Annotated in this window: 55 protein-coding genes (1 of these 55 running past the window's edge); 16 read left to right on the forward strand and 39 right to left on the reverse strand. The window is 61.5% G+C overall.

From position 1 onward, the window contains the following. Nucleotides 1–374 precede the first annotated feature (374 nt). From groL to AC1DD7_RS08040, 3 genes are all read right to left on the reverse strand, one after another. Nucleotides 375–1,988 carry a chaperonin GroEL gene (gene groL, locus AC1DD7_RS08030; protein WP_477514539.1) on the reverse strand — a complete coding sequence of 538 codons (1,614 nt, stop codon included), beginning with the start codon at nt 1,986–1,988 and terminating at the stop codon, nt 375–377. Nucleotides 1,989–2,072: 84 nt separating this feature from the next. Next, the gene (gene groES / locus AC1DD7_RS08035; protein WP_211711208.1) at nt 2,073–2,369 is read right to left on the reverse strand and encodes a co-chaperone GroES; all 297 of its coding nucleotides are present in this window, start codon (nt 2,367–2,369) and stop codon (nt 2,073–2,075) included. 190 nt (nt 2,370–2,559) lie between these two features. Continuing rightward, complete coding sequence (locus tag AC1DD7_RS08040; protein ID WP_477514540.1) at nt 2,560–3,000, reverse strand: hypothetical protein; 441 nt, start codon at nt 2,998–3,000, stop codon at nt 2,560–2,562. Nucleotides 3,001–3,067: 67 nt separating this feature from the next. On the opposite strand from AC1DD7_RS08040, the gene AC1DD7_RS08045 reads away from it, so the two are divergent. Continuing rightward, a complete protein-coding gene (locus AC1DD7_RS08045; RefSeq protein ID WP_477514541.1) occupies nt 3,068–4,294 on the forward strand; it encodes a THUMP-like domain-containing protein in 1,227 nt (408 codons plus the stop codon). A 6-nt stretch (nt 4,295–4,300) separates the two neighbouring features. Here AC1DD7_RS08045 and AC1DD7_RS08050 read toward each other — a convergent pair whose 3' ends face one another. From AC1DD7_RS08050 to AC1DD7_RS08060, 3 genes are read right to left on the reverse strand one after another with little or no spacing between them, the layout of a single operon-like run. Then, on the reverse strand, nt 4,301–5,113 hold the full coding sequence (locus tag AC1DD7_RS08050; protein WP_477514542.1) for a shikimate 5-dehydrogenase: 813 nt from the start codon (nt 5,111–5,113) through the stop codon (nt 4,301–4,303). Between the two features lie 39 nt (nt 5,114–5,152). Continuing rightward, complete coding sequence (gene ykgO, locus AC1DD7_RS08055) at nt 5,153–5,275, reverse strand: type B 50S ribosomal protein L36 (RefSeq protein WP_011775528.1); 123 nt, start codon at nt 5,273–5,275, stop codon at nt 5,153–5,155. 45 nt (nt 5,276–5,320) lie between these two features. Continuing rightward, nucleotides 5,321–6,460, reverse strand: coding sequence for a GTP-binding protein (locus AC1DD7_RS08060; RefSeq protein ID WP_477514543.1), 1,140 nt, complete (start codon nt 6,458–6,460; stop codon nt 5,321–5,323). A 185-nt stretch (nt 6,461–6,645) separates the two neighbouring features. Here AC1DD7_RS08060 and AC1DD7_RS08065 point away from each other — a divergent pair, with 185 nt between their 5' ends. Beyond that, a complete protein-coding gene (locus AC1DD7_RS08065; protein ID WP_223946526.1) occupies nt 6,646–7,797 on the forward strand; it encodes a glutamate--cysteine ligase in 1,152 nt (383 codons plus the stop codon). A gap of 50 nt (nt 7,798–7,847) precedes the next feature. On the opposite strand, the gene tsaD is transcribed toward AC1DD7_RS08065, so the two are convergent. Genes tsaD through AC1DD7_RS08095 form a run of 6 tightly spaced genes read right to left on the reverse strand, consistent with a single transcriptional unit; the run spans nt 7,848 to nt 13,185 of the window. After that, nucleotides 7,848–8,975, reverse strand: a complete 1,128-nt coding sequence (tsaD, locus tag AC1DD7_RS08070; RefSeq protein ID WP_477514544.1) for a tRNA (adenosine(37)-N6)-threonylcarbamoyltransferase complex transferase subunit TsaD — start codon at nt 8,973–8,975, stop codon at nt 7,848–7,850. 28 nt (nt 8,976–9,003) lie between these two features. Continuing rightward, a complete protein-coding gene (gene rimI / locus AC1DD7_RS08075) occupies nt 9,004–9,483 on the reverse strand; it encodes a ribosomal protein S18-alanine N-acetyltransferase (RefSeq protein ID WP_477514545.1) in 480 nt (159 codons plus the stop codon). Nucleotides 9,484–9,496: 13 nt separating this feature from the next. After that, a complete protein-coding gene (gene tsaB, locus AC1DD7_RS08080; protein WP_477514546.1) occupies nt 9,497–10,168 on the reverse strand; it encodes a tRNA (adenosine(37)-N6)-threonylcarbamoyltransferase complex dimerization subunit type 1 TsaB in 672 nt (223 codons plus the stop codon). Next, complete coding sequence (tsaE, locus tag AC1DD7_RS08085; protein WP_477514547.1) at nt 10,168–10,779, reverse strand: tRNA (adenosine(37)-N6)-threonylcarbamoyltransferase complex ATPase subunit type 1 TsaE; 612 nt, start codon at nt 10,777–10,779, stop codon at nt 10,168–10,170. The genes tsaB and tsaE overlap by 1 nt, the downstream gene beginning before the upstream one ends. Further along, nucleotides 10,776–12,041 (reverse strand): alanine racemase, encoded by a 1,266-nt coding sequence (gene alr, locus AC1DD7_RS08090; protein ID WP_477514548.1) that lies wholly within the window; start codon nt 12,039–12,041, stop codon nt 10,776–10,778. The genes tsaE and alr overlap by 4 nt, the downstream gene beginning before the upstream one ends. 49 nt (nt 12,042–12,090) lie before the next feature. Continuing rightward, nucleotides 12,091–13,185, reverse strand: coding sequence for a carbohydrate kinase family protein (locus AC1DD7_RS08095; RefSeq protein WP_477514549.1), 1,095 nt, complete (start codon nt 13,183–13,185; stop codon nt 12,091–12,093). Nucleotides 13,186–13,231: 46 nt separating this feature from the next. Here AC1DD7_RS08095 and AC1DD7_RS08100 point away from each other — a divergent pair, with 46 nt between their 5' ends. Beyond that, nucleotides 13,232–14,608, forward strand: coding sequence for a 6-phospho-beta-glucosidase (locus AC1DD7_RS08100; protein ID WP_477514550.1), 1,377 nt, complete (start codon nt 13,232–13,234; stop codon nt 14,606–14,608). A gap of 32 nt (nt 14,609–14,640) precedes the next feature. On the opposite strand, the gene AC1DD7_RS08105 is transcribed toward AC1DD7_RS08100, so the two are convergent. Then, a complete protein-coding gene (locus AC1DD7_RS08105) occupies nt 14,641–15,174 on the reverse strand; it encodes an N-acetyltransferase family protein (RefSeq protein ID WP_477514551.1) in 534 nt (177 codons plus the stop codon). A 123-nt stretch (nt 15,175–15,297) separates the two neighbouring features. Between AC1DD7_RS08105 and mshA the strand changes: the two genes are divergently transcribed. Beyond that, nucleotides 15,298–16,542, forward strand: coding sequence for a D-inositol-3-phosphate glycosyltransferase (gene mshA, locus AC1DD7_RS08110; protein ID WP_477514552.1), 1,245 nt, complete (start codon nt 15,298–15,300; stop codon nt 16,540–16,542). 105 nt (nt 16,543–16,647) lie between these two features. Then, the gene (locus AC1DD7_RS08115) at nt 16,648–18,336 is read left to right on the forward strand and encodes a formate--tetrahydrofolate ligase (protein WP_477514553.1); all 1,689 of its coding nucleotides are present in this window, start codon (nt 16,648–16,650) and stop codon (nt 18,334–18,336) included. Between the two features lie 395 nt (nt 18,337–18,731). On the opposite strand, the gene AC1DD7_RS08120 is transcribed toward AC1DD7_RS08115, so the two are convergent. The 8 genes from AC1DD7_RS08120 to glmS form a co-directional block, all read right to left on the reverse strand. Then, complete coding sequence (locus tag AC1DD7_RS08120) at nt 18,732–19,817, reverse strand: inositol-3-phosphate synthase (RefSeq protein ID WP_477514554.1); 1,086 nt, start codon at nt 19,815–19,817, stop codon at nt 18,732–18,734. Between the two features lie 170 nt (nt 19,818–19,987). Then, nucleotides 19,988–21,025 carry an L-glyceraldehyde 3-phosphate reductase gene (gene mgrA, locus AC1DD7_RS08125; protein ID WP_431115908.1) on the reverse strand — a complete coding sequence of 346 codons (1,038 nt, stop codon included), beginning with the start codon at nt 21,023–21,025 and terminating at the stop codon, nt 19,988–19,990. Nucleotides 21,026–21,085: 60 nt separating this feature from the next. Next, nucleotides 21,086–22,879 (reverse strand): malto-oligosyltrehalose trehalohydrolase, encoded by a 1,794-nt coding sequence (gene treZ / locus AC1DD7_RS08130; RefSeq protein WP_477514555.1) that lies wholly within the window; start codon nt 22,877–22,879, stop codon nt 21,086–21,088. Nucleotides 22,880–22,949: 70 nt separating this feature from the next. Then, entirely contained in the window at nt 22,950–25,262 is a 2,313-nt protein-coding gene (gene treY, locus AC1DD7_RS08135) for a malto-oligosyltrehalose synthase (protein WP_477514556.1), read from the reverse strand. Then, complete coding sequence (gene glgX, locus AC1DD7_RS08140; RefSeq protein ID WP_477514557.1) at nt 25,259–27,604, reverse strand: glycogen debranching protein GlgX; 2,346 nt, start codon at nt 27,602–27,604, stop codon at nt 25,259–25,261. The genes treY and glgX overlap by 4 nt, the downstream gene beginning before the upstream one ends. 69 nt (nt 27,605–27,673) lie before the next feature. Next, the gene (locus AC1DD7_RS08145; RefSeq protein ID WP_477514558.1) at nt 27,674–29,245 is read right to left on the reverse strand and encodes an NAD(P)H-hydrate dehydratase; all 1,572 of its coding nucleotides are present in this window, start codon (nt 29,243–29,245) and stop codon (nt 27,674–27,676) included. Nucleotides 29,246–29,263: 18 nt separating this feature from the next. Then, complete coding sequence (locus tag AC1DD7_RS08150) at nt 29,264–29,611, reverse strand: holo-ACP synthase (RefSeq protein WP_216925115.1); 348 nt, start codon at nt 29,609–29,611, stop codon at nt 29,264–29,266. Nucleotides 29,612–29,615: 4 nt separating this feature from the next. Next, nucleotides 29,616–31,499 carry a glutamine--fructose-6-phosphate transaminase (isomerizing) gene (gene glmS / locus AC1DD7_RS08155; RefSeq protein WP_477514559.1) on the reverse strand — a complete coding sequence of 628 codons (1,884 nt, stop codon included), beginning with the start codon at nt 31,497–31,499 and terminating at the stop codon, nt 29,616–29,618. A gap of 144 nt (nt 31,500–31,643) precedes the next feature. Here glmS and coaA point away from each other — a divergent pair, with 144 nt between their 5' ends. Both coaA and AC1DD7_RS08165 read left to right on the forward strand, forming a co-directional pair. Beyond that, complete coding sequence (coaA, locus tag AC1DD7_RS08160) at nt 31,644–32,609, forward strand: type I pantothenate kinase (protein WP_223946540.1); 966 nt, start codon at nt 31,644–31,646, stop codon at nt 32,607–32,609. Between the two features lies 1 nt (nt 32,610). Next, nucleotides 32,611–33,465, forward strand: a complete 855-nt coding sequence (locus tag AC1DD7_RS08165) for a M15 family metallopeptidase (protein ID WP_477514560.1) — start codon at nt 32,611–32,613, stop codon at nt 33,463–33,465. A gap of 102 nt (nt 33,466–33,567) precedes the next feature. On the opposite strand, the gene glmM is transcribed toward AC1DD7_RS08165, so the two are convergent. The 3 genes from glmM to rplM form a co-directional block, all read right to left on the reverse strand. After that, entirely contained in the window at nt 33,568–34,932 is a 1,365-nt protein-coding gene (gene glmM, locus AC1DD7_RS08170; protein ID WP_477514561.1) for a phosphoglucosamine mutase, read from the reverse strand. A gap of 177 nt (nt 34,933–35,109) precedes the next feature. Further along, complete coding sequence (gene rpsI, locus AC1DD7_RS08175) at nt 35,110–35,616, reverse strand: 30S ribosomal protein S9 (protein ID WP_216925110.1); 507 nt, start codon at nt 35,614–35,616, stop codon at nt 35,110–35,112. Nucleotides 35,617–35,654: 38 nt separating this feature from the next. Continuing rightward, nucleotides 35,655–36,098, reverse strand: coding sequence for a 50S ribosomal protein L13 (rplM, locus tag AC1DD7_RS08180; protein ID WP_011775554.1), 444 nt, complete (start codon nt 36,096–36,098; stop codon nt 35,655–35,657). 287 nt (nt 36,099–36,385) lie between these two features. Between rplM and AC1DD7_RS08185 the strand changes: the two genes are divergently transcribed. From AC1DD7_RS08185 to AC1DD7_RS08225, 9 genes are all read left to right on the forward strand, one after another. Then, complete coding sequence (locus AC1DD7_RS08185; protein WP_477514562.1) at nt 36,386–37,030, forward strand: prepilin peptidase; 645 nt, start codon at nt 36,386–36,388, stop codon at nt 37,028–37,030. A 329-nt stretch (nt 37,031–37,359) separates the two neighbouring features. Next, the gene (locus AC1DD7_RS08190; RefSeq protein ID WP_477514563.1) at nt 37,360–37,557 is read left to right on the forward strand and encodes a Flp family type IVb pilin; all 198 of its coding nucleotides are present in this window, start codon (nt 37,360–37,362) and stop codon (nt 37,555–37,557) included. Nucleotides 37,558–37,654: 97 nt separating this feature from the next. Beyond that, entirely contained in the window at nt 37,655–38,098 is a 444-nt protein-coding gene (locus AC1DD7_RS08195; RefSeq protein ID WP_477514564.1) for a TadE family protein, read from the forward strand. Next, a complete protein-coding gene (locus AC1DD7_RS08200) occupies nt 38,086–39,147 on the forward strand; it encodes a pilus assembly protein TadG-related protein (RefSeq protein WP_477514565.1) in 1,062 nt (353 codons plus the stop codon). Before AC1DD7_RS08195 ends, AC1DD7_RS08200 begins: the two co-directional genes overlap by 13 nt. Before the next feature lie 42 nt (nt 39,148–39,189). Beyond that, nucleotides 39,190–39,939 (forward strand): Flp pilus assembly protein CpaB, encoded by a 750-nt coding sequence (gene cpaB / locus AC1DD7_RS08205; protein WP_477514566.1) that lies wholly within the window; start codon nt 39,190–39,192, stop codon nt 39,937–39,939. Further along, nucleotides 39,936–41,132 carry a CpaE/TadZ family protein gene (locus AC1DD7_RS08210; RefSeq protein WP_477514567.1) on the forward strand — a complete coding sequence of 399 codons (1,197 nt, stop codon included), beginning with the start codon at nt 39,936–39,938 and terminating at the stop codon, nt 41,130–41,132. The genes cpaB and AC1DD7_RS08210 overlap by 4 nt, the downstream gene beginning before the upstream one ends. After that, the gene (locus tag AC1DD7_RS08215) at nt 41,129–42,568 is read left to right on the forward strand and encodes a CpaF family protein (protein ID WP_477514568.1); all 1,440 of its coding nucleotides are present in this window, start codon (nt 41,129–41,131) and stop codon (nt 42,566–42,568) included. Before AC1DD7_RS08210 ends, AC1DD7_RS08215 begins: the two co-directional genes overlap by 4 nt. Then, nucleotides 42,565–43,512 (forward strand): type II secretion system F family protein, encoded by a 948-nt coding sequence (locus tag AC1DD7_RS08220; RefSeq protein ID WP_477514569.1) that lies wholly within the window; start codon nt 42,565–42,567, stop codon nt 43,510–43,512. The genes AC1DD7_RS08215 and AC1DD7_RS08220 overlap by 4 nt, the downstream gene beginning before the upstream one ends. 8 nt (nt 43,513–43,520) lie before the next feature. Then, nucleotides 43,521–44,411 carry a type II secretion system F family protein gene (locus AC1DD7_RS08225; protein WP_477514570.1) on the forward strand — a complete coding sequence of 297 codons (891 nt, stop codon included), beginning with the start codon at nt 43,521–43,523 and terminating at the stop codon, nt 44,409–44,411. A 115-nt stretch (nt 44,412–44,526) separates the two neighbouring features. Here AC1DD7_RS08225 and truA read toward each other — a convergent pair whose 3' ends face one another. From truA to AC1DD7_RS08300, 15 genes are all read right to left on the reverse strand, one after another. Continuing rightward, a complete protein-coding gene (gene truA / locus AC1DD7_RS08230; RefSeq protein ID WP_477514571.1) occupies nt 44,527–45,417 on the reverse strand; it encodes a tRNA pseudouridine(38-40) synthase TruA in 891 nt (296 codons plus the stop codon). A gap of 32 nt (nt 45,418–45,449) precedes the next feature. Continuing rightward, on the reverse strand, nt 45,450–46,010 hold the full coding sequence (gene rplQ, locus AC1DD7_RS08235; RefSeq protein ID WP_216925100.1) for a 50S ribosomal protein L17: 561 nt from the start codon (nt 46,008–46,010) through the stop codon (nt 45,450–45,452). Between the two features lie 66 nt (nt 46,011–46,076). Continuing rightward, entirely contained in the window at nt 46,077–47,087 is a 1,011-nt protein-coding gene (locus AC1DD7_RS08240; protein WP_011775567.1) for a DNA-directed RNA polymerase subunit alpha, read from the reverse strand. A gap of 149 nt (nt 47,088–47,236) precedes the next feature. Next, on the reverse strand, nt 47,237–47,638 hold the full coding sequence (gene rpsK / locus AC1DD7_RS08245; RefSeq protein WP_014922380.1) for a 30S ribosomal protein S11: 402 nt from the start codon (nt 47,636–47,638) through the stop codon (nt 47,237–47,239). 51 nt (nt 47,639–47,689) lie between these two features. Beyond that, the gene (gene rpsM, locus AC1DD7_RS08250; protein ID WP_011775569.1) at nt 47,690–48,067 is read right to left on the reverse strand and encodes a 30S ribosomal protein S13; all 378 of its coding nucleotides are present in this window, start codon (nt 48,065–48,067) and stop codon (nt 47,690–47,692) included. Nucleotides 48,068–48,263: 196 nt separating this feature from the next. After that, complete coding sequence (rpmJ, locus tag AC1DD7_RS08255; protein WP_011775570.1) at nt 48,264–48,377, reverse strand: 50S ribosomal protein L36; 114 nt, start codon at nt 48,375–48,377, stop codon at nt 48,264–48,266. Between the two features lie 73 nt (nt 48,378–48,450). Beyond that, on the reverse strand, nt 48,451–48,672 hold the full coding sequence (gene infA, locus AC1DD7_RS08260) for a translation initiation factor IF-1 (RefSeq protein WP_011775571.1): 222 nt from the start codon (nt 48,670–48,672) through the stop codon (nt 48,451–48,453). Between the two features lie 195 nt (nt 48,673–48,867). After that, on the reverse strand, nt 48,868–49,866 hold the full coding sequence (locus AC1DD7_RS08265) for a P1 family peptidase (protein WP_477514572.1): 999 nt from the start codon (nt 49,864–49,866) through the stop codon (nt 48,868–48,870). A gap of 64 nt (nt 49,867–49,930) precedes the next feature. Beyond that, a complete protein-coding gene (locus AC1DD7_RS08270) occupies nt 49,931–50,986 on the reverse strand; it encodes a sugar phosphate isomerase/epimerase family protein (RefSeq protein ID WP_477514573.1) in 1,056 nt (351 codons plus the stop codon). A gap of 75 nt (nt 50,987–51,061) precedes the next feature. Beyond that, nucleotides 51,062–52,681, reverse strand: a complete 1,620-nt coding sequence (locus tag AC1DD7_RS08275) for an ABC transporter substrate-binding protein (RefSeq protein ID WP_477514574.1) — start codon at nt 52,679–52,681, stop codon at nt 51,062–51,064. Between the two features lies 1 nt (nt 52,682). After that, complete coding sequence (locus tag AC1DD7_RS08280; RefSeq protein WP_477514575.1) at nt 52,683–53,528, reverse strand: ATP-binding cassette domain-containing protein; 846 nt, start codon at nt 53,526–53,528, stop codon at nt 52,683–52,685. After that, entirely contained in the window at nt 53,525–54,571 is a 1,047-nt protein-coding gene (locus AC1DD7_RS08285) for an ABC transporter ATP-binding protein (protein ID WP_477514576.1), read from the reverse strand. The genes AC1DD7_RS08280 and AC1DD7_RS08285 overlap by 4 nt, the downstream gene beginning before the upstream one ends. Further along, on the reverse strand, nt 54,571–55,587 hold the full coding sequence (locus AC1DD7_RS08290) for an ABC transporter permease (protein WP_477514577.1): 1,017 nt from the start codon (nt 55,585–55,587) through the stop codon (nt 54,571–54,573). Before AC1DD7_RS08290 ends, AC1DD7_RS08285 begins: the two co-directional genes overlap by 1 nt. Before the next feature lie 7 nt (nt 55,588–55,594). After that, nucleotides 55,595–56,482, reverse strand: coding sequence for an ABC transporter permease (locus AC1DD7_RS08295; protein WP_477514578.1), 888 nt, complete (start codon nt 56,480–56,482; stop codon nt 55,595–55,597). Beyond that, nucleotides 56,479–56,711: the final stretch of a sugar phosphate isomerase/epimerase family protein gene (locus AC1DD7_RS08300; protein WP_477514579.1), read on the reverse strand. It continues 859 nt past the right edge of the window; the window shows 233 of its 1,092 coding nt (coding positions 860–1,092); the start codon falls outside the window, past its right edge; its stop codon occupies nt 56,479–56,481. Before AC1DD7_RS08300 ends, AC1DD7_RS08295 begins: the two co-directional genes overlap by 4 nt.

The raw sequence follows: 56,711 nt of genomic DNA on the forward strand, positions 1-56,711 counted from the left end.
ACCGCTCAGCTAGGAACGCTGGCCACCGCCAAACAACCAGCCCCCGTAAAGCCACGCGTCAACGAAGACTGGAACCGCCGACCCAACCGGAGGTTTTCCAATGACGCAACGTATTCCCCGTCGCGGAGGTATTGACATGAGGCAACAGGTGGGTCCACGCATCCTTGGCGAGCCGTGTGGGTCCCTGACCTTCTTTGATGTGCAGAAGCCCTCTTTTCACCCTTTTTTGGTTGCATAGCGGGTGCCCGGGGTTCAAAGAAGGTCAGGACGCCACACGCCGATCCACACGCGCGCCACAAAGCGGCCGCCGGGAAGCGCCAGAGGGCATAAAAAAGCCCTGGCCACGAGTGACCAGGGCTTTTTCGGACAGGCTGTTAGTGCCTGTGGCCTGCGTGTGCGTCTTCTTCCTCTGCCGGCTTTTCGACTACCAGGGTCTCGGTGGTGAGAACCAGGGCAGCGATGGAAGCGGCGTTGCGGAGTGCGGAGCGGGTGACCTTGACGGGGTCGATCACGCCGGCGGCGATGAGGTCCTCGTACTCGCCGGACTTGGCGTTGAAGCCGTGGTTGGCTTCGAGTTCGGAGACCTTGGAAACGACGACGAAGCCGTCGAAGCCGGCGTTCTGCGCGATCCAGCGCAGCGGCTGGATCAAGGCACGGCGGACGATGCCAACAGCTGCTGCTGCGTCACCTTCCAGGGCCTTGACGGCCGGGGATTCATCCAGTGCCTTGAGGGCGTGGATGAGGGCGGAACCGCCACCGGAAACGATGCCTTCTTCAAGGGCTGCACGCGTGGAGGAAACGGCGTCCTCGATGCGGTGCTTCTTTTCCTTCAGTTCAACCTCGGTGGCTGCGCCAACCTTGATAACGCCGATGCCGCCAGCCAGCTTGGCAAGGCGCTCCTGCAGCTTCTCGCGGTCCCAGTCGGAGTCCGTGCGAGTGAGCTCGGCGCGCAGCTGGGCCACGCGGTCGGCAACGTCCTGCTCGGTTCCGGCGCCATCAACGATGGTGGTGTTGTCCTTGGTGACCGTGATGCGGCGTGCCGTACCCAGTACCTCGAGGCCAACTGTGTCCAGCGAGAGGCCAAGGTCCGGAGAAACAACCTGAGCGCCCGTGAGCGTAGCGATGTCCTGCAGCATGGCCTTGCGGCGGTCGCCGAAGCCCGGAGCCTTGACGGCCACAACGTTCAGCGTGCCGCGGATGCGGTTGACGATCAGCGTGGACAGGGCTTCGCCTTCGATGTCCTCGGCGATGATAAACAGCGGCTTGGAGGCCTGCAGCGCCTTCTCCAGCAACGGCAGGAATTCCTGCAGGGAGGAGATCTTGCCCTGGTTGATCAGGATCAAGGCGTCTTCGAGGACAGCTTCCTGGCGTTCTGCGTCAGTGACGAAGTACGGGGAAAGGTAGCCCTTGTCAAACTGCATGCCTTCGGTGAGGACGAGTTCGGTCTGGGTGGTGGAGGATTCTTCGATGGTGATGACGCCATCTTTGCCCACCTTGCCGAACGCCTCTGCCAGCAGTTCACCAATTTCGTCGCTCTGTGCGGAAATAGCGGCAACGTTGGCAACCTGGGTGCCCTGCACTTCGCTTGCGTTCTCCAGGAGGCGGGCTGCGATGGCTTCAATGGAAACCTCGATGCCACGCTTGATCTCGCCAGGAGCGGCACCAGCAGCAACGTTGCGCAGGCCTTCCTTGACCAGGGCCTGTGCCAGCACTGTAGCGGTGGTGGTGCCGTCGCCAGCGACGTCGTTGGTCTTGGTGGCTACTTCCTTGGCCAGCTGCGCACCAAGGTTCTCGTAGGGGTCGTCAAGCTCAACTTCGCGGGCGATCGTCACGCCATCGTTGGTGATCGTGGGAGCGCCCCACTTCTTGTCCAGCACGACGTTGCGGCCGCGCGGGCCAAGCGTCACCTTGACAGTGTTGGCGAGCTTGTCGATACCGGCCTCAAGAGACCGGCGGGCAGCATCGTTAAAAGCAAGCTGCTTTGCCATGGTTGTGTCCTTTCAAGACAGAAAACCCGCACCGCAGAAGGTCGGAATGATTCCAACGCGGCTGCGGTGCGGGGCTCCAGGAAGTTACTTTACGACGATCGCAAGGACGTCGCGGGCGGACAGAACGAGGTACTCGTTGCCGCCGGTCTTGACTTCGGTTCCACCGTACTTGGAGTAGATGACGACGTCGCCAACAGTTACGTCAACCGGCACGCGGTTGCCGTTGTCATCGAAGCGACCGGGGCCGATTGCAACAACTTCACCTTCCTGCGGCTTCTCCTGTGCGGAGTCCGGAATTACCAGGCCGGAAGCCGTGGTCTGCTCTGCTTCGAGCGGGCGAACAACAATACGATCCTCAAGAGGCTTAATCGAGACCGACACTCGGACTCTCCTTTTCATGAGCTGATTCATGGACTAAGAACTAGGGTGCCGTGGCGTGCAACCGTCGTCGCGGTGCCGGTGACGCCTGGCGTGATTAGCACCCTCCGGGGGAGAGTGCTAACACGACTCTATGTAAGCGTTAGCACTCGGTCAAGGTGAGTGCCAGAATTTCGTCCTGAGTGAACTCCCGTTACCGGCCGGTGAGGTCATCCAGATCATAGTCTTCGCCGTCGTCGTCCTCATCTGTGGGCGCGGTTCCGCGCTTCAAATAGAGCACGACGGCGGCCGCCAGGGCCACGACGCCGGAAATCACCAAGGCGATAATCCCACCAATGCGGGCCCCGCTGTAGAGGTCCCGGATATCGCGGGCTTCATCAGTAGCGTCATTCACGCTCTTGCCCGTCACGGAGTATGCCGCCGCGTTGAATGAGTCCAACGCGAAGATGACGATCAGCAGGGCAACGCAGATCAAAGCGATCACAGCCCCCGCGATTAAGGCAGGACGGGCAAACGCCACAAGGGACTGACCGGAGGAATGCTCTGCGGCATGCTCTGAAGCTCCCGGGCCTGCGGAGTCGTTCCCGCCCGGGTCGTTCGTGTCGGAGGGCTGCGGAGCTGCGTTGTCTTCCATGAAAACAACCCTATCGGGCTGATTCCCAACTCACGGCGTCACGGCGCGCGCCGTTAGGCTTGATCCCATGTCTCACGCACCGCAGGAACAGATCGCACCCTTGCTGACCACTGAAGGATGGGAACTCCTTGCCTCGCTGGGGCCGTACCGCGAAGCCGAAGCGTTCAGCGTTACCGCCGACCTCAGGAAAGCAGGCCACTCCCCTGAACTCGTGGCCGCCGTACTCACACAGTCCCGCCTCCGGACCCGCGCCGAGGCCAAGTTCGGCGAGTTCGCCCGCCAGATGCTGTTCACCCAGGCCGGACTCGAGCAGGCAACCCGCCTCAACGTCGCAGCCCGGCACGCCGAGCGTTTTGCCAAGGCCGGCATTTCCCACGTAGCCGACCTCGGCTGCGGCCTCGGAGCGGACTCCATGGCCTTGGCCTCGATGGACATTGCCGTGACCGCCGTGGAAATGGACGAAACCACTGCCGCCTGCGCCACGATCAACCTCATGCCCTTCCCGCACGCCACAGTGGTGCATTCCGATGCCACATCAGTGGACCTGGACGGGATCGACGGCGTGTGGCTGGATCCCGCACGACGCACAACCTCGACGTCCGGGACCAAAAGGATCTGGGATCCGGAAGCGTTCTCTCCCCCGTTGTCGTTCGTTGAAGGCCTTGCCGCAGCCGGTCGGGCGGTCGGGGTCAAGATGGGTCCCGGGATGCCACACGACTCGGTTCCGGCGAACTGCGAAGCGCAGTGGGTCTCCGTAGGCGGCGACGTCACGGAGGTCACCCTGTGGTTCAACGCGGTGGCCCGGCCGGGTGTACGGCGCGCGGCACTTGTCATCGGTTCCCAGGGCGCTGCTGAGCTCACCAGCGGCGAGGACTTCGACGGCGGCCCGGTAGCCGCCGTCGGGCCGGTTGAAGGGTTCCTCTACGAACCGGACGGTGCGGTCATCCGCGCAGGCCTGGTGGCCGACGTCGCTGAACGTTTTGGCGGGCACTTGGTGGACGAACATATTGCCTACATCTGCGCCCCGGAACTCCATGACTCGCCCTTTGCCCGCGCATACAAGGTGCTTGAAGTAATGCCTTACAACGTGAAGGCGCTCAAAGCCTGGGTCAAAGCGAACGGCATCACGGTGCTGGACATCAAGAAGCGCGGCACGGCAGTTACTCCCGAAGAACTGCGGAAACAACTGCTTCCATCCAAGCGCGAGACCAAGCCCGCAAAAACGGCCACCCTGGTCCTCACCAGGATTGGCGAGGAAAGAGTGGCCGTGGTGGTGGAGCCCGTGACGTTCTAGGCCACGTCAGCGGCGGGAGAATTCCGAGGCTTCGCGGACCTGGTCAGCACTCGGGCGGACACCCGTGTACAGGACGAATTGTTCCTCCGCCTGGATGGCGATGACTTCGGCTCCAGTGATCACCGGCTTGCCTGCTTGACGGGCAGCTGTGATGAGCGGCGTCTCGGAGGGGAGGGCGACGACGTCGAACACTACCTTCGCGGCGGCAATGGTTACGTCGTCAAAGGATTGCGCTGTCTCGTCCGCGCCGGCCATCCCCAACGGCGTGACATTGATGACGAGGTCCGCCGTTGATCCGTTGACGTCGTCCTGCCAACCGAAACCGTAAAGGTCCGCGAGCGCGCGTCCGGTGGTTTCGTTGCGGGCAACGATGGTCACGGACGTAAAGCCTGCATCGCGGAGAGCTGCGGCCACCGCTTTTGCCATTCCTCCGGCTCCACGCAGCAGCACGGTGTGGCTGCTGGGTACTTTGTGGTCCTTCAGGAGCCGGGCAATGGCGATGTAGTCGGTGTTGTAGGCCGTGAGGACGCCGTCGTTATTGACAATCGTGTTGACCGAGTCGATGGCCTTTGCTGACGGATCCATCACGTCCACAAGCGGGATGACTGCTTCCTTGTATGGCATGGACACCGCGGCTCCCCTGATGGGGAGGCCGCGGATGCCAGCCACTGCAAGAGTGATGTCCGCCGGGGCGAATGCCTTGTAGACAAAGTTCAGTCCGAGCAGATCGTACAAATAATTGTGGAACCGGGTCCCGATGTTGCTGGGCCGGGCCGCGAGCGAAATGCACAAGGACATGTCTTTGTTCAGGATTGGCATTCACCCATTAAACAACGGCCTCTTTACGCTGCCGTTCTCTTAGCCCTGGCGGGCCTTCATGCGCGGGTTGTTCTTGTTGATGACGAACGTGCGCCCACGTCGCCGGACGATTTGTGCACCCGGGATCTTCTTGAGGGCACGCAGTGAGTTCCTGACCTTCATGGTTTTTCTCCTTCTTGTTGGTGGGTTGGCTTTTAGGGTGGCTGGCTAAAGTGCTTCGCTAAGTTCCAGGGGGTCCTCCCAGACTCCAAAGTGGAGTTCCATCTCGGCCTCGGTCAATTGGCAGCCCTCCAGGAGGGTGCGGATTTCCTGCGGGTCGATGTGCTCGGAGCGTCCGGTAATGGCCAGGACCGTTCCGCGGTCGCCATAGTTCGGGTGCCAGTCCAGGACGGCGTCGACGTCGGCCCCCACCTTGGCGTTGCGGCCTGCGGCAGGTGCGTCCGCCAGCCAGGTCCCGGTGCTCTCAAGCCACACGCGGGGACCAATTCCCTGTACCGCGATCCGCGTCTTCACGGCCGAGGCGATCCACAAACGTCCGCGCAGCCAGTGGGTTCCAGCCGCGAGTTGGGGAAGTGCTTCACGGAAACGGCCCGGGTGCAGCGGCCGCCCGGCCTTGTGGAGGACTGTACGGAAAGAACCGGGCGAATCGTCCAAGGGCAGGCGGACCACGCCGGGCCGGGTACGTGCGGCCGCTTCGGCGTCGTCGAAGCAGCCCGATCTGAAGTCATCGGCTGCACTGATTGCTGCAGCGTGCGGCGCCAGCTGCCCCAGCAGCTCCACGCCAGTCACCCACTCTTTGGTTCCCACGCGGGGATTTCCGGACCATTCAGCCCCCAAACCGGGGTGCAACATGACGGTGTCCACCTGCCCGAACTCGCCGATCAGGAACTCGCCGCTAGTCCGGTCATCCTCCGGCATCGATGTGAAGCCGGATTCAAAAAGGGTGTGACGGTCCCAGATGTGATCGTCAAGATCCACAGGGTCCAAGGCCAGGATGGCGTTGTCCATGACGGCCGGCTGGGAGAGGCCGCGCCGGAGTTCCGCGACTGCCATCCCTGCTGCGACGCCAGGGGGCAGGCCCAGGACCACATGGTCGAACCCGCAGGCGGCGAGGCGTTCCGCCGTCGGTACTACATCCAGCTTGACCGTACAGCTGAGGCAACCGTGTTCCAGAACGGTTGTTTCGCGCTCGAACAACTGACCTTCCCTGTAGACGCGCCGCATGACCAAGGAACCGTCCAGGAGGTCGTGAAGAACTACGACCGAGTTCGTGTGCGTTCGACCAAGCCGGGCGGTGGCCGCTTCGCGGCACTGACTGTCCAGGGAGCTGACAACGGTGAGGTGCATGGAAAGATTATAGTTGCAAATCATTCTCATTAGCAATTCCCTGGGGATGGGTCACGGCGCTTAACTTCGCCCTGTCCGCAATCAGCCATGCTCCGGCTGCACTAGACTTGAGCCGACCGCTGACGGCCCCGCAGCGGGTTGCGTCCAGCTGAAACTCCAGCAGAAACAAGCAACGAGGGGACTACGTGCAGATTGAGTTTGCGCCATCCAGGCAATCGACACTGGGTGTGGAATGGGAGTTGGCGCTCGTCAATGCACGCACCGGGGAACTGGTCTCCGTCGCGAACGATGTGCTCAAGGGCGTGGCCGCGAACCACCCGGACCTCAACGAAGACGACGAACACCCCCACATCAAGCGCGAACTGCTCCTGAACACGGTGGAACTCGTTACCGGAATCTGCGAAACGGTCAAGGAAGCCAAAGAGGACCTTAGCCGCTCCCTCGCCGCTGTCCGCGAAGTCACCGACCCCATGGGAGTGGAGGTGTTCTGCGCAGGCAGCCATCCCTTCAGCCCTCCCCTGCTCCAACCGGTCACCGACAAGGAGCGCTACGCCAAGCTGATCGAGCGCACCCAATGGTGGGGACGCCAAATGGTCATCTATGGTGTCCACGTCCACGTGGGCATCGATCGCCGGGACAAAGTACTCCCCATCCTGGACGGCCTGGTCAACTACTTCCCGCACTTCCAGGCGTTATCCGCCTCCAGCCCCTTCTGGGCCGGCGAAGAAACCGGCTACGCATCCCAGCGGGCCCTCATGTTCCAGCAACTCCCCACCGCTGGCCTGCCGTTCCAATTCGAAACCTGGGAAGCATACGAGTCCTATGTCCAGGACATGTTCACCACCGGTGTCATTGACGCCATCTCTGAGATCCGTTGGGACATCAGGCCCGTCTCCAACCTGGGCACTATCGAGATGCGCATTTGCGATGGCCTCGCCACCCTTGAGGAAGTGGGTGCGATCGCCGCACTGACGCAGTGCCTCGTGGACGAGTTCTCCTCCATCCTCGACGCCGGCGGAAGCATCCCAACCATGCCTCCTTGGCACGTCCAGGAGAACAAGTGGCGTGCCGCCCGCTATGGCATGGAAGCCATCATCATCCTGGATGCCAAGGGCAACGAGCAGTTGGTCACCGAGCACCTCGCAGAAACCGTCGCACGCTTGGAACCCGTGGCAGCCAAGCTCGGCTGCTCGGAAGAACTGGCCGACGTCATGAAGATCATCGAACGCGGCGCCAGCTACCAGCGCCAGCGCCGTGTGGCCGCCGAACACAACGGGGACCTGCAGGCAGTGGTCATGGACCTCGTGCAGCAGATGCGCAAAGGCCCCGACGCATAGTTAGTGGAACGCGCAGTTGGCTGGAACGCGTAGTTGCTGAAAGGCGTAACTTACGCAGCCACCGACACCGTAGTAACGGGCATGGAGGAATCCGGTGCGAAGGCAATTCCGCTGGGCCCGATTCCGGCCATGATCAGTTGAGCACCAAGGGCTGCCACCATGGCACCGTTGTCCGTGCAGAGACCCAGCGGCGGCACGTGCAGCTTGATGCCCGCCGAGACGCAGCGTTGACCCGTCAATTCACGCAGCCGCGAGTTGGCAGCAACGCCTCCACCAAGGAGCACGTCAGTAATGCCGTTCTCCTTGCAGGCCAGGACTGCCTTGGAACTGATGACGTCAACTACGGCTTCCTGGAATGCTGCTGCGATATCGGCTACAGGTACTTCCTCACCGCGGGCTTCGAATTGCTCCACGCATCTGGCCACCGCGGTTTTCAGGCCGCTGAAGGACCAGTCGTAGCGGTGCGGTCCCTTTTCCTCTGCGGTGCCCATGTATTTGGGCTGCGTGAGGCCGCGCGGAAAGCGGATGGACTTGGGATTGCCCTGGCGTGCGAGTTTGTCGATGGCTGGACCACCGGGGTAGCCAAGGCCCAGGATCCGGGCCACTTTGTCGCAGGCTTCGCCGGCGGCGTCATCGATGGTGGACCCCAGGAGTTCCACGTCATCTGTGATGCTGCGGATACGGAGGATCTCCGTGTGGCCACCCGAAACCAGAAGTGCACCGAGCTTCGGCGGCAACTGGCCGTCACCCAAGCCGGCGCCAGCACCGGCGTCGGGCCTTGAATCCAGCAGCCCCACGCCAACGTGCGCTACGAGGTGATTGATCGCGTAGAGCGGCTTGCCCGTGGCGACGGCCAGGGCCTTCGCGGCGCAGACACCCACCATGAGGGCGCCGGCCAGGCCGGGACCCGAGGTGACAGCAATGGCATCGATGTCCTCCAGGGTCACCCCGGCTTCATGCAGCGCTTCCTGGAGCGTGGGGACAAAGGCATCCAAGTGGGCGCGCGAGGCGATCTCCGGGATGACGCCACCAAAACGCACGTGCTCGTCCATGGACGAGGACACCGTGTTGGTCAGCAGCGTTGTACCGCGCACGATTCCGACGCCCGTTTCGTCGCAGGACGATTCGATGCCCAGCACCAACGGCTGCTTCGGCTGTTCTGGATAAGGGCCGCTCACGCGTTGGCTCCTTCTGGCTCGTTAAGTGTCATGAGTTATTCAGTGGCAGGCGCATGATCAACGCGTCCGTCCCGTCCCGGTAGTACCGCGGCCGGACGTGAATCTGTTCGAATCCGAAGCGCAGATACAACTGCTGTGCACGAGGGTTGTCAGCGCGCACCTCCAGGAGGACGTCCGCCGCGCGACGCCGCCGTGCCTCTTCAATCAGTTCGGTCAGGATTGCCGAACCGATGCCTTTGCCTTCAAATTCGGGAACGACGGCGATCGTCTGGACGTCCGCAATTGGCTCAATGCACATCAATCCGGCGTACGCCACGATCTGGCCCTCAACTTCAGCCACCACATAGCGGCGTGTGTCGGGCTGGGACAACTCGTCGAAGAACATCTGCAGGGGCCAGGCATCCACGGGGAACAATCGACGTTCCAAGGCTTCCACGGCCGGGACGTCAGCCTCGGTCATGTCGCGCAGGGAAACTCCTGCGAGCTCCAGTTTGGGCGAAAGTTTCATCGTTCCCCTTTCATCACAGGGCACGTTTCCTGGGACCCGGCACCTGGGCGTCCGATTCGCGCAAGTACAAAGGTGTGGAATCCAAGAGTTCCTGCCCTGCCGTTAACCGGGCCAGCGCGACCTGGCCAAGGGAGGCCGCGTCCGGCTGGGTGTCGGCAAAATCTTCGTCCGCACGGAGGACGTCGGCGTACAGGCCAGCGCCCGCACCGAACACGGGCAGGTCCGGCAATTCCGAGGCGAAACCCACATGCGGTCCGTCGATGAGCTGGGGAAGCTGGCTCTCCTCCAGGACGTACCGCGCCCAGTAGACCTCTTTGCGCCGGGCGTCAGTGGCCACCAGGAATTCGGGAACAGCGGCAGTTGACTCCGCTACTTCGAGGGCGATCGCATCAAGGCTCATCAGGCCATACAGCGGCTTGTTCCAGACGAAAGCCAGGGTGCGTGCGGTTGCAATACCCGAGCGCAGCCCGGTAAACGGTCCGGGGCCCACCCCTGCGACGATCACGTCAATATCCGCACCGGTGACGCCGGCTCCTGCCAGGAGCTTCTCGATGCCGGGAGCAAGGACTTCGGCATGGCTTCGCGTGTCCTCAGTGGCGAAGGAATCCACCACGCCTTCCATGGCAACGTCCGAAATCAGCGCAGCACTGGCCACTGCAGAGGTATCAATGGCCAAGATCAGCATCAGTGGCCTCCTTCGGAGATCGTGGTTTCAAGAAGCTTCGGAGCCTCGACCCACCGTGGGCCGAAACCGCGGAAAACGATGGTGCGGGGTTCGTCGTCGTCATCAGTGTCAAAGTCCAGGACCGTGCCGCTGTCCGCGACCTTGGTGGCCGGCACAAGGCCTGCGCCACCCACAGACCGATGAAGATCCACTTCCAGGCGGCTGTCCGAGAGGTGCTCCACCCGGTCCCTCCCCCACTCCACCACGGTTACGGACGAGTCCATGGTGTTCTCGAGATCAATGTCATCGATCTCGGCGGCTGATTCCAGCCTGTAGGCGTCGACGTGGACCAGGTCCGGGCCACCGGGGCGCGGGCCATCCGGAAGGTTGGGATGGATCCGAACCAGCACGAACGTAGGCGAGATGATCCCGGCACGTACGCCCAAGCCCTCTCCCAGCCCCTGGGTGAAGGTCGTCTTCCCCGCACCCAACTCTCCGGTCAGGACAAGGAGGTCCCCCGCCTCAAGTACCCCGCCCAGTGCTGCGCCGAGCGCGTGGGTCTGCTCCGCCGTCGTGACCTTCAGGTGGCGTTCCCACAGCGGTTCGCTTGGTTCGATCAGTGGTTCGTTCACAGCGTCGCCGATTCCGAAGCTGCCCGGGTGCCGCGTTGTACCTCCGGTTGTGCCTCAGGCTGTGTCGAAGCCTCGTTGACGTAGCTGCGGGGCACCCGCGGGCTTATGCGGGTGACGATCTCATAGTTGATGGTTCCCGCTGCGGCCGCCCAGTCATCCGCGGTGGGGCCGCCATCGGCGCCGTCGCCGAACATCACAGCTTCGCTGCCCTTGAGTCCGGCCGCTTCTTCAGGGGTGAGCGGTCCAAGATCAATCACCATCTGGTCCATCGCGATCTGGCCCACCACAGGGTAGGTGATGCCGTTGACGCGAACTGGGCCGCCAGTAGCGATGCGGGGGACGCCATCGGCATAACCCAAGGGAACCAGGCCCAGCGTGCTCTCCTCGCTGGTGTGGTACTTCAGGCCGTAGGAAACGCCTTGCCCCTGCGGAACCTTTTTGCAGTTGGAGAGGAGCGTGCGGACGGTCATGGCGGCGTGCAGGCCAAGTTCGGCGGACGTAACCCCTTCGAAGGGCGACAACCCGTAGATGCCGAGCCCGACGCGGATGAGGTCGAAGTGCGAATCCGGCCGCGACAGGGCTGCGGGAGTGTTGGCGATGTGCCTGACCTCGGTATCAACGCCGGCATCCTCAGCGATGGCGAGTGCGTCACGGAAAACCGCCAATTGTTGGTCCGTTTCGGGCCGGTGCGGCTCGTCGGCGACGGCAAGGTGGGAGAAAATGCCAACGACGCGAAGCAGGCCTTCGTCCTGGTATTCCATGGCCTGGCCCACCAACTGGTCCCAGTCGGCGATGGGGCAGCCATTGCGGCCCAGCCCTGTATCCACCTTCAGATGGACCCGCGCTGGGCGCTCCTGTTCGCGGGCGGCCGCCACGACGGCGTCGAGCTCCCAACCAGAAATCCCGACGTCAATGCCGGCGGCAACTGCGGCTTGGAAGTTGCTTTCTTGGGTGTGCAGCCAGGCCAATAAAGGTGCCTCAATGCCGGCGGCCCGCAAGGCGAGCGCCTCTGAAATGTGGGCGACGCCGAGCCAGGCCGCTCCGGCGTCGAGGGCTGCACGTGCCACCTGAACCACGCCATGGCCATAAGCGTCAGCCTTCACCACAGCCATGACGGAGGCCGGGGAGGCGATCGCGACAAACTGACGAACGTTGTGCCGCACGGCCTCAAGATCGATCACTGCGGAACGCTCAAGCACCGCTGACTTTGCTATGGAGGTCCTGGACCCGATCCCGATATCTGCAGCTGCTTCGTAAGTCACCCTAGAGATTCTAGTGGTGTGGGTGAAGAGGGGTTAACTGCCGGCTCTGCTACTGGGCATCTGACAAGTGGGCAATCGTGGCGCGGGCGCGCCGTTGGGCCTCGGCGGGGATGTCCTTCACGATCGGCTCAAGGAAGGCGAAACGCCGCAACCACTGGCTCGACTGGCGTTCCTTCCGTGCGTTGGCACGCTGCCACCAGTCCGCGATGTCGCCCCAGCCGGGCGCGGCCAAGGACCCGCCCACTTGTTGTACGGCCAGCGAGGCACAGAGGTTCGCGAATCGCAGGCGGTCCCCCAATCTCCACCCTGCCAGACACCCCACAATGAAGGCCGCCCCGAAACAATCGCCTGCGCCCGTCGGATCGTAAGCATTCACCGGCAACGACGGCACCCATTCCTCTTCGCCCGTCTCTGAGTCCACGGCCATGGCGCCCTGCGCTCCGAGCGTCACCACAGCTACCGGAACCCGATCGGCCAACGAATACAGCGCCGCCCAGGGATCGCTCTTGCCCGTGAATGCCATGGCCTCCGGCGCATTCGGAAGGAAAGCGTAAAAGTGTTCGAGTTGGTCCAGCCTGCGCTGTGACCACTCTCCGCTGGGATCCCAGCCCACCACGCCGAAAAGCTTGGTTCCCGCGGCCTTCGCCGCCAGCATCCAGGGTTCCAACTCCTCGCCCAGGTCCGCGACGGCGGCGAGCGCCTTGGGTGGCTGCCCGATCAGGTCCGAGGCCTTGATCGGCGCCGGGTGCCCGTGGGTGACCATGGATCGATCCTGGTTCACGCACATGGACACCGTCACCGGCGAGTGCCAGCCCGGGACGCGACGCGACAGGGACAAGTCCACATGCTCCTGGCTTTCAAGGATCTGCCAGTTGTAATCCCCGTAACCGTCGTCGCCAAAGGCTGCCGCCAGGTTGGTCCTCAGGCCAAGCCGGGCCGCAGCGATCGCTTGGTTGGCAACCCCACCCGGGCAGCTGCCCATGCCTTCGCTCCACACTTCAGTGCCGGGCTCGGGAGAGTGCGGGAGTCCGGTGAAAATGATGTCCTGGAAGACCGTTCCAGCCAGGAGAAGGTCGCATTGGCCCTCGCCGTCCGTGCGGACGGCGGCAAGGGGATCAAAACGTCGCTGGGGCATTGCGTCCATGCACGGCACACTACGCTGCGCCTTCCGGGCTGCATAGACTCGGATCATGCGGCTCATGATCGCCGGTGGCGGCGGATTCCGGGTACCCCTTGTGTACCGTGCCTTATGCACGGGTCCGTTCGCGGGACTGGTGCACGAGGTGGTGCTCTACGACGTCGATCCCGCACGTCTCGCCGCCATCCAGGCAGTTCTCCGGGATATGCCCACCCCGGAAGGCTCCCGGCCCGCCGTCGTGATTTCCACGGACCTGAGGCAGGCACTCACCGGCACCGATATGGTCTTTGCGGCGATCCGCCCGGGCGGGACCGAAGGACGGATCGCCGACGAACGCGTGGCCTTGGACCTCGGCTTGCTGGGCCAGGAGACCACGGGCGCGGGCGGCATCTCCTACGCCCTCCGCTCCATTCCGCACATGCTGGAGCTCGCCGAGGGAATGCGGCGCTATTGTCCGGATGCGTGGCTCATCAACTTCACCAACCCCGCCGGGATGGTGACCGAGGCGCTTGTGCCGGTGCTGGGACGAAAGGTGATTGGCATCTGCGATTCCGCCGGCGGCTTGGTCCAGCGCGCGGCAAGGGCCGCCGGTTCACCGCTCCAAGAAGGAACGCTCGACGGCGTGGGCTACTTCGGGTTGAACCACCTGGGCTGGCTTTACCGGCTGGCGCCCGGTGGCCGGGACCTGCTGCCCGGACTGTTGTCGGATCGTGGGGCGCTCGAAACGATCGAAGAAGGGCGTTTGTTCGGCCAGCACACTCTGGACAAACTCGGTTGCCTGCCCAATGAATACCTTTACTACTACTACGCCACCGAGCAAGCGACGGAAGCCATCCTGAAGCAAGGCGAAACGCGTGGGGCGTCCATCCACCAGCAACAGAGCTCGCTCTACCCTTCCCTCGTGGAATCCCCGGACGCCTACGCCATGTGGGATGCGGCCCGGCGCTCCCGCGAGGAAGGCTACCTGGCTGAGGCCCGGACGCATGGGGAGCACCGCGACGAAGACGACCTCGCCGGGGGTGGCTATGAGCGTGTGGCGTTGTCCGTGATGCGGGCTCTATCCGGAGGTGGGACGGTCCAGCTGATCCTCAATGTGCCCAATTCACCCGTCGCAGGCTCTTTACCAAGTGAGGCGGAAGTCGCCGTGCCCGGGCTGCCGGGGGACGCCGTCGTCGAAGTTCCCTGCGAGGTAACACCCGACGGCGCCCTGCCGCTTGCGCAGGAACGGCCCGGAGGCCAGTTCCTCACCTTGATGCAACACGTCAAGGAAGTGGAGCGGCTGACGGTCCGGGCAGTGCGTGACCGTGACCGCGATGCTGCACTGCAAGCCTTTGCCGCCCACCCGCTGGTAGGTTCGGCGTCGCTGGCCGATGAACTCCTTGAGGGCTACGAGGCAGCCTTCCCGGAACTCCGCGGACTCTGGAAGTGACTTCTCAGCATTTCTAGAGCTTCCCAGAGCTCCTAGAGCTTCCGGTACATCACGTGCAGGCCAACGTACCCAATTTCGGGGTGGTTGAAGGCCTCGGGAACCGTGGCCAGGATGCGGAAACCCATGGATTGCCACAACCACACCGCCCGGACGTTGCTCTCCACCACAGCATTGAATTGCATGGAGCGGAATCCTGCCGCTTTGGCTTCTTTTAGGGAGTAGGCACACAGCGCCCGTGCAATTCCCTGGCCCGAATGTTTGGAGCTCACCATATACCCGGCGTTCGCCACATGACTGCCGCCACCGGCCTGGTTCGCATGGAACTCCCCAGTGCCCAGGATTTCGCCTCTCTGACGGTGCCCGTCCGCAGTACGCACGGCCACGAATGTCTGGCCAGGCGCTTCCTTCATCCACTTGGCACGGGCAGCTTCTTCAGTGGTGTCGCGGTCCCAGGTGAAGGTCTCCCCCTCGCGGAGGATGGGCTCCATGAGGGACCAGATGCCGGGCCAATCTTCGGGCGTGGCTGGGCGGATGTCGAAAAGGGTTTCTTGGCTCACAGCGCACACGCTAGCAGCCTTGTCCACATAGCCGGGATCGGCGCCATGTGGTGCTGGGCTTCAGGAGTAGTGTTTTCTGCAGGGCAAAAGTGGTTTGGCTTCATAAGTTAGTTTCATACGAAGGAGGAAAGTGTGCCGTTGATCCGCCGCGTGGCATTCCTTTCACTGCACACCTCCCCCATGGAGCAGCCAGGGGCCGGCGACGCTGGTGGAATGAACGTCTATGTCCGCGCTTTGGCCATGGCCCTGGCCGAGTCCGGTGTGGAGGTAGAGATCTTCACCCGTTCCACCAAAGCCGGCCAGGCCGCCGTCGAGCATCCAGGACCCGGCGTGTGCGTCCACAACGTGATGGCCGGACCCCGGCGGAAAGTCCCCAAGGAAGAATTGCCTGCCCTGCTCCACCAGATGGTGGAGGAGATCGATCGGATCCGGCAGCAGCAGCCCCACGGCCGTTACGACGCCATCCATTCGCACTACTGGGTGTCCGGGGTTGCGGGGCTGGAATTGTCTGAGCTCTGGGGTGTTCCGTTGGTCCACACCATGCACACCATGGCCAAGGTCAAGAATCTTGTTCTCGAATCCGGCGAGCGCCCCGAACCGCGGCGTCGGGAAGACGGCGAGCAGCGGATTGTTGATGGGGCTACCCGCCTCATCGCCAATACTCCAGCCGAGGCAGAAGAGCTCGTCTCCCACTACGGAGCCGATATCGACAAGATCGACGTCGCACCTCCCGGCGTGGATCTCAAAGTCTTCACACCATCCTTCCGTCGCAAGTCGCGCGGCCAGCGGGACGTCAGGCCGGACAGCTTCCACATTCTGTTCGCAGGCCGGATCCAACGGCTTAAGGGTCCCCAGGTCTTCGTCAAAGCAGCTGGTCTCCTGCGGAAGCGCAGGCCGGACATCGATCTGGAAATGACCATTCTGGGTTCGCTCAGCGGCGCCAAGGACTTCAACCTGCAGCACATTATCGAAGAGGCCGGGCTGGCCGACGTCGTCACCCATCGCCCGCCGGTTGTAGCGCCCGAGCTCGCCAGCTGGTTCCGCTCCGCCGACGTCGTGGTGATGCCCTCATTCAGCGAATCCTTCGGCCTTGTGGCCTTGGAAGCACAGGCGTGCGGGACCCCCGTGGTAGCCACCAATGTGGGTGGGCTCTCACGCGCCATTTCCGATGGCCGGACGGGTATCCTTGTGGATGGTCACGATCCTTCCGACTGGGCTGATGCCCTCGAGGATTTGTACGACGACGTACAGACTCGCGAGGACATGGGCCGTTTAGCCGCGACCCATGCCGAATCCTTTGGCTGGCAGCGCACTGCTGCGATCACTTTGGAAAGCTATCGCGAGTCTGTTGGCGGCCTGCTGGTCCCCCGGCGGTGAACCTCACGCAGTTACCCGCTGGTGACTGGTAGATTGTCGCGCACAGCGTAGGCAGGGCGCAGAGCGCCAGCCCACACAGCGGAAGCACTAAGCCGAAGGACAACGATGTCTGAAAACAAGGGCCTGAGCGATCTTGAGATAGCCCATAACGCCACCATCCTGCCCATCGAAGAGATTGCGCGACGAGCGGGCATCAACGTGGACGCACTGGAACTGTATGGGCCTTACAAAGCCAAGATCAATCCGGCAAAGCTTGTGCTCCCTGAGGGCAAGGCGCCCGGCAAAGTGGTCCTCGTTTCAGCCATGTCCCCCACGCCTGCGGGCGAAGGCAAATCGACAACCACTGTAGGCCTTGCCGATTCCCTCGCACGCGCCGGCCACAAAGTAATGATCGCACTCCGCGAACCGTCACTTGGGCCGATCCTTGGCATGAAGGGAGGAGCAACCGGAGGCGGCTACTCCCAGGTACTGCCCATGGACGATATCAACCTCCACTTCACTGGCGACTTCCACGCCGTCACCTCGGCCAACAACGCCCTCATGGCACTCGTGGACAACCACATCTTCCAAGGCAACCACCTCGGAATCGACCCCCGCCGCATGACGTTCAAGCGGGTCATCGACATGAACGACCGCTCCCTACGGGAAATCATTATCGGGCTCGGCGGTCCCGCCCAGGGCGTACCCCGGCAAGATGGCTTTGATATCACAGTGGCCTCCGAAATCATGGCCGTATTCTGCCTCGCCGCGAACTTGGACGACCTCCGGACGCGCTTGGGCCGGATCACCTTCGGCTATACCTTCGACCGCCAGCCGGTAACCGTTGCGGACCTTGGTGTGGAAGGTGTCCTGACATTGCTCTTGAAGGACGCCATCAAACCAAACCTTGTCCAGACCATCGCCGGGACGCCGGCGCTGGTCCACGGTGGACCCTTCGCCAACATTGCCCACGGGTGTAACTCGCTCATCGCAACGCGGACTGCCCAGCAACTTGCCGACATCGTGGTCACCGAGGCCGGCTTCGGCGCGGACCTGGGTGCCGAAAAGTACATGGACATAAAGTCGCGCGTCGCTGACGTGGCGCCGTCCGCCGTCGTTGTTGTGGCAACGATCCGTGCGCTCAAGATGCAAGGCGGAGTTCCAAAGGAGAACCTCAGCGAGCCCAACGTGGACGCCGTGGCCGCTGGGGTGGAAAACCTCAAACGCCATGTTGGAAATATTGCCAAGTTCGGCATTTCGCCAGTCGTCGCCATCAACAAATTCGCCACTGACACCGACGAAGAACTTCAGTGGCTGCTGAAGTGGTGCGCAGCGGAAGGCGTGGAAGCCGCCGTCGCCGATGTCTGGGGCCGTGGCGGCGGAGGCGACGGCGGGGATGAACTCGCGTCCAAGGTGGCAGCGGCAGTGCAAGGGCCGTCAAATTTCCACCACTTGTACCCACTTGAACTTTCTGTGGAGGACAAGATCCGGACCATTGTGCAGGAGATCTACGGCGCCGACGGCGTGGAATTTTCCGTCCCGGCACAGAAGCGGCTCGTGGACATCCAGAAGAATGGGTGGGGCGGGCTCCCCGTCTGCATGGCCAAGACGCAGTACTCGTTCACCGACGATGCGTCCAAGCTCGGGGCGCCAAAGGGATTCCGCGTACATGTACGCGAACTCATTCCAAAAACGGGTGCTGGCTTCATTGTCGCCCTGACCGGAGCCGTCATGACCATGCCCGGTCTGCCCAAAGAACCGGCCGCCATGCGCATGGACGTCGGTCCCGACGGCAACCCCACTGGCCTCTTCTGACCTTCTCTCACATCCGGGCCGCTTTCCACCGATGCTCTATCACCTCCAACGGCATCCCCACCGATGCTCTATCACGTCCAACGGCATCCCCACCGATGCTCTATCACGTCCAACGGCATCCCCACCGATGCTCTATCACCTCCACCGGCATCCCCACCGATGCTCTATCACCTCCACAGGATCCCAAAAGCGTCAGGACGTGAGAGAAGGACCGCCGAAAAGCGTCAGGACGTGAGAGAAGGACCGCCCAAAAGCGTCAGGACGTGAGAGAAGGACCGCCGAAGAGCGTCAGGATGTGAGAGAGCATCGGAAGCACAAAAGACGCCCTCCCATGCGAGTGGGAGGGCGTCTTTTGTCAGCGCTCGGGCTTTAGCCGTCGGGCTTTAACGCAAGGGTTAGCGCTCGATGTCGCCGCGGATGAAGGCTTCCACTTTGTCGCGGGCGATGTCGTCGTTGAACTGCTCCGGCGGGGACTTCATGAAGTAGCTGGACGCGGAGAGCAGCGGGCCGCCGATGCCGCGGTCCAGGCCAATCTTGGCGGCGCGAATGGCGTCGATGATCACACCAGCGGAGTTCGGGGAATCCCATACTTCGAGCTTGTATTCCAGGGATACGGGAGCATCACCGAAGTTGCGGCCCTCGAGGCGGACGAAGGCCCACTTGCGGTCATCAAGCCAGGCAACGTAATCGGACGGCCCGATGTGGACGTCATCAGCGTGAAGCTCAGCCTCAACGTTGGAGGTGACGGCCTGCGTCTTGGAGATCTTCTTGGACTCGAGGCGATCGCGCTCAAGCATGTTCTTGAAGTCCATGTTGCCGCCAACGTTCAGCTGGTACGTGCGGTCCAAGGTGACGCCGCGGTCCTCGAACAGCTTGGCCATCACGCGGTGGGTGATGGTGGCACCGATCTGGCTCTTGATGTCGTCGCCCACGATCGGAACACCGGCTGCAGTGAACTTGTCAGCCCACTCCTTGGTTCCGGCAATGAAGACGGGGAGAGCGTTGACGAAGGCCACGCCGGCGTCGATGGCACACTGGGCGTAGAACTTGGCAGCCTGCTCCGAACCAACGGGCAGGTAGCAAACCATGACGTCTACCTTGGCTTCGCGGAGGGCAGCAACGATGTCGACGTCCTCCTCGGGAGCTTCGACGATGGTCTCGCGGTAGTACTTGCCCAGGCCGTCAAGGGTATGTCCACGCTGAACGGTGACTCCGGTGGCAGGGACGTCGGCGATCTTGATGGTGTTGTTTTCGCTGGCGCCGATGGCGTCGGCCAGGTCCAGTCCAACCTTCTTGCTATCAACGTCGAAAGCAGTAACGAACTGAACATCGTTGACGTGGTACTGGCCGAACTCGACGTGCATCAGACCCGGAATCGTGGCCTTGGGGTCAGCGTCGCGATAGTACTGAACACCTTGGACCAACGATGCGGCGCAGTTTCCTACGCCGACAATGGCAACACGAATCGGATGTGAAGACACGGAACTCCTTTTGAGAACTAAACCTCAGGTGCCAGGCGCAAACTCTGACTGAGCTCAGAGCACGACTGATTGGCACGGCGCCAGTTGGCGCACTCTTGCATTGTAGCCAACAGAGAAGGGGCCGGCTTTGTTCCCGCCGGCCCCTCCTGTTTTATGTCTTTCGTCTTGGTTTACTCCTGCGCCCACAGATTGATGTCGGATTCGACGGCGAATTCGTCGATCGCAGTCAGCTCATCAGTAGTGAACTTCAGGTTGTTGATGGCACTCAGCGTGTCTTCAAGCTGCGAAACGCTGGAGGCCCCAACAAGCGCGGATGTTACGGGAGAGCCCTTCGGCTGGTCACGGAGAATCCATGCAATGGCCATCTGTGCCAGGGTCTGTCCCCGGCCCTCGGCGATGGCGTTGAGTCCCCGAACGCGGTCCAGCTTGTCCTCCGTCAATGCGGATTCGGAGAGGAACCGTTCCTTGGCGGCCCGCGAGTCGGCCGGAACACCATTGAGGTAGCGGTTGGTCAGCATCCCCTGGGCAAGAGGCGAGAAGGCGATGGAGCCGGCGCCCACCTGGTCCAGTGCCTCGTAGAGGTTCGGCGAACCGTTCTCGGTCCATCGGTTCAGCATGGAGTAGCTGGGCTGGTGGATCAGCAGCGGCGTGCCGAGTTCCTTCAGGATCCGGGCTGCCTCGAGCGTCTGCTCGGGGGTGTAGGAAGAGATACCTGCGTACAAGGCTTTGCCGGACCGGACCGCGTAGTCCAGCGCCCCCATGGTTTCCTCCAACGGCGTCTCGGGGTCCGGACGGTGGCTGTAGAAGATATCCACGTAGTCCAGGCCCATGCGCTGCAGGGACTGGTCAAGGCTGGAGATCAGGTACTTGCGGGAACCCCATTCACCATAGGGGCCCGGCCACATGTAGTAGCCGGCCTTGGTGGATATGACGAGCTCGTCACGGTACGGCTTGAAGTCTTCCTTCAGGTGGCGCCCGAAGTTCGTTTCTGCCGACCCATCCGGCGGGCCATAGTTGTTGGCGAGGTCGAAGTGGTTGACACCCAGATCGAACGCACGGCGCAGAATGGCGCGCTGTTCGTCGAACCGCTTGTCGTCGCCGAAGTTGTGCCAAAGGCCCAGCGAGATAGCGGGGAGCTTGAGACCACTGCGTCCCACGCGGCGGTAGGGCATGGTTTCGTAGCGGTTTTCCGCAGCCGAATAAGTCATACGTACCATCCTGCCACTGCACAGATCACGGTGTTCGGGCTGTCCGCAATGTGGGCGCCGTCACCCTTGTCGCTGCTCGCCTTGCTGGACACGCACGACGGCGGCGCTCCCGCCCGGAAGGGTCAGCGAACCGTCCTCGAGGACTGCTTCGGTGTCGGTTGCCAGCAGCAGGGACCCACCCATAGGCGAATCCAACGGCTCGTCTCCAAAGTTGCACACCACGCGGATGGTGCCGCGGGTCATCTCCAGCCAGTGCTCGTCGTCGTCGAACTCCACCGTGGTCTCGCCAAAACCACCGTTCACCAGCTCCGGCGTATTCCGGCGCAGCTGTGCTAAATCCCGATACAGCTGCAGCAGGCGGGCGTGGTCCCCGGCGCCGGGCTCGCTCCAGTCCAGCTTTGAGCGCTTGAAAGTTTCGGGGTCCTGGGGATCGGGCACAACGGCAGGATCCCAGCCCATCCGTTCAAATTCCTTGATCCGACCCTTCGCCGTGGCCTCCCCCAATTCCGGTTCGGGGTGGGAGGTGAAGAACTGCCACGGCGTGGAAGCCCCAAATTCCTCTCCCATGAAAAGCATGGGTGTGAAGGGCGATGTCATGGTCAGCACTGCGCCGATCGCCAACCGACCAAATGACAGTGACGCAGTTAGCCGGTCACCGGTGGCACGGTTGCCGATTTGATCGTGGTTTTGCAGGCAAACTACCAAGGCGGAAGGATGCGCGAGGTCGTGCCGGATCGGCCGGCCGTGGTGACGTCCCCGGAAACTTGAGTAGCTGCCATCGTGGAGGAAGCCGTGCTCAAGGACTTTGGCGAGGACAGCGAGGGACTCGAAGTCGGCGTAGTACCCGGTGGTTTCACCGCTCAGGTTCACGTGCAGGGCGTGGTGGAAGTCGTCGCTCCATTGGCCTTCCAAGCCATAACCGTTGTCCCTACGGGGGTAGATGAGCCGCGGATTGTTCAAGTCCGATTCCGCAATCAGGGTTTTAGTAACCCCGGTCTCCGCTTCGATCTGGTCTCCCAGCTCGCCAAAGTCCTCAAGGATGTGCACGGCACGTTCGTCCCGCAGGGCGTGCACGGCGTCGAGCCTGAGCCCGTCTACGTGATAGTCGCGGAGCCACATCGCCGCATTCTCCAGGATGTACCGGCGAACCTCGTCGGACCCAGGACCATCGAGGTTTACCGAATCACCCCACGTGTTGCCTTCCCCCGATTTCAGGTAGGGGCCAAATTTGGCAAGGTAATTGCCGCTGGGTCCAAGATGGTTATAGACCACGTCCTGGATGACCCCCAAGCCAGCGGCGTGGGCGGCGTCGACGAACCGTTGGTAGGCCTCCGGGCCACCGTAGGGCTCGTGGATGGCGTACCAAAGCACGCCGTCGTAGCCCCAGTTGTGAACTCCGTTAAATGCATTGACCGGGAGCAGTTCAATGAAGTCGACGCCCAAGTCCACCAAGTAGTCCAGTTTCCGGGCGGCAGCGTCAAGTGTGCCTTCGGGAGTGAACGTGCCCAGGTGGAGCTCATAAATGACGGATCCTTTGAGGCTGCGACCCTTCCACTGAGCATCCCCCCACTGGTAGGCGGCAGGGTCGAAGGTAGCGGACAATCCGTGCACCCCGTTCGGCTGCCGCCTCGAGCGCGGATCGGGGAACGGTCCCTCGCCGTCCACGACGTAGCCGTACGCAACCGCGTCGCCTTCCTGGCCAGTGACCTCGGCCGACGCGCGCCACCAACCTGTAGCGCCGCCGTCGGGAATTTGTTCCATCTGGTGCTCGCTGCCTCCGGCGAGCAGCTTCACGGATCCGGCGTTGGGTGCCCAGACGTCGTAACGATTTTTTCCAGCAGCGTGCTCCAGCATCGTGTCCCCTGTGCTTGTTTTAGCTTGCGTTGCAGTGGCGGTGTTGGTGGGTGTTCGTGTTTTCAGCGGATCAGTCAGCGGGCACCAGCAGTGCCACCGGGTAGTGCCCCAGCAGCTTGGCGACTGCGACCGAACCGGCGTCGTACTTGGTTCCGGTCAATTCGTCGTGGCAGTTCACCGGCAGGTCGATGGCCGTGTCCCGCCAACCGCCTTCCCGCGCGAGGCGCTTGGGCAGCCGCGTGCCAACGGTGATGGCGCCAAGCGCGTCCACACCGCGGCTGAACGCAACCACGTGTTCAGCCGCCGCACCGATCGCATGCATGGGCTGGTAGCCGCCGAACAGCTCCGGCCGGTCCCGACGCAACCTGAGCGCCCTGGAGACCACCAACAGTTTGGCAGCTTCCTCCGTGAACTCAGGCCGCGCACCGGTATCGAGTTCCGCGAGAGCCGCGGTCCGGGCTTGGAAGTCCACTGGTCGCCGATTGTCGGGGTCAGTCAGTGACCCGTCCCGGAACTCTGTGCCCTGATAGACGTCCGGAACGCCGGGCATGGTCAGTTGGATGAGCTTGGCCGAAAGCGAGTTCGAGGTTCCATGAGGTTCCAGTTCCTCGACGAAATTCTCCAGCGCGGCAGCGACCTCGGGGACATCAAAAACGGCGTCGACGGCGGCAGCCAAGTGACGCTCGAAATCCAGGTTGGGGTCGGTCCAGTTGGTCGAATTACCGGCTTCGCGGGCGGCCTTGAGCGCATACGATTGGAGGCGCCCGCGATCGGCGGGCCAAGCGCCTGCAATGGACTGCCAAACGAGGGCGGCCAGCGGACCGTCCGGGATGGGCGCCAGCTCCTGGACAGTGCCAAGGAAGAGTTCCCATTCGGGAACAGATTCGGAAATGACCGAAATCCTGGCCCGGGCGTCCTCGCTGCGCTTGGTGTCGTGGGTGCTCAGCGTGGTCATGGAGAGCGGGATCTCTGCCTGACGACGTGCCATGCGCTCGTGGAACCCATCAGGGGAAAGCGCAAATTCAGTGGGATCAGCGCCCACTTCGGTGAGCGTCCCCAAGCGTGTGTAGCGGAAGAATGCGGTGTCCTCCACACCCTTGGCCATAACCATGCCGGAGGTCTGTTGGAAACGGCGGGCGAGTTCCCCGGTGGTATCAGTCAGGAGAGGCCTCAGCCCGTTCAGCACAGACCGGAGCCCCGGCCGATGTTGCCCTGCGCGTTCCATGGCTTCTTCCAGGATCTCCTGGCCGTGCGGAAGGTAGGTCCTGTAGACGGGGAACCAGCAAATAATCTCCGCCAGGGCATCGGCTACCTGGGCGCGGGGCAATTCCGGCGACTCAGGAACAAGCCGGGACAACCGGAGGATTTCAGACCTCAGGATGCCATCGGCGATGCGCCGTTTGGTCCCGTGGATCATGTTCCCATAGTCAGCCGGCTGGGCTGCATCCCGCAGCCGGGCATCGAGGGAGTCCAGGTATTCCTCGGCTGCTGGGTCCACGAACAGGCGGTCTACGTCCGCCAGCGCGTCATACCCTGTGGTGCCTTCGCAATCAAAGGTTTCCGGCAGTTTCTCTCCCGGCTCAAGGATCTTCTCCACCAGGAAGTACGCCCCGCCCGTCTCCTTGCGAAGCCTTGCCAGATACCCTTCAGGATCCGCCAGCCCATCGGGGTGATCGATCCTGAGGCCATCCACCAGCTCTTCGCGGAACCACCGCACGATTTCCTCATGCGCCTCATCGAAGACCCACGGAACCTCGACGCGGACGCCGGCCAGTGTGTTCACTGCGAAGAAGCGGCGGTAGTTCAGTTCAGCGTCCGCCCGGCGCCAGCCCACCAGTTCATAGTGCTGTCGCGAATGAACGTCCTGCGGGCTGTCCCCGTCAGAAAAGCTGCCCTCGGCCAACGGAAACCGGTGATCGTAGTAGTGCAGTTCGCCGTCCACCACCGTGAGCTGCTCAAGGTCGTCATCGCTGCCGAGCACGGGGATACGGATCTTTCCGCCCCCAAAGCCCCAGTCGACGTCGAACGCTTCCGCGTACTTGGACGAGCGACCCTCCTTCAGGAGCTGCCACCACCAGGCATTCTGTCCTGGCGAGGCGACACCCATGTGGTTGGGAACAATGTCCGCCAGGATGCCAAGTCCCTTCGAGCGGGCGGCCTTGGACAACGCAGCCAGACCCTCGGCTCCGCCCCGGGCAGGATCCACGGACGAAGGATCCGTGACGTCATAACCGTGGTCTGAGCCTTCCTCCGCTGTGAGGATCGGCGATACATAGATCCAATCGACCCCAAGGTTGTGCAGGTATCCGGTGAGTTCCGCAGCGTCCTGAAGCGTAAAGCTTTGGCGGATTTGCAGCCTATACGTTGAAACGGGGGTCCTCATGAGTCCGCCTTCTTCGAAGTACGGCGCTTCCGTGCGGGTTTTGATTCCGCAACGGGCGGATCTCCCCCGTCGGAAGCGCTGACCGCCTCTGACCCATTCGCAGACCGAGCGTTCGGAGACGAATCCGTGGGCAGCGAATTCACCGCAGGAGCTGTGAGCGAAGCCGTCTCGGGTGTGTTTGTCTGACTGAGCGCAGCAAGGGAGGCTGCCACTGAATGGTCCGGCTCAGACTCTGGCGTGCTGTGGGCACGAAGCACTACAAGCGACTTCGCCGCGATCATCAGGATCTGATCCGCCTTCACGACGTCTGAATCAGCGCCTTCACCGCCGGTGTCGATCATGACGTCCCACGCCGGGGCATATTCGTCTGATGGCACGCGGAACCCGACCTCGTCCTCGTCCGCATTGAAATACAGCAGGAAATTGACGTCGGTGATCCGGCGGCCCTGTGTATCCCGTCCGTGGATACCGTCACCGTTCAAGAACACTCCAACAGAACGGCCCAGCGCGGTGTCCCAATCCGACGGCGTCATGGTGCTGGCGTCGGCATCCAGCCATACGATGTCCGGAAGCCGCTCCCCCTCGCCTCGCAGCACGGGCCGTCCGTCGAAGAATCTGCTTCGGCGGAGGCTGGGGTGTTTGGCCCGCAGGGCGCTAACAGCAGCCGTGAACTCCACCAAGGGCTGGTCAACGCTATCCCAATGGATCCAGGTGAGCTCGGAGTCCTGACAGTAACCGTTGTTATTGCCGTGCTGCGTTCTTCCAAGTTCATCGCCGTGCAGGAGCATGGGAACGCCCTGCGACAGGAAGAGCGAGGCGATGAAGTTCCGCTGCTGGCGGGCCCTTAGACCTAGAACCTTGGGGTCGTCCGTGGGGCCTTCGACGCCACAGTTCCATGAGCGGTTGTGCGATTCGCCGTCGTTGTTGCCCTCACCGTTGGCTTCGTTGTGTTTCTCGTTGTACGACACGAGGTCGGCCAGTGTGAAGCCGTCGTGGGCTGTGACGAAGTTGATGGATGCCACAGGCCGGCGCCCCGAGTGCTCGTAGAGGTCGGCAGAGCCTGTCAGACGCGAGGCAAATTCACCAAGCGTGGAGGGCTCGCCGCGCCAGAAGTCGCGGACAGTGTCCCGGTATTGGCCGTTCCATTCAGTCCATTGCGGTGGGAAGTTGCCCACCTGATATCCGCCCGGACCGACGTCCCATGGCTCGGCGATGAGCTTCACCTGGGACACAACGGGGTCCTGCTGGATGAGTTCGAAGAAGGTTGACAGCTTGTCCACGTCGTAGAATTCGCGGGCCAGCGTGGACGCGAGGTCGAAACGGAACCCGTCCACGTGCATCTCCGTCACCCAGTAGCGGAGCGAATCCATCAGCAGCTGGAGTGAATGCGGACTGCGGACATTCAAGGAATTGCCGGTGCCGGTGTAGTCCATGTAGTACTTTTGGTCGTTCTCCACCAGGCGGTAGTAGGCGGAATTGTCGATGCCCTTAAAGGACAACGTGGGCCCCAGATGGTTGCCCTCAGCCGTGTGGTTGTAAACGACGTCCAGGATGACTTCGATCCCGGCGTTGTGCAGGGATCGCACCATGGCCTTGAAGTCCTGGACCTGCTGGCCGGTATCACCCTTGGAGCTGTAACTGTTGTGCGGGGCGAAGAAGCCGATGGTGTTGTAGCCCCAGTAGTTGTTCAGGCCCTTATCCTGCAGGATGCCGTCGTTGACGAACTGGTGCACCGGCATGAGCTCGATCGCAGTAATACCCAACTTTTGAAGGTGGGAGATGACTGCGGGGTGGGCGACACCGGCGTACGTTCCGCGCTGTTCCTCGGGAACCTCTGGATGCAGCTGGGTAAGTCCCTTGACGTGGGCCTCGTAGATAACCGACTTGTGGTACGGAATCTTCAGTAGTTTGTCGCCGTCCCAGTCGAAGAACGGGTTAATGACGACGCCCAGCATCATGTGCGGCGCGGAGTCGGCGTCGTTCCGGGAGTCAGGGTCCCCCATGTTGTAGGAGAACAGTGCCGGGTCCCAGTCGATCTGCCGGTGGATGGCCTTGGCATATGGGTCCAGCAACAGCTTGTTGGGGTTGAACCGTTGGCCGGCATCGGGATTATAAGGTCCGTGTACCCGATAGCCATATTTCTGTCCCGGTTGGACTTGCGGCAGGTAGCAGTGCCACACGTAGCCGTCCACCTCGGTGACATCTACGCGGACTTCCCCGCCGTCGTCGTCGAAGAGGCACAGGTCCACTTTCTCGGCCTTCTCGCTGAACAGCGCGAAGTTGGTGCCGGTACCGTCAAAGGTGGCTCCAAGCGGATAGGCCGATCCAGGCCAGACTTCCATGCGTTCTCCTCTGGTGATGCGGATAACTTGCTGCAAGCCTACTCATGACCCCTGACACGGACAGTAACCTTACGGTCTTGAACGGTCGCATTCCGCAGTCAGCGAACCTATGACGCGCGGTACCGCTGCCATGATTGCTGAGGCTGTAAGGGGGCCACCATCAAAATCCTTCGACGCGATCGAGCCGGCGCGGCCGTGAACGCTGGCGGCAACCGCGGCTACAGCAGCCCAGCGGTCGTCCAGTTTCAAACCGAGGGCTGCGTACGCGCCGTCGTCGTCCCTGACCGAGTCCGCAGATTGCGCCAGCAATGCGCCCAGGATGCCGGCCAGGACATCGCCGCTGCCTGCGGTCGCCATCCAGGCAGTGCCCTCGGACTGGCTGAAAACAATGCCCGACGGCGAGGCCACCAGTGTGGTGGCACCCTTCAGCAGGACGGTGGCACCGGTTTGTTGGGCTGCTTGCCGTACGAAGTGCAGCGGCCGGGACTCGACGTCCTCGCGGGTCACGGCAACCTCGCCGGTGGATGGAAGGGATGCCAGCAGCGTCGCAAGTTCCCCGGCGTGGGGAGTGAGGATCCAATGCGCGGGACAACGCTCTGGCAGGATGCTCAAGGCTCCGGCGTCGACGACGACTGGCAGCTCAGCGGCCAGCGCTGACTGCGCCGCGTCCCCAACACGTCCGAGTTGATCCTCCCCGTCCACGCCAGGACCAAGCAACCATACTTGAACGCGTCCAGGATCATCCGTCTCCCACAGGGCCTCCGGAGTCCAACTCAACACATGGCGGGCCGCAGATTCCGGTCCTATATACCGGACCATGCCTGCGCCGGCCACCGCTGCCGCATGGACGCTCAGCACGGCTGCCCCTGCAAAACGAACCGAGCCCGCAACGACACCGAGGACGCCACGGGAGTATTTATGGGAGCGGCGGCCAGGCTTGGGGAGCAAGGCTTGCAGGTCCGTGGCATCAAGCCGGCGCAGCTCAGGGGTATCCAAGGAGTCTTCGATCCCAATCTGCACCAGAGCCACGCGTCCCGCACAGCCTTCGCCTGGGTCTGTCATCAAACCGGCCTTGATGCCACCGAAAGTCACTGTGACGTCGGCATCCAGCACCGGCCAGTGGACCTCCCCTGTGGCGGCATCCAATCCACTGGGGAGATCGCACGCCACCACACAACTGGGCTTCAGCTCCTGAAGGGAAGCAACCAACTCAGCAGAAGCGTCACGCAACCCGCCACGGGCGCCAGTGCCCAGGAGTGCATCGATAATGACGTCGTCGCCCGCGCACACGACGGCAAGTTCCTCTGCGTTTCCGGGATCCAAGCGCAGCACACGGCCACCTGCAGCCAGGAAAGCCGCCAGAGCCTCGGTATGGACTTCCACCGAGGCGAGTACCGCCGTCGTACGCATGCCGCGGCTGGCAAGCATGGAAGCCGCGAAGAGTCCGTCACCGCCGTTATTGCCCTTGCCAGCCAGAACCGTGACGCTGGCGCCGGTCAGCTTGCGCCGGGCCTTGACTACGCGAGCCACTTCCTGTGCCAGGCCGTAGGCGGCCCGCTGCATGAGAACAGCGCCCTCACCGGAGTCCAGGAGCGGTTGTTCCGCGTCCCTGATCTGTTGTCCGGTGAAGGCGCTGATCATCGTTATGTAAAGGTCCGTTTAGCCCTCGGCGAGGACATACGCCGTAGCGATGCCGCCATCGTGGCTCATGGACAGGTGCCAGCGCTTGACGCCCTTGGCGTCAGACACGGCCAGAACCGTTCCTTTGACCTGGACGGTAGGACCATTCTGGTCAAGGCCGATCCAGCAGTCCTGCCAGTTCATGCCAGCGGGAGCACCCAGGACCTTGGCCACCGCTTCCTTGGCAGCGAAGCGGGCAGCCAGTGATCTGGTGTTGAGTTCGCGCTCTGCGGGAACGAACAGCCTGTCCCGCAGTCCGGGGGTCCGCTCCAGCTGCCGGGCGAACCGCTCGATGTCTACGACGTCTACGCCAATGCCAACGATCATGCGGTTATTCTACGGTCACGCTCTTGGCGAGGTTACGCGGCTGATCGACGTCGTAACCCTTCGCCCCGGCCAGTTCAGCAGCAAAGATCTGCAGTGGCACGGTGGTGAGCAGCGGCATGAGCAGCGTGGGCGTCTCCGGAACGTAGAACACGTACTCTGCGTAATCCTTGACCGACTCGTCGCCTTCTTCGGCAATGACCAGCGTACGGGCACCACGTGCGCGGACTTCCTGGATGTTGCTGACAACCTTGGAGTGCAAGGAGTCGCGGCCGCGCGGGGAGGGAACAACCACGAAAACGGGCTGGCCGTCGTCGATCAGGGCGATCGGGCCGTGCTTGAGTTCACCGGCGGCGAAGCCCTCAGCGTGGATGTAGGCAATTTCCTTGAGTTTCAAGGCGCCTTCCAGCGCCACCGGGTAGCCAACATGGCGGCCCAGGAACAGGACGGACTTTTCGTCCTTCATGCTGCGGGCGAGTTCGCGCAAGGGACCTGCGTTGTCCAGGATCTTCTGAATCTTGGCCGGGATCTTGTTCAGGTCCGCGAGGACGTCCTTGATCTGGCCTGAGAAGATGTTGCCACGCAGCTGGGCCAGGTAAAGGCCAAGCAGGTAAGCGGCGGTGATCTGCGCGAGGAACGCCTTGGTGGACGCAACAGCGATCTCCGGACCAGCGTGCGTGTAAAGCACGGCATCGGATTCACGCGGAATGGTGGAACCGTTGGTGTTGCAGATGGAGATCGTCTTGGCGCCCTGTTCGCGGGCGTAGCGGACCGCCATGAGCGTATCCATGGTCTCGCCCGACTGGCTGATGGAAACCACGAGGGTGTTGGCGTCGACGATCGGATCGCGGTAACGGAACTCGTGTGCGAGCTCTACTTCCGTGGGGATACGGCACCAGTTTTCGATGGCGTACTTGGCAACCAGGCCAGCGTAGGCTGCGGTGCCGCATGCCAGAACGATGATCTTGTCAACCTGCTTGAGGAGCTCAGGATCGATGCGGACTTCGTCCAGCGTCAGCTTTCCGTTGAGGTCCGAGCGTCCCAGGAGAGTCTGGGCTACGGCGTCGGGCTGGTCGTGGATTTCCTTCTCCATGAAGGAGCTGAAGCCACCCTTTTCGGCAGAAGCCGGGTCCCAGTCAACGTGGTATTCCTTGCCTTCAGCGGGAGCGCCGAAGAAGTCTGTGATCTCCACGGAGTCCGCGGTGATGGTGACGATCTGGTCCTGGCCGAGTTCCACGGCGCGGCGCGTGTAGTCGATGAAGCCGGAGACGTCCGAGCCGAGGAAGTTCTCGCCGTCGCCAAGGCCAACCACGAGCGGGGAGTTGCGGCGGGCGGCCACGACGACGTCGGGCTGGTCCGCATGGACGGCGAGGAGGGTGAATGCACCCTCCAGACGCTGGCAGGCCAGGCGCATCGCCTTGGTGAGGTCGCCGCCGTTGCCATTGAGATCGTTGCGGAAGATCTCGCCAACCAAGGCTGCAGCAACTTCGGTGTCCGTTTCCGATTCGAACGTGACGCCCTTGCCGAGCAGTTCCTGCTTGAGCTCGGCGAAGTTTTCGATGATGCCGTTGTGAATCAACGCCAGACGCCCGCCATCGGAAAGGTGAGGGTGTGCGTTACGGTCGGTGGGTCCACCATGCGTGGCCCAACGGGTGTGGCCAATGCCGGTCAGGGATTCAGGGACCGGGTTTGCTTCCAGTTCACTGATCAGGTTGCTCAACTTGCCGGACTTTTTACGGGACGAGATGGTTCCATCAGCCACCACTGCGACGCCAGCGGAGTCATAGCCGCGGTACTCAAGACGACGCAGCCCCTCCACGACGACGTCAAGGGCGCTGTGACCAGCTGCCTTACGAGACGAATTGCCAACATAGCCTACGATTCCACACATGGGTATAAGCCTAACGGCTAGGTCAAACAACTGATGTGGGACGTCCCCTCTCCAGCTCTTGCCCCCGACGAGTTAATCACCCGCAATTCACCTTCACGTCGTCCCGCATTTCCTGATCCGCCGGGCTAAGGGCAGAATCAGAACGTGACTTTGCAACGCACCGAAGCAAACGGCGACGGCGCTTCCCCCTTTGTTGAGCTGGACCGCCAAACGTGGTCCCGGCTTGCAGCACAGATGGAGCAGCCCCTCAACGAAGAGGACATTTTCCGCCTGCGAGGCCTCGGCGATCCCCTCGATATGAAGGAAGTGCGGGAGGTATACCTCCCCCTTTCGCGGCTTCTGCACCTCTACGTTGAGGCTTCACATCAACTTCACGCGGCAACAACCACGTTCTTGGGTGAGCAAACACAGCGCACGCCGTTTGTCATTGGTGTGGCTGGTTCCGTTGCCGTTGGAAAGTCCACCATCGCCCGCGTGCTCCGTGAAATGCTGCGGCGCTGGCCGGGCACACCCAACGTAGAACTCATCACCACGGACGGCTTCCTCTACCCGCTGGCGGAGCTGAAGCGCCGGCACTTGCTGGAACGCAAGGGTTTCCCGGAGTCCTACGACCGCCGGGCGCTATTGCGTTTTGTGTCGGAAATCAAAGGCGGAGCCGAGGAAGTCCGGGCACCGTGGTACTCCCACGTCACCTACGACATCGTCCCGGGCAAGGAAGTTGTGGTGCGCCGCCCAGACGTACTGATCGTGGAAGGCCTCAACGTTCTGGCCCCTGCCAGGCCCCGCATGGATGGCAAGCAGGGCCTCGCACTGAGCGACTTCTTTGACTTCTCCATCTACGTTGACGCCAAGACCTCCTACATCGAGGAGTGGTACGTGGACCGGTTCCGAAAGCTTCGCACCACAGCCTTCGCGCAGCCAGAGTCCTACTTCCACCGCTACGCCACGCTCTCCGACGAAGATGCCGAGTCAACAGCCCGCGGCATCTGGAAGCGCATCAACGAGCCGAACCTCGAAGAGAACGTGCTCCCCACCCGTGGCCGCGCCCAGTTGGTACTTACCAAGGACGCAGATCACTCCATCCGTCGCATGCTTTTGAGGAAGGTCTAGCGTGGACACCCAACCTCAGCCGATGCCCAGCCGCAGGGCATTCGCGGGTTTCCTCACAGCTGGCGCAGGCCTGGCCGCACTGACTGCCTGCACTCCGGATGGCCCCACCCCCTCTTCTGCAGGGACTTCGGCGACACCGTCCGCCGCTGGCTCAAGCGCCACGCCAACTCAAGTCACTGCCGTTACGCCCGCTGCAGCTAGAGAGCCTTCCAGCAGCCCTTCCAGCGCAGCGCCCTCTCAGGCCGCAGCCAAGCAGTTCTCCCTGACCGATCCAGCCAGCCCATGGGTGGTGGTCAACAAACACCGGCCGTTGAATCCACAAAACTATGTCCCGGCGGATTTGGTTCAGCCGAACATCCGGCTCGCCGTCACCGGCGAAGCAACACTGATGAACAGCACGACGGCGGCTGCCGCAGAAAAGATGTTCGCCGCAGCGGCGGCCGAAGGCGTCACCATGGCATTGGCATCCGGGTACCGCTCCTATTCCACCCAGATGGTCACCTACAACAGCTACGTCGCGAGCAGCGGCCAGGTTGCAGCCGACCGGGCTTCGGCACGCCCCGGTCATTCGGAACACCAAACGGGCTGGTCCTTTGACCTAGCCGACGGCGGAGGTGCCTGCAGTTTCCAACCCTGCTTCGCCGACCAGCCCGCGGCTATTTGGGCCAAAGCCAACGCCCACAAATTCGGTTTCATCGTCCGCTATCCGTGGATGTTCCACGAAACCACCGGATACTTCTACGAGTCCTGGCACCTGCGCTACATCGGCGTCGAAGCAGCGACAGAGATGAACACCCGAGGCATCGCAACTCTTGAGGAGTACTTCGGGTTGGAAGCAGCACCGGACTACCTGTAGGGCCCGTCCCATTAAACGCCGGCACTTTTAAACCAGCTCGGCCCGCTGTCCAGGAACCAGTAAACCGGTGATCAGGAAAGCGGGCCGAAGTTGCTTAAGTTCTTATACAGCCAGTTCGCTCGGAGCGCTCAGGCGTTCTTTGACTACGGCAGCCAGGCTGTTGCAAATTCGCTCGGCCGTCTCCATGTCGGCAGCTTCCACCATGACACGGACGAGGGCCTCGGTTCCGGACGGGCGCAGCAGCACACGGCCGGTTTCGCCCAGTTCCAGTTCAGCAGCGGCTACCGCTGCGGCCACGCCTTCGTCGGTGCCTGCACGGGCCTTGTCCACGCCCTTGACGTTGATCATGAGCTGCGGGAGCTTGGTCATGGCCGTTGCGAGCTCCTTCAAGCTACGACCCGTGAGGGCCACCTGTGCAGCAAGCTGCAGCCCCGTGAGCACGCCATCGCCGGTGGTTGCGTAATCGGAGAAGATCACGTGGCCGGACTGTTCGCCACCCAGGTTGTAGCCGCCGTCGCGCATTTCCTCCAACACGTAACGGTCGCCAACAGCGGTTTCGCGGATGGTGATGCCGGCGTTGCGGAGGGCAATCTTGAGTCCGAGGTTGCTCATGACCGTGGCAACCAGGATGCTGTCCTTGAGCTTGCCCGCTTCATTGAGTGCCAGCGCCAGGATCGCCATGATCTGGTCGCCATCTACTTCGTTGCCTTCGTGGTCTACAGCGAGGCAACGGTCGGCGTCGCCATCGTGGGCGATTCCGAGGTTCGCGCCGTGCTTGACCACCGCTTCTTTCAACGGACCCAGGTGGGTGGAGCCCACGCCGTCGTTGATGTTCAGGCCGTCCGGCTCGGCACCAATGACGACTACGTCTGCGCCGGCATCCTTGAACACCTGCGGCGAACAACCACTCGCCGCGCCGTGAGCGCAGTCCAGGACAACCTTCAGGCCCTCAAGGCGCTTGGGGAGAGTGCCGAGCAGGTGGACGATATAGCGGTCCTCAGCGTCGGAGAAGCGCTGGATGCGTCCGACGTCGCCGCCCACGGGGCGCTGGGGCTCTTTGCCCAACTGCGCTTCGATGGCGTCCTCGACGTGGTCGGGCAGCTTCTGGCCGCCGCGTGCGAAGAACTTGATCCCATTGTCAGGGGCCGGGTTGTGGGAGGCCGAGAGCATAACGCCGAAATCGGCGTCGAGGTCTGCCACCAGGTAGGCCGCAGCCGGGGTGGGCAGCACCCCGGCGTCATAGACATCGATGCCGGAGCTGGAGAGCCCCGCTTCGACGGCGGCGGCAAGGAACTCGCCACTCGCTCTGGGGTCCCGGGCGACTACGGCGCGAGGCCGCTTGCCATCGGTTGTGCGGTCATGGCCGAGTACGACGGCGGCGGCCTGGGCCAGCTGCATAGCCAGCTCGGCTGTGAGCAATCCGTTCGCGAGACCGCGCACGCCATCTGTTCCAAATAATCTAGACATCGGCTCAAGTTTAGACGACGACGGGACACCACCCGTCCAGCAGCGTGTCGGAACGTCATGTGCGCAGGTCAAATCCGACTCCCAGCACGCCTCTTTGAACTGCATAAAGCGCAACTTCTTAAACGGCGAAAGCCCGCCCCGCCGAAACGGCGGAACGGGCTTTCGAGCAAGCGCAGATTAACGCTTGGAGTACTGCTGAGCCTTACGTGCCTTCTTGAGACCAGCCTTCTTACGCTCGATGACGCGGGCGTCACGGCGCAGGTAACCGGCCTTCTTGAGGGTGGCGCGGTTGTTGTCGACGTCGATCTCGTTCAGCGAGCGAGCAACACCGAGGCGCAGTGCACCGGCCTGGCCGGAGATGCCACCGCCGTGGATGCGGGCGATGACGTCGTAGGCGCCTTCAAGATCAAGGATCTTGAAGGGCTCGTTGACATCCTGCTGGTGCAGCTTGTTCGGGAAGTAGTTCTCCAGCGTGCGGCCGTTGATGATCCACTTGCCGGAACCCGGGATGACGCGAACGCGTGCAACGGCTTCCTTGCGGCGGCCAACAGCTGCACCGGCAACGGTCAGTGCCGGGCGCTCCTTCTTGGGCGCATCTTCAACAGATGTGCTTTCAGAGGTGTAGCTGGTGAGGGTTTCCTCAGCCTCGACGGCTTCGGCGGTCAGTTCTTCGTTCTGAGCCACGGTTCTCCTTGTAATAAAAAGTTGTTTGGTGGCCAGGACTACTGGGCGACCTGGGTGATTTCGAAAGTCTTCGGCTGCTGTGCAGCGTGCGGGTGCTCGGGGCCTGCGTAGACCTTGAGCTTGCCCAGCTGCTGAGCGGCGAGGGAGTTCTTGGGGAGCATGCCCTTGATGGCCTTCTCAACAGCGCGAACCGGGTTGGATTCCAGCAGCTCGGCGTAGTTGACGGAGGTCAGGCCGCCCGGGTAACCGGAGTGGCGGTATGCGCGCTTCTGCTCCAGCTTGGCGCCGGTGAGGGCAACCTTTTCAGCGTTGATGATGATGACGAAGTCGCCCATGTCCATGTGGGACGCAAAGGTCGGCTTGTGCTTTCCGCGCAGCAGTGTTGCGGTCTGGCTGGCAAGACGACCAAGGACAACGTCGGTGGCGTCAATGACGTGCCACTGGCGGTTGATATCGCCGGGCTTCGGGGTGTACGTACGCACGGTTTTGCCTCGTTCTTGTTCTGGCGTTCATGTTTTAGGCGACACGCAGTGAGGCGTGTACCTACTATGTATGCGTTACCGGAGCAGAGGTGAGGGCTCTATAGACCAGTCATCCCAGAATCTCGATATGCCTCTTGAGTTAGCGACCCTGCAACTGGATCCCCGAGAAGGCATGTGTCATCGAGATAGGACACGCACAACGACTATAAACAATACCTTCAACGGGCCGTCCGGGTCAAAATGGGGTATCCGCCCCTCGGGGTCGCATGCGCTTTGAGGGAGAGTACATGACCAACGGTCCCGTTTTCCTGCTCCTGCTCGCCGTTGCCGGCTTGCTGTTGAGCCTGGCCGTCGAGTTCGTGATCGCCCGCCGCCTTCCGCGACTAGGCGGACTCCCCTCCCTTAGAGTCCGGATCACGACGGCGGCAGCCACCGCACTGCTCTTTGCCCTGCTGGGGTGGCGCTTTGGATTTACCGCGGAATTGCCGGCGTTCCTTTTATTGGCACTCCTTGGGGTGCAGCTTTCGCGAATTGATTTCACTCTCCATTTGCTACCCAACCCACTTGTTTTGGTCCTGCTAGGGGGCGGTTTTGTTCTCCTTGCCGCGTCCGCTGCACTGGATCCCGCTTGGCCCGAGCTGCTCCGAGCACTCGCTGGAGGCCTCATACTCTTCGTTGCCTACCTGATTCTGGGACTTATTTCGCCGAGAAGCCTCGGAATGGGCGATGTGAAGCTCGCAGCACCCGTCGGACTGTACTTGGGGTACTTGGGTTGGAAGCAAGTACTCTACGGCGGACTACTGGGATTCGCGGTGGGCGGGGTGCTGACGGTGCTTCTGTGGCGGCTGAGTCCCAAGGAAAAGCCCGCAGAAACAGCCCACGGTCCGGCCATGGTCATCGCGGCACTGGGCGTGGCTCTGCTACTTCAATAGTCCTTAGTCTCTTGGGTTTCCCACGACTCTTCATGGGCTCACAAATATAAGGCTGCTGTCTATTCCAAGTAGTCGCTCCCTCTTTTTGACTTCCGAACTGAGTACTCCACTGCCCTTCTACGGGTGACCGGCTGTTTCGCGTTGCTGGAATTCGAGTACGACTACGCATTGTTCAGGGGTGCGTCCAGGGTGAATTCTTATCTCATCGAATTCCGAACCGCTAAAGGCAACATGGGGGTAGTTCGGAAAGCGAGGCAAATTCCGATAATTTGCTGGACCTATATCCAAATTAACCAAACCCTAAAAATTCATCTGGGAAGGATTTTCCAATGTCTGCTCTTATTCTCTCCGTCACCACGTACATCGCCGGCGTCAAGGCCCGTTTCACCTCCGAGGAGAAGGGCGCGACGGCCGTTGAATACGGTCTGCTCGTGGCCCTGATCGCTGCGGTCATCGTAGGCGTCGTAGCGACGCTCGGTGGCCAAATCACGACAGCGTTCCAGACCATCGTCGACGCACTTCCGTAAGCGCCAGAACCTGCCGGTTAATCTTCGCCACCGGGCTGGCTGCCCCGATGCGCTCATCGGTCGCAGCCAGCCCGCACTTTTTTCTCTGGGAGTTGCTATGAAACCCAAGGCAAACAAGATCAGGTATCTCCGCCGCAGAACCGGCGGAGGCAAGGAGCATGGTGCCGTAGCAGTTGAATTTGCACTGATACTTCCAATCTTCCTGATGTTGGTTCTGGGGATTTTCGAATTCGGTCGAGCTTTCAATATCCAGGTATCGCTGTCTGAGGCTGCACGCGAAGCGGCCCGGTATGCCGCCATTCATCAATCGGAAGCCACATACAGCGTCGGTGCTGCGCAAGCTGCTGGTGTCGCTGCGGCCCCCTCAGTGGATCTTGCCCCTGGTGACATAACTGTGGCAACTACTGGCTCAACGCCCTGCAATGTGCAAGTCACCGTTTCGTACTCAACACCTTGGATGACCGGCCTGCCGGGACTCGTCCCCGGAATGCCGGCCGATCTGGACGTCTCAGGAAAGGGAGTCATGCGATGTGGCGGCTGAAGGAAGATGATCCGCAACGAGGTGTGGTTGCACCGATCACGGCCATCATCATGGTTGCTGTATTGGGCATGGCTGCATTCGCCATTGATGTTGGCTCCATGTATGCCGAGCATGCTCAATTGCAGAATGGCGCAGACTCGTCTGCCATCGCCATCGCTCAAGCTTGCGCCAAGAGTGCTAGCTCTGCCGACTGCACTGCTCCAGTTGCAGCGGCAACGTCCCTGTCAGGCGGTAATGCCCTGGATGGTGTCAGCAATGTTCCATCGGCCATTGTCAACGTTGGCGCCGGAACGGTAGACGTGAAAACGCAATCACGGAACACGTCAGGCGACAATCATTTCAGTCTGGTGTTCGCACGTGCGTTGGGAATCGAGACGGCAGACATCGGCGCTGCAGCCCAGGCCAAGTTCGGTGGCTATTCCGCCGCAAACGCACTGCCGCTAACATTTTCGCGATGCGAGGCCGACCCATCGTTCGTCAAGGGACTGCAGTTCTTCCCTGTTCACGGAACAAAACTCGCCGATGATCCCAAATATGCCTGCCCCCACAAATCTTCTTCCGGATTTGAATTGCCGGGAGGCTTCGGCTGGCTGAATCATTCGGGCTCCTGCACTGTACACGTAGACGTAACGCATCCTTGGATTGAATCAAATCCAGGCGCCGACTTCGATTCAACCTGTGCTGCCACCTTTAGCTCGTGGGAAACAAATCTTAAAGCCGGCAAAACTGTGGAGGTTCTGATTCCCATTTTTGACACAGCTTGCCCTCTAAAAAAGGGAACTGGCACAAACCCGTGCTCGGCGTCACCGTACGGCAAGTCCTTCAAGATAGAGGCCTTTGCCCAAATCTCTATACGAGGTTGGCATCTGACCGGTGGTGGACCCACTTACATGACCACAGAAGCGGCAGCCTTGAACAAATCTTTGGGCTTGAAAAACAGTGACACCGGCCTGTTCGGCACGTTCATCAAGAAAGTAAGTCTGACGGAGGCCGCCGAACTGGGCGGTCCAACCACGTACGGCGCCCTGAGCGTCCAACTCACCAAATAATTACAATCTGGGAGAAAACTCCATTGCATTAAGGAGAAAGAAGTGAAAACACGCCTACTGGGAGGCATAGTAGCGCTTGTGCTGGCAATTGTCGGCACATTCCTGCTAGTCACATATGTCCAAGCAGCCGATGCAAGGGCACAAAAAGACCTCCAGCCCGTTGACGTTCTGGTCGTCCAGAGCCAGGTTCCTGAGGGAGCCGACCTTCAACAGATCAAGAACGCCGTAAAACTCACGTCCCTACCTGCCGCATCTGTACCGAACGGGGCCCTGAAGAGTCTCGCTGGGCTCGACGGCAAGGTTGCGGGGATCGACCTGCTGCCCGGCGAAGCGTTGCTTGGAACGCGCTTGGTCGACCCTAGCAGCCTAGCGGCTCCTGGATCCGTCCCGGTTCCAGACGGCCTACAGGAAGTGTCAGTCCAACTTGATGCGCAGCGCGTGGTCGGTGGACGATTGGCCGCCGGCGACACAGTGGGGGTCATGATCCTTCTCGGAGGCTCCTCAGGAGCTGCCGACGCAGACTCATCAGCTCAGCTCGTGTTCCACAAGGTTTTGGTCACCAGCGTTCAAAGGGCCGTAGCTCGTAACTCCAACACGGCACAAGCGAGTTCCGATCAAGCGAACACCCAGTTGCCTGAAGGTTCCTTCATTGTGACGCTGGCCCGGAGCGACGTCGACGCAACAAAGATCGTGTATGGAGCCAAGTATGGCGACATCTGGCTAACCAAAGAGCCAAGTGACGCTCAGGAAAGCCCGCGTGTCACCATCAAGAAGGCAGAGGTACTCCAATGAGCCGCTTCCTGGTCATTACGGCCGACACAGATTTCGAGCAGAGAGTTCGTCAAGCCACAGCGGGCCTACACGGAGACCTACACTCCATCATTGCCGACTACCTGCCTCAAGGACCAGACGACGTACTCCGGGTATTGTCGGGGGAACTGCTTGAGGTACTCGTGCTGGGCCCTGGGCTCCAGGTTGACGAGGCCATACGTCTAGCAAGCCTCTTCGATCTTCAGTACCCGGAAATCAGCGTTGTTCTGGCGTCGAGCGACGCGAGCCAGGTTGCGCTGCCCGCCATGCGAGCCGGCATACGTGATCTGCTCGATCCTGCTTCGGACGTGCCGACCATCCGGATTCTATTGGAGCGCGCCAGCCTCGCCTCCGCCGGTCGGCGCAGGGGTTTGGGGGCCCAGGTGGACGGAGCTCGAGACGGAGGCCGCATCATTGCCGTGATGTCTCCCAAGGGTGGCGTAGGGAAAACGACGATTTCGACCAATCTCGCCGTTGGACTTGGACACTCGTCGGCCATGAAAGTGGTAATCGCCGATCTGGATCTCCAGTTTGGGGACGTGGCGTCGGGGCTCTTGTTGGAACCGGATAAGACGATTGCGGACGCAGTATCGGGAGCTGCCGTTCAAGACAGCATGGTCCTGAAGTCATATCTCACCGTCCATTCAGCGGGAATATACGCCCTGTGCGCGCCGCATAATCCTGCCCAGATCGAACATATCTCTGCTGATCAAGTGGGACATCTCTTGGACCAATTGGCCAATGAATTCGAATATGTGGTCGTCGATACAGCTCCAGGTCTCGGTGAGCACGTGCTAGCGACTCTGGAACGAGCTTCCGATGTCGTCTGGGTTTGCGGCATGGACATCCCCAGCATCCGAGGCCTGCGGAGTGGATTGGAAATCCTCGAAGAGATAGGGCTAGTCCCGGAACACCGCCACGTAGTCCTGAATTTCGCTGACAAACGTAGCGGGCTATCCCTAAACGACGTCGAGGCCACGATCGGATGCCCTGTGGACGTGACCTTGCCACGTTCCCGCAGCCTCCCGTATTCAACCAACAGGGGCATACCCGTTCTACAGGATGGTTCCAAAGACGCTACAGGCCGGGGGCTTCGTCAACTCGTTGACAGGTTCAAGCCCGGTTGGGAAGAGCGACCACACAAGCAGCTTCACCGAAGGGCGGTAGTCAAGTGAACCTCGCAAAACGCCTGCAATCAGCTCGGGGTATTGAGTCAGCAGTTCCTGTCCCTGACGTAATGGGTGATCCTTGGGCTGTGCGTTCAACGCCTAAGCCAGATTATCTTGTCTCCTCCGGGGAAAATGGCAATCATGAAGACTCCAGCCAAGCGTTGGCAGGCGTCAAGGAACGCACCAGCAATGCATTGTTTGACCGCATGGGTTCACGAATTTCGGACACATCGCTCGACGAGGCCGAATTGCACCGGTACGTCAAAGAGGAGCTGCGCGCCGTCATTGACGAAGACGACATACCCCTCACGTCATCAGAGCGGCAGCGACTTGTTCAGGAGATCGCGGACGACGTACTTGGCCTCGGCCCACTGCAACGATTCCTTGATGACCGGGACGTCACGGAAATCATGGTGAATGGAGCGGAAAAGGTCTATGTGGAAGTTGCTGGAAAGCTTCATCTGACCAACGCTCGATTCAATTCTGAAGAGCACCTTCGCCGAATTATTGAACGCATCGTTTCGAAGGTTGGCCGGCGCATAGATGAATCGTCGCCACTGGTTGATGCCAGGTTGTCGGACGGATCGCGAGTCAATGCCATCATTCCACCGCTTGCTGTCAGTGGCTCGTCGCTCACAATTCGCAAGTTCGGGCGCGTGCCTCTGACTGCCCAAAACCTCATTCAGTTGGGGACCATGAGCCCGGAGATCACGGAACTGTTGCATGCGTGTGTACAGGCCCGTCTGAATATCATCGTCTCGGGCGGTACTGGAACTGGAAAAACGACACTGCTCAATGTGCTCTCCTCTTTCCTCCCATCGGATGAACGCATTGTGACCATCGAGGATGCGGTAGAACTCCAACTTCAACAGGAACACGTTGTTCGGTTGGAAAGCCGTCCAAGCAATATCGAAGGTAAGGGTGAGATCGCGATACGTGATCTCGTTCGCAACTCCCTTCGCATGCGGCCGGACAGGATCGTCGTCGGAGAGGTTCGCGGCGGTGAGTCACTGGACATGCTCCAAGCCATGAACACAGGGCACGACGGATCCATTTCGACGGTTCACGCAAATTCTCCTCGCGATGCAATTGCCCGCCTTGAAACGCTGGTGCTAATGGCCGGCATGGATCTTCCCCTCAGGGCAATCCGAGAGCAGATTGCTTCGGCTGTGAATTTGATCGTGCAAATCTCCCGGCTACGCGACGGAACAAGGCGCATCACCCATGTCACCGAAGTCCAGGGCATGGAAGGTGATGTGGTTACCCTGCAGGACGCGTTCAGTTTTGACTATTCGGCAGGCATAGATGCCAATGGCCGTTTCCTGGGAAAACCCGTGCCAACCGGTGTCCGACCGAGGTTCGTAGACCATTTTGCCGAACTTGGAATCCAGATCTCGCCGGCAGTGTTTGGATCAATGCCGATAGGGGGCGGGCAACGATGACCACCGCCAACCCCCTGTTTCTCGTGCTCGGTGTGCTTCTCGGATTTGTTGCCCTGGGTATAGGACTCTTTCTTCTTCCGCGGTCGCGGAATTCGGAAATTGCGCTATCCCGGCGACGTCCAGATGCAACTTCAAAAGATTCCGTGCTCACGAGAGTAACGAATTCCGCTGTGACTCTGGTGGATGGATCCGTTTCTGCGGGTCGTAGCTCGGGAACCAAAATTCTCCTGGAGCAAGCCGGAGCACGTATGCGGCCAGCCGACTACGTACTTCTCGTCATTTGCGCCACCTTTACGGCCGCCATTGTGGGCTTCATACTCGGTGGTCCACTCGCGGCATTGCTCTTCGGCATAGCCTGCCCAATTTTGGCCAGGCTGGTTCTTAAGATCATGACATCGCGCCGCAGGGCTCAATTCGATGCCCAACTTGGCGACACCCTTCAAATGCTCTCAGGGGGTATGCGAGCCGGGCATAGCCTGCTTCGTTCGATTGATGCCGTAGCTCAGGAGGCACAGTCGCCTACACGGGAAGAGTTCACTCGAATAGTGGCCGAAGCCCGCTTGGGACGAGATCTGCGGGATTCACTGACGGATGCAGCCGCACGTCTTCATAGTGAGGACTTCTTGTGGACTGCTCAAGCCATTGAGATCCATCGAGAGGTAGGTGGCGACCTCGCCGAAGTGCTGGACCACGTAGCGGAGACCATCCGCGAACGTTCCCAGATCAAGGGCCAGGTGCGCGCTCTTAGCGCCGAAGGTCGATTGTCCGCCTATGTGTTGATCGCTCTACCAACGGGGATGTTCTTCTATCTGAATCTGGCCAACCCCACCTATATCCGGACCCTGTTCACTCACCCCGTCGGTTGGGTGATGCTGGTGGCTGCTGTCATCCTTCTAGGCCTCGGAACATTCTGGCTAAGCCGCGTCGTCAAGATCAAGTTCTAGGAGCGACAATGAACATCTTTGCATGGATATCCGTGGCACTGATCGTGGTCCCGATTGCGGCAATGGCTTGGGCTTTCATCTCAGTGGACCGTGCAGGTCTGGCCACCATTCGAACAAACTTGAGTCGAAGCGTCGGGCTACCGGGGGACCTTGGAGGACAATCATCGATCCCTTCACTTCACCGTCTAGGTACTCGCCTGGCCCCAAAGGGTTATGCCTTGTGGTTGGACAAGCTCCTGGCAAGGTTGGGCCGGCCAGCGGGAATGCCCTTGGGACGGCTTCTCGTCCTTAAGCCAGCGGGCGCCTTGCTAGCAGCGCTTGTGGGCTTGCTGTTCGTCTTTAAATCGCCTTCAGGCCCGGGCTTCCTCCTGTACATCGGCGTCGTGGTACTGGTCTATTTCGTTCCGGACGTGCTCCTCCATGGGCGAGCGTCTGAGCGACAGAAGGCCATTCAACTAGAGTTGCCGAATACCTTGGATCAGATGTTGATCTCCGTTGAAGCTGGACTGGGATTCGAGGCCGCAATGGCCCGCGCCGGCCAAAATGGTTCTGGACCATTGGCGGGAGAGATTCTTCGCACCCTTCAGGACATGCAGGCAGGGCGGAGCCGGAAAGAGGCCTACCTTGCGCTCGCGGACCGGGCTGACGTCCAGGATCTGAGGGCATTTGTCGGGGCGATCGTGCAGGCAGATGCTTACGGCATAGCGATTGCCAACGTTCTCCGCACCCAAGCTAAACAAATGAGGGTAAAGAGGCGACAGCGTGCAGAAGAGAAGGCCATGAAGTTGCCTGTGAAGGTCCTCTTCCCCTTGATGTTCTGCATCTTGCCCGTGCTGTTTATCGTCATCATTGGCCCGGCAATCATCAACGTGATGAAGAACTTCGCCGGCACATTCTAGGGTCTCTGGTGTTTCTGTCCCCTAGACCGGCCGTTCGCGGATCCCAGACCGTGGACGGCCACAATGGCCCCCTTCCGGTACCCAGAGCCGGGAGGGGGTCCTCCAACGTCCGGATTTACTCGCGCCGAGCCCTCGTCAGCTCAGCCCTTGCCAGCAGCTCGCTATCCGACGGGTACGCTACTTCCTCCAACACCAAGGGGTGGGGTGCGGCCAACACGGACTTCGCGTCACGCTTACGTTCCAGCAGACGTTCATGCAGCCAACCCGGTTGCTCCAGGCCCTCCCCAACGCGCAGGGCCGAGCCTACCAAGGACCTGACCATGTTGTGGCAGAACGCATCCGCCTGAACGGTAGCGACAATGACCCCGTCGCTCCCCCGTTCGAACTCAAACTTCTGCAGTTCGCGGATGGTCGTGGCACCTTCTCGGGGCTTGCAGTAGGAACGGAAATCCTGGAGCCCCAGCAACTGGGAAGCGCCTTCATTCAAGAGAGCGACGTTCAGCGGCGCCTTATGCCAGAGCGTGATTCCGCGCAGCACCGGATCCCAACGCTCCGCGCCATCAGCAATCCGATAACTGTAACGACGCCACAACGCGGAGAACCGGGCGTCGAAACCTTCGGGCGCCAGACCGGCGTCGTGCACTTCTATGGCACCGGTAAGGTCACCGAGAATACGGCTAAGGGCCCCGCGAAGGCGACGCAAAAGCGCGACGGCGGGGTCAAGTTCGTGTCCCCGCGGAAGTCCCAGCCACTCGGCTTCCGTCAGATCGAGATGGACCACCTGGCCACGGGCGTGGACACCGGCGTCGGTGCGACCAGCAACCGTAACGCGGACCCGACGACGCACGAGGAGAGCCAATGCCTCCTCAAGTGCTCCCTGGACGGTGAGCAGACCGGGCTGGAGAGCCCAGCCATTGAAAGGTCCTCCGTCGTACGAAAGATCCATGCGGACACGCAAAAACCCGCCGCCCCCCAAAGCGGGGGCAGCGGGTTTTCGTTCGTTCATAGACTTAAGTCTACTGTGAAGAATTCAGTGAATTACTTCTTGTCCTCAGCGGCCGGAGCCTCTTCGGTCTCAGCAACTTCAGCGTCAGCAGCCTCGGCCTCAGCGGCCGGAGCCTCTTCGGTTTCAGCAGCCTCGGTCTCTACAGCCTCGGTCTCAACAACCTCTTCCTCAGCAGCCGGGGCAGCCTTGGCAGCAGCAGCGGTTGCTTCAGCAACTACAGCCTGCTTCGGGGAAACCGGCTCGAGGACGAGCTCGATGACAGCCATGGGAGCGTTGTCGCCCTTACGGTTGCCGATCTTGGTGATACGGGTGTAGCCACCATCGCGGTTGGCAACGGCGCCGGCGATGTCGGTGAACAGCTCGTGGACGATGCCCTTGTCGCTGATCAGGCCGAGAACGCGGCGGCGGGAAGAGAGGTCGCCACGCTTGGCGAAGGTGACCAAACGCTCTGCGTACGGCTTCAGGCGCTTGGCCTTGGTGACCGTGGTGGTGATGCGCTTGTGCTCAAACAGAGCAGCTGCCAGGTTCGCGAGCATCAGGCGCTCGTGAGCCGGGCCGCCTCCGAGGCGCGGACCCTTAGTGGGGGTAGGCATAATAATTTCTCCTGTTGTGTAAGCCGGTCAGGTCCATCGCTGGACCTGACGGCCAAGATCTGCTTTTTAGAGCTCGTCGTCGCTGAACGCGGCGTCGTCCTCTTCGATGGCTGCGGCGCGGGCTGCGAGATCGAAACCGGGAGGGGAGTCCTTGAGGGACAGACCCAGTTCGACGAGCTTTGCCTTGACCTCGTCAATGGACTTCGCACCGAAGTTACGGATGTCCATCAGGTCAGCCTCGGAGCGGGCAACGAGTTCACCCACGGTGTGGATGCCCTCACGCTTGAGGCAGTTGTAGGAACGGACGGTAAGGTCCAGATCCTCGATCGGCAGAGCCATGTCCGCTGCCAGGGCAGCGTCCGTCGGCGACGGGCCAATCTCGATACCTTCAGCTGCGGTGTTCAGCTCACGAGCCAGACCGAACAGTTCCACCAGGGTGGTGCCTGCAGAAGCAACGGCATCGCGCGGAGCGATTGCCTGCTTGGTCTCGACGTCGACAATGAGCTTGTCGAAGTCGGTGCGCTGCTCAACACGGGTAGCTTCCACGCGGAAGGTTACCTTCATGACCGGCGAGTAGATCGAGTCAACCGGAATACGGCCGATCTCGGAGTCGCCGGACTTGTTCTGAGCTGCCGAAACGTAGCCACGGCCGCGCTCGATGGTCAGTTCGAGTTCGAACTTGCCCTTCGAGTTCAGAGTGGCAATGTGCAGATCCGGGTTGTGGAATTCGACGCCGGCCGGCGGAGCAATGTCCGCGGCGGTGACGACTCCGGGGCCCTGCTTGCGCAGGTAAGCAACAACCGGCTCGTCGTGCTCGGAGGAAACCGAAAGGTTCTTGATGTTCAGGATGATCTCGGTGACATCTTCCTTGACACCCGGAACCGTGGTGAACTCGTGCAGCACGCCATCGATCCGGATGCTGGTTACAGCGGCACCGGGGATGGAGGAGAGCAGGGTACGGCGGAGGGAGTTTCCGAGGGTGTAGCCGAAGCCCGGCTCCAGCGGTTCAATGATGAAACGGGAGCGGTTCTCGGATACAACTTCTTCAGACAGGGTGGGGCGCTGTGCAATGAGCACTTAGGTTTCCTTTCGGCGAGCATCCGCTATATGACGCAACACAGGTGGTGGAAATCGGCTTCGGTTTCCAGCCTGGCCAGCCGGGCCATGCTTGTAGATGGTCTAAACCATGTACAGCAGGCCCGGCCGGTCAGACAGGGAATACCTAATTAGACGCGGCGGCGCTTCGGCGGGCGGCAACCGTTGTGGGCGCTGGGGGTGACGTCCTGGATGGAGCCAACCTCAAGGCCAGCAGCCTGAAGCGAACGGATTGCGGTTTCGCGTCCGGATCCCGGACCCTTGACGAATACGTCAACCTTGCGCAGACCGTGCTCCTGAGCGCGCTTTGCAGCAGCTTCAGCAGCCATCTGGGCAGCGAACGGGGTGGACTTACGGGAGCCCTTGAAGCCAACCTCACCGGCGGAAGCCCAGGAGATTACAGCACCGTTCGGGTCCGTGATGGACACGATGGTGTTGTTAAAGGTGCTCTTGATGTGCGCCTGGCCAAGCGCAATATTCTTCTTATCCTTGCGACGCGGCTTACGAACCGCTCCACGAGTCTTCGGGGGCATTGTTTCTCCTACAGAAAGTTATCGGGGGAAAACCAGGTCAATCCCGAGGGATTAACGTCCGGCCTTCTTCTTGCCGGCGACGGTGCGCTTCGGGCCCTTACGGGTACGAGCGTTGGTCTTCGTACGCTGTCCGCGTACGGGCAGGCCCTTGCGGTGGCGCAGGCCTTCGTAGCTGCCGATCTCAACCTTGCGGCGGATGTCAGCGGCTACCTCGCGGCGAAGGTCACCCTCAACCTTGTAGTTGCCTTCAATGTAGTCACGCAGCTGGACCAGCTCGGCGTCAGTCAGGTCCTTGACGCGAACGTCAGCGCTGATGCCGGTGGCAGCCAGGGTTTCGTGTGCACGGGTCTTGCCCACGCCGTAGATGTAAGTAAGCGCAATTTCCAACCGCTTTTCGCGGGGAATGTCTACGCCAGCGAGACGAGCCATAGTGGCGGTACTCCTTGAATAAACCGGAGGTCGTAGGCAGTACACCCACACGATCCGTGTGGCCCCAGCCTCCGACCGGGGGTACGTTGACCAGGCTCTGTAATGCAGTCCTGGCACAACTTGTGCTGCCTTTATTTACTTGCGTGGGCTAGCAACCCAGGTTTGCCCTTGCGGGCGCTGATTCCCTGAAGGGGAATTAGCCCTGGCGCTGCTTGTGGCGCGGGTTCTCGCAGATCACCATGACCCGGCCGTTACGGCGGATCACTTTGCACTTGTCGCAGATCTGCTTGACGCTCGGCTTGACCTTCATGGCGTTCCTTTGCGTGTTTTGCAGTTGATCTGCTGGAGCGGCTTGGCACTATTGCCTTGGGCCGCCCAGCAATTTACTTGTAGCGGTAGACGATACGACCACGTGTGAGGTCGTATGGGCTCAGCTCCACCACTACCCGGTCCTCGGGGAGGATTCGAATGTAGTGCTGACGCATCTTCCCAGAGATGTGTGCGAGAACGACGTGCTTGTTGGTGAGCTCAACACGAAACATCGCGTTGGGCAGCGCCTCAGTCACAACGCCCTCGATCTCAATGACCCCGTCCTTCTTGGCCATATCCTCCGCTAACTGTTGTTTGCCGCTGTCCTCCGGTTAGGCACCGAAAATCCAACGGACGTTTTTTGTTTGCTTGGCCCTCTTGGAACCACGACACTAAAAAGGGCGTGGCTGCACAGACAACCAACAAATAACTCTACGCCAATGGGGCCGGAAAGTTAAATCCGTCCATGGTAGCGCACGTACCGCCGCCCGTCACTCCCCTACGGTCCGGTAAGCAGGGAAGTCTCCTGCCGCCGTCGTGACACTTTCGGCTGCTTCAACACCGTCCAGGATCGCCAAACGCACGGCTTCGGCTGCGGCACTTTGGAGCGTTATGAGCGATACCTGCCGCGCCTGCTCGGTACTGCGATCAAGCCCGACGGCGCCCGACGCCAGGGCGAAAACGGTGTCACCGTCCGCCAAAGTATGGGATGGATCCAAGGCCCGCGCCAGACCGGCATGCCCGGAGCTGGCGGTCCGCTTGCACTCGGCAACATCAAGCACAGCATTCGTAGCGATCACGACGAGCGTTGTATTCAGCCCTTCCCTGGACGCCACCGGGGCTGCGACCCTCTGCGCGCTCGGTCGTTCCTCCCTTGGACGCGCACTGCCGGGTCCCAGCCCCACTGGCGTCCCGAGTGCGTTGACGACCGCGATCGCGCCAACGATCACTGGGCCGTCAGTGGAGATGTTGTCAAGCGTGATCGAGGATGTACCGACGCCACCTTTGTACTGCCCGCGGGCAATCACTGCGCCCGTGCCAGCACCGACGTTTCCGCGTTCGACGGCGGCATGGTCACCTGAGTCGAACGCTGCGGCGGCTGCCTGGTAACCCATGTCGGCGTCGGGCCGCGCTTTCACGTCGCCACCGCGCCCGAGGTCGAAGATAGCGGCGGCCGGAACGATCGGCACCACAGTCCCGGGAACAGCAAAGCCCCGGCCCTGCTCCTCACACCAGAGTTGAGCACCGGTAGCTGAGGCCAGCCCAAAAGCACTGCCACCCGTCAGCACGATGGCGTCCACCGTGGATACCAAGGTCGTAGGGTCAAGAGCGTCAGTTTCATGCGTACCAGGGCCTCCCCCGCGAACGTCCACCGACCCCACGGTTCCCACAGGCGGAAGGACGACTGTCACGCCACTGAGCCACCCGCCGTCGTTCTTCTGGACGTGGCCAATACGAATGCCCGGTACATCGGTGATTTGGGACGCCATGAGGCCATTCTGCTCCACTTGAGCCCGGAAGCCTACGTACTTCATTAGCTTCCGGGCGGTCACGTCAGCGCGCGATGGCACCCTCCGCAGTGCCGAGACGACCAAGAGTGGCGCGCAGGGATTGGGCCGAATCGTGGATGAATCGTTCACCGTCATACGGGATGGCCCGTAGCTCGCTCAGCGGAAGTGCCCCGCCATCCTCCACCCGCGCCTGGTATTCGGCGGCCATTTCACGGATCCGGGCAACCTCCCGCTGGTCCAGATCCGGATGCACGGCCAGCCATTCGGGATCCTCCAGGCCAATTGGCAGGTGCAGGGCTGGGCCGGCGTTTTCGATGGACAGGGGAAGGTCCGGATTCGCCTCGTGCAGAATGCCCAGAATGGCATCCCAATCGATGCTGCCCTGTCCGATCGGGGCAAACACGCGCCCGAATACCCCGTCCTGGTCCCCGAGAACGAAGTCCCTGAGGTGGGTCGCCCTTGTATAGGGCGCCACGCGTCGGGCCGCGGCCACGGGATCCTCGCCGCGGACCACTACGTTGGCGGTGTCGAAGGTGACGCCCAGGACGTCCGGACCTACGGATTCCACCAGGCGAACCACCTCGTAGCTGGTGATCTCTTCATGGGTTTCAATGTTCAGATGAACCCCATGGTCCCTGGCCACGGGTGCAAGCAAGCGAAGGAATTTCTCGATCGCAACGAGCTGGTCCGGCCAGGGGGCATCCGTACGGAAACGGTCGAACACGTAGTAGCCAGGCATGCCGCGCTGGTAGTTGGCGCACGCCACCCAGAGCTCCGTTACCCCGGCGGCTTCGTGTGCAGCCTCGATCATCCGGACCATACCGCGGGTGTAGTCACCGTCGCCGAGCCTGCGGACCTGCGGCGCCTCCGCGGAAGTGTACGGATTGACCTTGGCCAGGCCCATCTGCAGATAGAGGCCCAGCTCGTCGGCGCATGCACGCACTTCCTTGAGCACTGCACGGTCCAACGTGGGTGAAACGTCCATCACAGTACGGAAATACACACCTTCCATGCCCATCGCGTGGGCATGCTGGAGGATACTGACCGCAGAGTCATCGGCCTCGTGGGGAATCTTGCTTCCATCAACACCAATTCGCATTTTTTGTCCTTAATAAGTTCTGGATGTCTTTTCTTTGTCCGCGTACCGGCACGGCTACCTGGAGGCGGGGCGCCGCTAACGTCCCCAGTTGTAGAAAGAGAAAGTCGGCGAGTAGTCGAAGTGCTTGACCGAATCCGAGAGCACCGCCGTGAACTGCGCCCGGTAGAGGATGATGGTGGGAGAATTGGCCCGCCAGGAATCCACGAGCGCATTGATATAGGGCAACTGCGATTCGAGGTCCGGTGCCCCGTTGAGTTTGTCCATGAGTTCAGGGGTTCCGGCAATGCAGATGTGTTGGTTGTTGAAGGAGCTGCCGCAGGTCATCTTCTTGCGCAGCTCATAGGCAGCCACGGCTCCGCCGGTTTCGAACAATAGCGCCGACTGGTATTTGCCGGTGTTGAACTTGGTGGCGAAAGCCGTGGGTGTCTGCGAGTCAATGTTCACCCGCACCCCGATTTCCTCCCACGACGACTTGAGGATCGTCGCGAGCGTGGACACTCCGGGCGACGAGGGATTGATCATGAGGTCTATCTGCGGATCCTTGAGCCCGGATTCAGCCACCAACGCCTTGGCCTTTTCTTTGTCCAAGGGCCGCGGAGCCGAGCGTTCAGCGTCGAAACCCGGAATGCCGGGAACGAAGGGCCCGTAGAAGCTGTCTGCATAGCCGTAGGCCACGCTGGCCTTGATCTGCTCATACGGCACCGCATAGGTGAGTGCCTCACGCAGTTTCGGATTGGCAGTTGTGCCCGAGGAGTTGTCCAGGGAGACGGTCACCGGTGCGAAAGCAGGAGCTGTGGTGACACGGCAGCAATCCTCCTGACTCAGCTGGTGCACCACGTAAGGCGGCAGGCCGAGCGTTACGTCGGCCTCGCCACGGCGGGCCTGCAGCATGAGGGTTGGGATTGACGTAATGAAATTGACCCGCAACTCAGCTTCCTTGGCCGGTTCGCCGTAGTAGTTCGGGTTCCGGGTAAGGACGGCGTAGTTGTTGGCCACGTATTCGTCCAGTACGTAAGGCCCGCTGCTGCTGGCTGTGTGCGAAGCCAACCATTGGTTGGGCACGCCCTTCTTGTCCTCGCCGTGCTCCTTGATGACTTTCGGGTCATAGATCGAACCGCGGCTCTGTGCCAGTGTCACCAGGATTGCCGGATACGGTCGCGACAATTCCAGTCGTACGGTCTGGGGATCCATCACGACGACGTCGCTGATCAGCGGCGGGTCCGTCAGGCCGATCTGCAAACCCAAGGCACCGCAGCCGCCGATGGTGAGGTTACGCATGATCGAGTACCGCACAGCTTCGGCGTCCAGCGGGTTGCCGTTGGCGAACTTCGCTCCAGGATGCAGGGAGAAGGTATACGACTTCCCATCCGGTGAGACCGTCCACGACGACGCGAGGTCGCCGCTGACCCGCTCGGGATCGTTGATGGCCACCCGGGTTCCGTCGGCCTGGGCCTCCTGATCCAGCCTAACCAGTCGCGCATAGAAGTTGGTTGCAAAACTGTTCTCATTACCCGCACATACAAACGCAGGGTCGATGTTGGTCAAGGACGCGGCCCAGTTCACGGTGAATGGCCTGTCGGCCGCACCAGAAGGCACGCCGGGCTGCGCGCAGCCGGCGAGTGCGAGCAGGCCCACGGTGGCGAGTGCCGCCGTCGTTCGCCTTATGGCCGTCGTCCATTTCGGGAATGTTTTCATGTCAGCTTCCTTCCATGGCGTTGCCCGATCCCGCCGCTGCGAGCGCCTTCGCCCGTCGGCGGGCACCCGGCACGGCATCCAGCAGTGCCCGGGTGTAGGGATGGGTGGTGTTGTCAAAGACATTTGCGGCGGTACCAGCCTCCACGATCTCCCCGGCGTTCATGACGGCGATGTTGTGGCTCATGAGCCGGGCAACGGCCAGATCGTGGACGATGAAGAGGTAGGTAAGTCCGAGTTCGTCCTGCAGGTCGCTGAGGAGGTTCAGGACCTGGGCTTGAATGGAGACATCCAAGGCACTCACGGGCTCGTCCAGCACCACAAGGTCCGGGTTGAGGACAAGGGCACGGGCGATCGCGATGCGCTGGCGTTGGCCGCCGGAGAATGCGAAGGGAAAGCGCTGAGTCTGCTTGACGCTGATTCCCACAAGATCCAGGACCTTGGCCACCCTGCGCGATCGTTCCGCTGAATCGGAGACGCCGTGCACAATGAGTGGCTCTTCCACCAGGTCCCCCACCGTGAATCGCGGGTCGAGGGATCCGTTGGGGTCTTGGAAGACCATCTGGATCCTGCGTCGCATCTTGCGCATCCCGGGTTTGGAGAGGGTAGTGAGATCCACACCGTCGAATTCGATCAGGCCGCTGTCGGCGTCGGTGAGGCCCATGACGCAGGCCGCCGTTGTCGATTTGCCGCTGCCTGACTCCCCCACCAGGCCGAGTGTCTGGCCGCGGAGCAGTTCGAAGGAGACGTCGTGCAGGATTTGTGTCTTGTGCCGCTTTCCAATTCCTTTGGCGTAGGACTTGTTGAGCTTCTCCACCCGAAGGAGCGTGGGTGCGTTGGCGATGCTCATGCCGGGACTCCTTCAGGATCGTTTGCGAAGTGGCAGCGGACAACTGCGCCGTTGGACAGGGTGCGGGGCTCCGGCCTTTCGATGGCGCAGCGCTTTTGGTCGCGGCCGATCGGGCACCGGGGTGCGAAGGGGCAGCCGGGCTCGTCCACCGAGAGGTCCGGCGGAGACCCTGGGATGGCAGGCAAGGCGCCGCGCCGCGCGGTGGCGGGATCGATGACGCAGTCCAGGAGGGCTTTGGAGTATGGGTGGCCGGGGGCGGCGAACAACGCTTCGGTAGTGGTGGATTCGACGAATCGTCCGGCGTACATGACGTTGACGCTGTCGCAGAGTTCCTCAACGATTCCCAGATTGTGGGTGATCATCACCAAGGCATTTCCGCGCTCGTCGCAGATCTTGGCCAACAGATCCAGCACCTGCGCCTGGGTTGTTACGTCCAGGGCGGTGGTGGGTTCGTCTGCGACCACCACCGAGGGGTCATTGGCGATGGCCATGGCAATCAGGACGCGTTGCCGCATGCCCCCTGAATATTGGTGCGGATAGTCGGAGATCCGGCGGGCGGGATCGTTGACGCCCACTTCGCCCAGAAGCTCACAGGCCAACTTCCGGGCTGCCTTGGCTGAGACATCCTGATGAACTCGGATGGTCTCCACGAATTGGCTTCCGATGGTCTTCAGCGGATCCAGCGCCGCCATGGGGTCCTGGAACACCAAGCTGATGTCCTGGCCACGGACCTTGGAGATTGCGGCGTCATCGAGGCCCACAATTTCCTTGCCGTTGAGCTTTACGCTGCCGCCGACAACCCGGCCGGGTGGGGGCACAAGCCCCATCAGTGACATGGCCATGGCGGACTTTCCGGATCCGGATTCACCCACGATCGCAAGTCGTTGGCCTTTGTGCAGGTCGAAGGAAACGTCACGGACCGCGTGGACGGTCCCCAAAGCCGTCACGAAATCCGTGCGCAATCCATGGACGCTGAGCACAGGGTCCGGGCCGCCGTTCGACGACACTTGAGGTGCGGGAAGGGACAGTGCATTACTTTGCATCAGCGTGCTCCTACTCGTGTGCGGGGATCGGCTGCGGTCATCAGAACGTCTGCCAGGAGGCTCACAACTACGTAGAGGACTGCTGCCATCAGTAGTACGGCTTGGACCACTCCGAAGTCTTTTTGGATGATCGCGTCCGCGGTCATGGACCCGATGCCGGGCCAGCCGAACACTTTCTCCACCAGCAGGCTTCCTGCGAGGAGGTCTGCGAAGAGGAGCGACGCCGCGGGCAGCAGGGAAAGGAGGCCGTGGGGTGCCACGTGCCGGTTGTACACCGGGAACCGGCGGAGACCGTGGCTCTGGGATACGGCCACGAAGGTTTCCCGCAGGGTGCCCCGCAACTGGTTGCGATAGAGCCTGCTGAGGAAGGCGAAGGGACCGAGTGCCACGATCGTTGCAGGCAGGACCAGGTGCCAGGCTGCGTTGGCGAAGGTTCCCCATTGTCCGGCCAGCAGGGCATCGACGGTGAACATTCCAGTAACGTTCGGAGGTTTGAGCATTCCTGGTGATAGCCGTCCTTCAGGACCGGGGAAGATGCCCAGCTGGATCGAGAAAATCATGAGGGCCAGCAGCGCAATCCAGAAGGGCGGCGAACCCATGGCCAGGGAGGAGGCGAAGCGGACGAGCTGGTCCGGCCACCGGCGCCTTGAGTACACCGCGAAGCTTGCCGCTAGCACCGCGGTGACGATCGCAATAATGACTGACAACAGGCCAAGCTCCAGTGTTGCGGGGAGCCGCTGGCCCAGGAGGGTGCCCACGCTGTTGCCGGTGCTGTATGAGAAGCCGAAGTCGCCGCGGAGCAGGGAGCCCATGTAGTTTCCGTATTGGACCACGAGGTTCTCATCCAGGCCCATGGATTTGCGCAAGGCTGCAATGGTTTCCTCGGTTGCGGTGTCACCGGCAATGGCACGTGCGGGGTCGCCCGGAACTTTGCGGAGCAGTATGAAGGTGAAGATCGAAGCGCCGAAGACGGTGGCGAGTGCCACGCCCAGGCGTTTGAGGAGTGCGCTGGTCATTGGAGCCTCACTTCGCCTGGATGAATTCGCCGCGGGGATCCAGGACTTCACGGGCCCTGTCCGCGATAACTGTGGTGAGGGTGACTGCTATCAGCAGCCCCAGGCCCGGGAATCCGGCGATCCACCACTGCCCGGTCAGGAAGAACTGCTGGCCTTCGGTGATCATTTCGCCCCATTCTGCGGTGGGCGGCTGGGCCCCCAACCCGAGGTACCCGAGAGCTGCCAGGGACAGCACGGCGGCTCCGAACACGGCAGCCATTTGCAGGATCATGATGGGTATCAGGTGGGGCAGCACATGCCGGAACAACACTCTGGCCGGGTGGGCGCCGATCGCCATTGTGGAGCGGATGAAGTCCTGCCCATAGAGGCGCATCACTTCGCCCCGGAGGGTCCGCATGTACCACGGGAAGGAGTGCAGCGAGAGCCCAATGACCGCCGCAGTCACACCCGGTTTGAGGGCCATTGCAATGGCCATGGCCAGCAGGAGTGCCGGGAAGCAGAGGATGGAATTGGTGAGCCAGGTGAAGACCGTGTCCACCCAGCCGCGCATTGAACCGGCCAGAAGCGCGGTCACGCAACCCACGATTGCACCGATCACGGCAATTGCAAGTCCGGCGAGGATCGAGGTCTGACCACCGGCCAGAAAACGTGCCAATACGTCACGGCCGGTGTCATCGGTGCCCATGGGGTGGGTGAAACTTGGAGCTTGGAGGACCGCGCCGAGGTTGATGGCGTCGGCTTGGAGCCGCCAAAGCAGCGGGCCAAGCAGCGTCACCACAACAAGGGCGGCCAAGAGGGACAGGGTGAGGGTGAGCTTCCGATCGCGCTTGAGGAAGCTTCTGAAAGGCCGGCGCCTGGGCGCTGCAAGAACCTGCGGGGCGACTATAGCTGTCATGAGAGTCCTTCCTCTCCGGAAAGGATCGTGGCCGGAGACGCAATGCCGGCGCCGATCGATGTGAGGATTTGCCGCAACGTTGCGGCGCTGATGAGCAATTGCTGGCGGCGCTCGGCGGGCGTGGGGTCCTCGTCCCAATCGGCAAGCGCCGGAATGTCCCCCCGTGCCACACGGTCGTGCGTTAGCATGCCGAGCCGGGCCAACTGTGCGACCCCTTCGGCGTCAAGGT

This window comes from Paenarthrobacter sp. 10L412 (assembly GCF_056395565.1).

Excerpts from the sequence above, each read along its gene's own strand:
- AC1DD7_RS08100 (WP_477514550.1), top strand. The coding sequence starts at position 13,232 with ATGCGGCTCATGATCGCCGGTGGCGGCGGATTCCGGGTACCCCTTGTG.
- AC1DD7_RS08150 (WP_216925115.1), bottom strand. The coding sequence starts at position 29,611 with ATGATCGTTGGCATTGGCGTAGACGTCGTAGACATCGAGCGGTTCGCC.
- AC1DD7_RS08290 (WP_477514577.1), bottom strand. The coding sequence starts at position 55,587 with ATGACCAGCGCACTCCTCAAACGCCTGGGCGTGGCACTCGCCACCGTC.
- rpmJ (WP_011775570.1), bottom strand. The coding sequence starts at position 48,377 with ATGAAGGTCAAGCCGAGCGTCAAGCAGATCTGCGACAAGTGCAAAGTG.
- AC1DD7_RS08220 (WP_477514569.1), top strand. The coding sequence starts at position 42,565 with ATGACCACCGCCAACCCCCTGTTTCTCGTGCTCGGTGTGCTTCTCGGA.
- truA (WP_477514571.1), bottom strand. The coding sequence starts at position 45,417 with ATGAACGAACGAAAACCCGCTGCCCCCGCTTTGGGGGGCGGCGGGTTT.
- glmM (WP_477514561.1), bottom strand. The coding sequence starts at position 34,932 with ATGTCTAGATTATTTGGAACAGATGGCGTGCGCGGTCTCGCGAACGGA.
- AC1DD7_RS08145 (WP_477514558.1), bottom strand. The coding sequence starts at position 29,245 with ATGATCAGCGCCTTCACCGGACAACAGATCAGGGACGCGGAACAACCG.
- AC1DD7_RS08095 (WP_477514549.1), bottom strand. The coding sequence starts at position 13,185 with ATGGACGCAATGCCCCAGCGACGTTTTGATCCCCTTGCCGCCGTCCGC.
- rpsK (WP_014922380.1), bottom strand. The coding sequence starts at position 47,638 with ATGCCCCCGAAGACTCGTGGAGCGGTTCGTAAGCCGCGTCGCAAGGAT.
- ykgO (WP_011775528.1), bottom strand. The coding sequence starts at position 5,275 with ATGAAGGTCAGGAACTCACTGCGTGCCCTCAAGAAGATCCCGGGTGCA.
- rplQ (WP_216925100.1), bottom strand. The coding sequence starts at position 46,010 with ATGCCTACCCCCACTAAGGGTCCGCGCCTCGGAGGCGGCCCGGCTCAC.
- glgX (WP_477514557.1), bottom strand. The coding sequence starts at position 27,604 with ATGGAAGTCTGGCCTGGATCGGCCTATCCGCTTGGAGCCACCTTTGAC.
- AC1DD7_RS08190 (WP_477514563.1), top strand. The coding sequence starts at position 37,360 with ATGTCTGCTCTTATTCTCTCCGTCACCACGTACATCGCCGGCGTCAAG.
- AC1DD7_RS08280 (WP_477514575.1), bottom strand. The coding sequence starts at position 53,528 with ATGAGCATCGCCAACGCACCCACGCTCCTTCGGGTGGAGAAGCTCAAC.
- AC1DD7_RS08270 (WP_477514573.1), bottom strand. The coding sequence starts at position 50,986 with ATGCGAATTGGTGTTGATGGAAGCAAGATTCCCCACGAGGCCGATGAC.
- AC1DD7_RS08200 (WP_477514565.1), top strand. The coding sequence starts at position 38,086 with ATGTGGCGGCTGAAGGAAGATGATCCGCAACGAGGTGTGGTTGCACCG.
- AC1DD7_RS08040 (WP_477514540.1), bottom strand. The coding sequence starts at position 3,000 with ATGGAAGACAACGCAGCTCCGCAGCCCTCCGACACGAACGACCCGGGC.
- tsaB (WP_477514546.1), bottom strand. The coding sequence starts at position 10,168 with ATGCTGATCTTGGCCATTGATACCTCTGCAGTGGCCAGTGCTGCGCTG.
- mgrA (WP_431115908.1), bottom strand. The coding sequence starts at position 21,025 with ATGACTTATTCGGCTGCGGAAAACCGCTACGAAACCATGCCCTACCGC.
- infA (WP_011775571.1), bottom strand. The coding sequence starts at position 48,672 with ATGGCCAAGAAGGACGGGGTCATTGAGATCGAGGGCGTTGTGACTGAG.
- AC1DD7_RS08045 (WP_477514541.1), top strand. The coding sequence starts at position 3,068 with ATGTCTCACGCACCGCAGGAACAGATCGCACCCTTGCTGACCACTGAA.
- treZ (WP_477514555.1), bottom strand. The coding sequence starts at position 22,879 with ATGCTGGAGCACGCTGCTGGAAAAAATCGTTACGACGTCTGGGCACCC.
- AC1DD7_RS08295 (WP_477514578.1), bottom strand. The coding sequence starts at position 56,482 with ATGACAGCTATAGTCGCCCCGCAGGTTCTTGCAGCGCCCAGGCGCCGG.
- groL (WP_477514539.1), bottom strand. The coding sequence starts at position 1,988 with ATGGCAAAGCAGCTTGCTTTTAACGATGCTGCCCGCCGGTCTCTTGAG.
- glmS (WP_477514559.1), bottom strand. The coding sequence starts at position 31,499 with ATGTGTGGAATCGTAGGCTATGTTGGCAATTCGTCTCGTAAGGCAGCT.
- AC1DD7_RS08275 (WP_477514574.1), bottom strand. The coding sequence starts at position 52,681 with ATGAAAACATTCCCGAAATGGACGACGGCCATAAGGCGAACGACGGCG.
- AC1DD7_RS08050 (WP_477514542.1), bottom strand. The coding sequence starts at position 5,113 with ATGCCAATCCTGAACAAAGACATGTCCTTGTGCATTTCGCTCGCGGCC.
- rimI (WP_477514545.1), bottom strand. The coding sequence starts at position 9,483 with ATGAAACTTTCGCCCAAACTGGAGCTCGCAGGAGTTTCCCTGCGCGAC.
- AC1DD7_RS08185 (WP_477514562.1), top strand. The coding sequence starts at position 36,386 with ATGACCAACGGTCCCGTTTTCCTGCTCCTGCTCGCCGTTGCCGGCTTG.
- AC1DD7_RS08195 (WP_477514564.1), top strand. The coding sequence starts at position 37,655 with ATGAAACCCAAGGCAAACAAGATCAGGTATCTCCGCCGCAGAACCGGC.
- AC1DD7_RS08285 (WP_477514576.1), bottom strand. The coding sequence starts at position 54,571 with ATGCAAAGTAATGCACTGTCCCTTCCCGCACCTCAAGTGTCGTCGAAC.
- AC1DD7_RS08115 (WP_477514553.1), top strand. The coding sequence starts at position 16,648 with ATGTCTGAAAACAAGGGCCTGAGCGATCTTGAGATAGCCCATAACGCC.
- AC1DD7_RS08265 (WP_477514572.1), bottom strand. The coding sequence starts at position 49,866 with ATGGCGTCCCAAATCACCGATGTACCGGGCATTCGTATTGGCCACGTC.
- rpsM (WP_011775569.1), bottom strand. The coding sequence starts at position 48,067 with ATGGCTCGTCTCGCTGGCGTAGACATTCCCCGCGAAAAGCGGTTGGAA.
- AC1DD7_RS08060 (WP_477514543.1), bottom strand. The coding sequence starts at position 6,460 with ATGCACCTCACCGTTGTCAGCTCCCTGGACAGTCAGTGCCGCGAAGCG.
- treY (WP_477514556.1), bottom strand. The coding sequence starts at position 25,262 with ATGAGGACCCCCGTTTCAACGTATAGGCTGCAAATCCGCCAAAGCTTT.
- AC1DD7_RS08210 (WP_477514567.1), top strand. The coding sequence starts at position 39,936 with ATGAGCCGCTTCCTGGTCATTACGGCCGACACAGATTTCGAGCAGAGA.
- AC1DD7_RS08225 (WP_477514570.1), top strand. The coding sequence starts at position 43,521 with ATGAACATCTTTGCATGGATATCCGTGGCACTGATCGTGGTCCCGATT.